At 71.5% G+C, this 55,522-nt stretch carries 56 protein-coding genes (2 of these 56 only partly in view); 37 read left to right on the plus strand and 19 right to left on the minus strand.

Annotation, left to right across the window (positions count from 1 at the left end):
- The 3 genes in view from ACIA5D_RS38455 to ACIA5D_RS38465 are tightly spaced (each overlapping or abutting the next) and all read left to right on the plus strand, a layout consistent with a single transcriptional unit that may run on beyond the window.
- Window positions 1-465 carry the 3' portion of a c-type cytochrome gene (locus tag ACIA5D_RS38455; protein WP_396035414.1) on the plus strand. It extends 408 nt beyond the left edge of the window, so only the last 465 of its 873 coding nucleotides appear in the window; the start codon falls outside the window, past its left edge; the stop codon is at window positions 463-465.
- Window positions 462-1,556 carry a ubiquinol-cytochrome c reductase iron-sulfur subunit gene (locus ACIA5D_RS38460; RefSeq protein WP_396035415.1) on the plus strand — a complete coding sequence of 365 codons (1,095 nt, stop codon included), beginning with the start codon at window positions 462-464 and terminating at the stop codon, window positions 1,554-1,556. Before ACIA5D_RS38455 ends, ACIA5D_RS38460 begins: the two co-directional genes overlap by 4 nt.
- A complete protein-coding gene (locus tag ACIA5D_RS38465) occupies window positions 1,553-3,172 on the plus strand; it encodes a cytochrome bc complex cytochrome b subunit (protein WP_396035416.1) in 1,620 nt (539 codons plus the stop codon). Before ACIA5D_RS38460 ends, ACIA5D_RS38465 begins: the two co-directional genes overlap by 4 nt.
- A gap of 658 nt (window positions 3,173-3,830) precedes the next feature.
- On the opposite strand, the gene ACIA5D_RS38470 is transcribed toward ACIA5D_RS38465, so the two are convergent.
- The 5 genes from ACIA5D_RS38470 to ACIA5D_RS38490 form a co-directional block, all read right to left on the minus strand.
- Window positions 3,831-4,118, minus strand: coding sequence for an Lrp/AsnC family transcriptional regulator (locus tag ACIA5D_RS38470; protein ID WP_396035417.1), 288 nt, complete (start codon window positions 4,116-4,118; stop codon window positions 3,831-3,833).
- Between the two features lie 74 nt (window positions 4,119-4,192).
- A complete protein-coding gene (locus ACIA5D_RS38475; RefSeq protein ID WP_396035418.1) occupies window positions 4,193-5,032 on the minus strand; it encodes an NDP-sugar synthase in 840 nt (279 codons plus the stop codon).
- Window positions 5,029-5,505 (minus strand): NUDIX hydrolase, encoded by a 477-nt coding sequence (locus tag ACIA5D_RS38480; RefSeq protein ID WP_396035497.1) that lies wholly within the window; start codon window positions 5,503-5,505, stop codon window positions 5,029-5,031. Before ACIA5D_RS38480 ends, ACIA5D_RS38475 begins: the two co-directional genes overlap by 4 nt.
- A gap of 58 nt (window positions 5,506-5,563) precedes the next feature.
- The gene (locus ACIA5D_RS38485) at window positions 5,564-7,357 is read right to left on the minus strand and encodes a RelA/SpoT family protein (protein WP_396035419.1); all 1,794 of its coding nucleotides are present in this window, start codon (window positions 7,355-7,357) and stop codon (window positions 5,564-5,566) included.
- Between the two features lie 108 nt (window positions 7,358-7,465).
- On the minus strand, window positions 7,466-9,250 hold the full coding sequence (locus tag ACIA5D_RS38490; RefSeq protein WP_396035420.1) for a DEDD exonuclease domain-containing protein: 1,785 nt from the start codon (window positions 9,248-9,250) through the stop codon (window positions 7,466-7,468).
- 104 nt (window positions 9,251-9,354) lie between these two features.
- Here ACIA5D_RS38490 and ACIA5D_RS38495 point away from each other — a divergent pair, with 104 nt between their 5' ends.
- The 6 genes from ACIA5D_RS38495 to ACIA5D_RS38520 all read left to right on the plus strand — a co-directional run bounded on the left by ACIA5D_RS38495 (window position 9,355) and on the right by ACIA5D_RS38520 (window position 16,425).
- Entirely contained in the window at window positions 9,355-10,740 is a 1,386-nt protein-coding gene (locus ACIA5D_RS38495; RefSeq protein ID WP_396035421.1) for an NYN domain-containing protein, read from the plus strand.
- 76 nt (window positions 10,741-10,816) lie between these two features.
- Window positions 10,817-11,035 (plus strand): hypothetical protein, encoded by a 219-nt coding sequence (locus ACIA5D_RS38500; protein WP_396035422.1) that lies wholly within the window; start codon window positions 10,817-10,819, stop codon window positions 11,033-11,035.
- Between the two features lie 22 nt (window positions 11,036-11,057).
- Entirely contained in the window at window positions 11,058-12,314 is a 1,257-nt protein-coding gene (locus ACIA5D_RS38505) for a M48 family metallopeptidase (RefSeq protein ID WP_396035498.1), read from the plus strand.
- Window positions 12,314-13,444 (plus strand): glycosyltransferase family 4 protein, encoded by a 1,131-nt coding sequence (locus tag ACIA5D_RS38510; protein ID WP_396035423.1) that lies wholly within the window; start codon window positions 12,314-12,316, stop codon window positions 13,442-13,444. The genes ACIA5D_RS38505 and ACIA5D_RS38510 overlap by 1 nt, the downstream gene beginning before the upstream one ends.
- A gap of 219 nt (window positions 13,445-13,663) precedes the next feature.
- A complete protein-coding gene (locus ACIA5D_RS38515) occupies window positions 13,664-15,664 on the plus strand; it encodes an ABC transporter ATP-binding protein (RefSeq protein WP_396035424.1) in 2,001 nt (666 codons plus the stop codon).
- A 50-nt stretch (window positions 15,665-15,714) separates the two neighbouring features.
- Window positions 15,715-16,425, plus strand: a complete 711-nt coding sequence (locus ACIA5D_RS38520) for a TlpA family protein disulfide reductase (protein ID WP_396035425.1) — start codon at window positions 15,715-15,717, stop codon at window positions 16,423-16,425.
- Between the two features lie 145 nt (window positions 16,426-16,570).
- Here the strand turns inward: ACIA5D_RS38520 and ACIA5D_RS38525 are convergent, their stop codons facing one another.
- Entirely contained in the window at window positions 16,571-17,800 is a 1,230-nt protein-coding gene (locus tag ACIA5D_RS38525; protein ID WP_396035426.1) for an MFS transporter, read from the minus strand.
- Window positions 17,801-17,866: 66 nt separating this feature from the next.
- On the opposite strand from ACIA5D_RS38525, the gene ACIA5D_RS38530 reads away from it, so the two are divergent.
- Window positions 17,867-18,376, plus strand: coding sequence for a MarR family winged helix-turn-helix transcriptional regulator (locus ACIA5D_RS38530; protein WP_396035427.1), 510 nt, complete (start codon window positions 17,867-17,869; stop codon window positions 18,374-18,376).
- Window positions 18,377-18,421: 45 nt separating this feature from the next.
- The gene (locus tag ACIA5D_RS38535) at window positions 18,422-18,835 is read left to right on the plus strand and encodes a DUF4395 domain-containing protein (RefSeq protein WP_396035428.1); all 414 of its coding nucleotides are present in this window, start codon (window positions 18,422-18,424) and stop codon (window positions 18,833-18,835) included.
- Here ACIA5D_RS38535 and ACIA5D_RS38540 read toward each other — a convergent pair.
- Together ACIA5D_RS38540 and ACIA5D_RS38545 are read right to left on the minus strand one after the other, a co-directional pair.
- Window positions 18,832-19,500: a response regulator gene (locus ACIA5D_RS38540; RefSeq protein WP_020512124.1), complete on the minus strand. Its 669-nt coding sequence runs from the start codon at window positions 19,498-19,500 to the stop codon at window positions 18,832-18,834. The two genes, ACIA5D_RS38535 and ACIA5D_RS38540, sit on opposite strands and share 4 nt — an antisense overlap.
- A 7-nt stretch (window positions 19,501-19,507) precedes the next feature.
- Window positions 19,508-21,202, minus strand: a complete 1,695-nt coding sequence (locus tag ACIA5D_RS38545; RefSeq protein ID WP_396035429.1) for a GAF domain-containing sensor histidine kinase — start codon at window positions 21,200-21,202, stop codon at window positions 19,508-19,510.
- An 81-nt stretch (window positions 21,203-21,283) separates the two neighbouring features.
- Between ACIA5D_RS38545 and ACIA5D_RS38550 the strand changes: the two genes are divergently transcribed.
- From ACIA5D_RS38550 to ACIA5D_RS38575, 6 genes are all read left to right on the plus strand, one after another.
- Complete coding sequence (locus tag ACIA5D_RS38550; RefSeq protein ID WP_396035430.1) at window positions 21,284-21,736, plus strand: SRPBCC family protein; 453 nt, start codon at window positions 21,284-21,286, stop codon at window positions 21,734-21,736.
- A gap of 14 nt (window positions 21,737-21,750) precedes the next feature.
- Window positions 21,751-22,779, plus strand: coding sequence for a hypothetical protein (locus ACIA5D_RS38555; protein ID WP_396035431.1), 1,029 nt, complete (start codon window positions 21,751-21,753; stop codon window positions 22,777-22,779).
- 21 nt (window positions 22,780-22,800) lie between these two features.
- Window positions 22,801-23,751, plus strand: coding sequence for an ROK family glucokinase (locus ACIA5D_RS38560; RefSeq protein ID WP_396035432.1), 951 nt, complete (start codon window positions 22,801-22,803; stop codon window positions 23,749-23,751).
- A 47-nt stretch (window positions 23,752-23,798) separates the two neighbouring features.
- The gene (locus tag ACIA5D_RS38565) at window positions 23,799-24,443 is read left to right on the plus strand and encodes an endonuclease/exonuclease/phosphatase family protein (RefSeq protein WP_396035499.1); all 645 of its coding nucleotides are present in this window, start codon (window positions 23,799-23,801) and stop codon (window positions 24,441-24,443) included.
- Window positions 24,444-24,521: 78 nt separating this feature from the next.
- Window positions 24,522-25,865 (plus strand): flavin-containing monooxygenase, encoded by a 1,344-nt coding sequence (locus ACIA5D_RS38570; RefSeq protein ID WP_396035433.1) that lies wholly within the window; start codon window positions 24,522-24,524, stop codon window positions 25,863-25,865.
- Complete coding sequence (locus ACIA5D_RS38575) at window positions 25,862-26,629, plus strand: alpha/beta hydrolase (protein WP_396035434.1); 768 nt, start codon at window positions 25,862-25,864, stop codon at window positions 26,627-26,629. The genes ACIA5D_RS38570 and ACIA5D_RS38575 overlap by 4 nt, the downstream gene beginning before the upstream one ends.
- On the opposite strand, the gene ACIA5D_RS38580 is transcribed toward ACIA5D_RS38575, so the two are convergent.
- Together ACIA5D_RS38580 and ACIA5D_RS38585 are read right to left on the minus strand one after the other, a co-directional pair.
- On the minus strand, window positions 26,626-28,062 hold the full coding sequence (locus ACIA5D_RS38580) for a trehalose-6-phosphate synthase (protein WP_396035435.1): 1,437 nt from the start codon (window positions 28,060-28,062) through the stop codon (window positions 26,626-26,628). The genes ACIA5D_RS38575 and ACIA5D_RS38580 overlap by 4 nt on opposite strands.
- Window positions 28,063-28,127: 65 nt before the next feature.
- Window positions 28,128-28,934, minus strand: a complete 807-nt coding sequence (locus ACIA5D_RS38585) for a DUF308 domain-containing protein (protein ID WP_396035436.1) — start codon at window positions 28,932-28,934, stop codon at window positions 28,128-28,130.
- A gap of 182 nt (window positions 28,935-29,116) precedes the next feature.
- Here ACIA5D_RS38585 and ACIA5D_RS38590 point away from each other — a divergent pair, with 182 nt between their 5' ends.
- A complete protein-coding gene (locus tag ACIA5D_RS38590; protein ID WP_396035437.1) occupies window positions 29,117-29,860 on the plus strand; it encodes a lysophospholipid acyltransferase family protein in 744 nt (247 codons plus the stop codon).
- Window positions 29,861-29,935: 75 nt separating this feature from the next.
- On the opposite strand, the gene ACIA5D_RS38595 is transcribed toward ACIA5D_RS38590, so the two are convergent.
- Window positions 29,936-30,616, minus strand: a complete 681-nt coding sequence (locus ACIA5D_RS38595) for a Crp/Fnr family transcriptional regulator (protein WP_378964859.1) — start codon at window positions 30,614-30,616, stop codon at window positions 29,936-29,938.
- 421 nt (window positions 30,617-31,037) lie between these two features.
- On the opposite strand from ACIA5D_RS38595, the gene ACIA5D_RS38600 reads away from it, so the two are divergent.
- The 5 genes from ACIA5D_RS38600 (at window position 31,038) to ACIA5D_RS38620 (ending at window position 35,233) form a co-directional block, all read left to right on the plus strand.
- A complete protein-coding gene (locus ACIA5D_RS38600) occupies window positions 31,038-31,892 on the plus strand; it encodes a phosphotransferase enzyme family protein (RefSeq protein ID WP_396035438.1) in 855 nt (284 codons plus the stop codon).
- A gap of 61 nt (window positions 31,893-31,953) precedes the next feature.
- Window positions 31,954-32,445, plus strand: a complete 492-nt coding sequence (locus tag ACIA5D_RS38605; RefSeq protein ID WP_396035439.1) for a polyadenylate-specific 3'-exoribonuclease AS — start codon at window positions 31,954-31,956, stop codon at window positions 32,443-32,445.
- A gap of 156 nt (window positions 32,446-32,601) precedes the next feature.
- Window positions 32,602-33,630: a 6-phosphofructokinase gene (locus ACIA5D_RS38610; protein ID WP_213010266.1), complete on the plus strand. Its 1,029-nt coding sequence runs from the start codon at window positions 32,602-32,604 to the stop codon at window positions 33,628-33,630.
- A 70-nt stretch (window positions 33,631-33,700) separates the two neighbouring features.
- Entirely contained in the window at window positions 33,701-34,525 is an 825-nt protein-coding gene (gene proC, locus ACIA5D_RS38615; protein WP_396035440.1) for a pyrroline-5-carboxylate reductase, read from the plus strand.
- A gap of 9 nt (window positions 34,526-34,534) precedes the next feature.
- Complete coding sequence (locus tag ACIA5D_RS38620; protein WP_396035441.1) at window positions 34,535-35,233, plus strand: GNAT family N-acetyltransferase; 699 nt, start codon at window positions 34,535-34,537, stop codon at window positions 35,231-35,233.
- On the opposite strand, the gene ACIA5D_RS38625 is transcribed toward ACIA5D_RS38620, so the two are convergent.
- Window positions 35,220-35,897: a DUF429 domain-containing protein gene (locus ACIA5D_RS38625; RefSeq protein ID WP_396035442.1), complete on the minus strand. Its 678-nt coding sequence runs from the start codon at window positions 35,895-35,897 to the stop codon at window positions 35,220-35,222. The two genes, ACIA5D_RS38620 and ACIA5D_RS38625, sit on opposite strands and share 14 nt — an antisense overlap.
- A gap of 274 nt (window positions 35,898-36,171) precedes the next feature.
- Here ACIA5D_RS38625 and ACIA5D_RS38630 point away from each other — a divergent pair, with 274 nt between their 5' ends.
- The 3 genes from ACIA5D_RS38630 (at window position 36,172) to ACIA5D_RS38640 (ending at window position 40,148) form a co-directional block, all read left to right on the plus strand.
- Window positions 36,172-37,635: a glycosyl hydrolase family 18 protein gene (locus ACIA5D_RS38630; RefSeq protein WP_396035443.1), complete on the plus strand. Its 1,464-nt coding sequence runs from the start codon at window positions 36,172-36,174 to the stop codon at window positions 37,633-37,635.
- 85 nt (window positions 37,636-37,720) lie between these two features.
- Window positions 37,721-39,127, plus strand: a complete 1,407-nt coding sequence (locus ACIA5D_RS38635; protein ID WP_396035444.1) for a class II 3-deoxy-7-phosphoheptulonate synthase — start codon at window positions 37,721-37,723, stop codon at window positions 39,125-39,127.
- Window positions 39,120-40,148, plus strand: coding sequence for a threonine aldolase family protein (locus ACIA5D_RS38640; protein WP_396035445.1), 1,029 nt, complete (start codon window positions 39,120-39,122; stop codon window positions 40,146-40,148). Before ACIA5D_RS38635 ends, ACIA5D_RS38640 begins: the two co-directional genes overlap by 8 nt.
- Here the strand turns inward: ACIA5D_RS38640 and ACIA5D_RS38645 are convergent.
- Complete coding sequence (locus ACIA5D_RS38645) at window positions 40,132-41,712, minus strand: methyl-accepting chemotaxis protein (RefSeq protein WP_396035446.1); 1,581 nt, start codon at window positions 41,710-41,712, stop codon at window positions 40,132-40,134. The two genes, ACIA5D_RS38640 and ACIA5D_RS38645, sit on opposite strands and share 17 nt — an antisense overlap.
- A gap of 141 nt (window positions 41,713-41,853) precedes the next feature.
- On the opposite strand from ACIA5D_RS38645, the gene ACIA5D_RS38650 reads away from it, so the two are divergent.
- Together ACIA5D_RS38650 and ACIA5D_RS38655 are read left to right on the plus strand one after the other, a co-directional pair.
- On the plus strand, window positions 41,854-42,303 hold the full coding sequence (locus tag ACIA5D_RS38650; protein WP_396035447.1) for a hypothetical protein: 450 nt from the start codon (window positions 41,854-41,856) through the stop codon (window positions 42,301-42,303).
- A gap of 19 nt (window positions 42,304-42,322) precedes the next feature.
- On the plus strand, window positions 42,323-43,333 hold the full coding sequence (locus ACIA5D_RS38655; RefSeq protein ID WP_396035448.1) for a sialidase family protein: 1,011 nt from the start codon (window positions 42,323-42,325) through the stop codon (window positions 43,331-43,333).
- On the opposite strand, the gene ACIA5D_RS38660 is transcribed toward ACIA5D_RS38655, so the two are convergent.
- The gene (locus tag ACIA5D_RS38660; RefSeq protein WP_396035449.1) at window positions 43,315-44,025 is read right to left on the minus strand and encodes a hypothetical protein; all 711 of its coding nucleotides are present in this window, start codon (window positions 44,023-44,025) and stop codon (window positions 43,315-43,317) included. The two genes, ACIA5D_RS38655 and ACIA5D_RS38660, sit on opposite strands and share 19 nt — an antisense overlap.
- Window positions 44,026-44,097: 72 nt before the next feature.
- On the opposite strand from ACIA5D_RS38660, the gene ACIA5D_RS38665 reads away from it, so the two are divergent.
- Complete coding sequence (locus ACIA5D_RS38665; protein ID WP_396035450.1) at window positions 44,098-44,979, plus strand: LysR family transcriptional regulator; 882 nt, start codon at window positions 44,098-44,100, stop codon at window positions 44,977-44,979.
- A 210-nt stretch (window positions 44,980-45,189) separates the two neighbouring features.
- Here ACIA5D_RS38665 and ACIA5D_RS38670 read toward each other — a convergent pair whose 3' ends face one another.
- Both ACIA5D_RS38670 and pknB read right to left on the minus strand, forming a co-directional pair.
- Window positions 45,190-46,047 (minus strand): deoxyribonuclease IV, encoded by an 858-nt coding sequence (locus ACIA5D_RS38670; RefSeq protein WP_396035451.1) that lies wholly within the window; start codon window positions 46,045-46,047, stop codon window positions 45,190-45,192.
- A complete protein-coding gene (pknB, locus tag ACIA5D_RS38675; protein WP_396035452.1) occupies window positions 46,038-47,978 on the minus strand; it encodes a Stk1 family PASTA domain-containing Ser/Thr kinase in 1,941 nt (646 codons plus the stop codon). The genes ACIA5D_RS38670 and pknB overlap by 10 nt, the downstream gene beginning before the upstream one ends.
- A gap of 188 nt (window positions 47,979-48,166) precedes the next feature.
- Here pknB and ACIA5D_RS38680 point away from each other — a divergent pair, with 188 nt between their 5' ends.
- The 4 genes from ACIA5D_RS38680 (at window position 48,167) to ACIA5D_RS38695 (ending at window position 49,837) form a co-directional block, all read left to right on the plus strand.
- Window positions 48,167-48,580, plus strand: coding sequence for a hypothetical protein (locus tag ACIA5D_RS38680; RefSeq protein ID WP_396035453.1), 414 nt, complete (start codon window positions 48,167-48,169; stop codon window positions 48,578-48,580).
- Between the two features lie 284 nt (window positions 48,581-48,864).
- A complete protein-coding gene (locus ACIA5D_RS38685; RefSeq protein WP_396035454.1) occupies window positions 48,865-49,215 on the plus strand; it encodes an Rv2175c family DNA-binding protein in 351 nt (116 codons plus the stop codon).
- On the plus strand, window positions 49,215-49,541 hold the full coding sequence (locus tag ACIA5D_RS38690) for a lycopene cyclase domain-containing protein (protein WP_396035455.1): 327 nt from the start codon (window positions 49,215-49,217) through the stop codon (window positions 49,539-49,541). The genes ACIA5D_RS38685 and ACIA5D_RS38690 overlap by 1 nt, the downstream gene beginning before the upstream one ends.
- On the plus strand, window positions 49,538-49,837 hold the full coding sequence (locus tag ACIA5D_RS38695; protein ID WP_396035456.1) for a lycopene cyclase domain-containing protein: 300 nt from the start codon (window positions 49,538-49,540) through the stop codon (window positions 49,835-49,837). The genes ACIA5D_RS38690 and ACIA5D_RS38695 overlap by 4 nt, the downstream gene beginning before the upstream one ends.
- A 3-nt stretch (window positions 49,838-49,840) precedes the next feature.
- Here ACIA5D_RS38695 and ACIA5D_RS38700 read toward each other — a convergent pair whose 3' ends face one another.
- Window positions 49,841-50,209 carry a hypothetical protein gene (locus ACIA5D_RS38700; protein WP_396035457.1) on the minus strand — a complete coding sequence of 123 codons (369 nt, stop codon included), beginning with the start codon at window positions 50,207-50,209 and terminating at the stop codon, window positions 49,841-49,843.
- A gap of 87 nt (window positions 50,210-50,296) precedes the next feature.
- Between ACIA5D_RS38700 and ACIA5D_RS38705 the strand changes: the two genes are divergently transcribed.
- Entirely contained in the window at window positions 50,297-51,493 is a 1,197-nt protein-coding gene (locus tag ACIA5D_RS38705) for a cation:proton antiporter (RefSeq protein ID WP_396035458.1), read from the plus strand.
- A gap of 39 nt (window positions 51,494-51,532) precedes the next feature.
- Here the strand turns inward: ACIA5D_RS38705 and ACIA5D_RS38710 are convergent, their stop codons facing one another.
- Window positions 51,533-52,591: a polyprenyl synthetase family protein gene (locus ACIA5D_RS38710; protein WP_396035459.1), complete on the minus strand. Its 1,059-nt coding sequence runs from the start codon at window positions 52,589-52,591 to the stop codon at window positions 51,533-51,535.
- A gap of 52 nt (window positions 52,592-52,643) precedes the next feature.
- On the opposite strand from ACIA5D_RS38710, the gene metF reads away from it, so the two are divergent.
- The 3 genes from metF to ACIA5D_RS38725 all read left to right on the plus strand — a co-directional run bounded on the left by metF (window position 52,644) and on the right by ACIA5D_RS38725 (window position 54,956).
- Window positions 52,644-53,570 (plus strand): methylenetetrahydrofolate reductase [NAD(P)H], encoded by a 927-nt coding sequence (gene metF, locus ACIA5D_RS38715; protein WP_396035460.1) that lies wholly within the window; start codon window positions 52,644-52,646, stop codon window positions 53,568-53,570.
- Between the two features lie 6 nt (window positions 53,571-53,576).
- Complete coding sequence (locus ACIA5D_RS38720) at window positions 53,577-54,224, plus strand: CDP-alcohol phosphatidyltransferase family protein (RefSeq protein ID WP_396035461.1); 648 nt, start codon at window positions 53,577-53,579, stop codon at window positions 54,222-54,224.
- Between the two features lie 147 nt (window positions 54,225-54,371).
- A complete protein-coding gene (locus ACIA5D_RS38725; protein WP_396035462.1) occupies window positions 54,372-54,956 on the plus strand; it encodes a dihydrofolate reductase family protein in 585 nt (194 codons plus the stop codon).
- Window positions 54,957-55,085: 129 nt separating this feature from the next.
- Here ACIA5D_RS38725 and ACIA5D_RS38730 read toward each other — a convergent pair whose 3' ends face one another.
- Window positions 55,086-55,522 carry the final stretch of an RNA polymerase subunit sigma-70 gene (locus ACIA5D_RS38730; RefSeq protein ID WP_396035463.1) on the minus strand. It continues 571 nt past the right edge of the window, so 437 of the gene's 1,008 nt are visible here — the last part of the coding sequence; its start codon lies off the right edge, out of view; it ends in the stop codon at window positions 55,086-55,088.

Here is a 55,522-nt window from a genome sequence, read left to right on the forward strand (position 1 = left end):
CAGACCAAGCAACTGGGTCAGTACATCCAGGAGCTCGGTGGGGGCCCCGAGCTGCCGGCCGACGGCAAGTTCACCGAGGATCTCAACGAGAACCCCGAGGCGCTCGCCCGCGGCGGTGCTCTGTTCCGCGTCAACTGCACCTCCTGCCACGGCTACGGCGGCGGCGGCGGCGCGCTGTCCTCGGGCAAGTACGCGCCGAGCCTGCACGACGTCAGCCCCGAGCACCTGTACGCGGCCATGCTGACCGGTCCGCAGAACATGCCGGTGTTCGGCGACAATGAGCTCACGCCGCAGGAGAAGCGCGAGATCATCACGTACGTCACGGTCCAGCTCCAGGAAGACCGGGACCCGGGCGGCCTGTTCAACCTCGGCCGCTACGGCCCGGTCACCGAGGGTCTTGCGATCTTCGGGGTGGGCATCACGATCCTGGTCTTCACGGCGCTGTGGATTGCGGGGAAGTCATGACGACTGTGCACGACGAGCAGGAAGCGGTCGACGTCACCGACCCGCGCCTGACCCGGTTCGAGATCGTCAAGGAAGGCGCCCGGCGCGACGAGATCGAGATAGTCACGTACGAGTCGCAGTTCCACGGGACCGACTCCAAGGCCGAGAAGCGCGTCGTCCGCAACATCGCCCTGCTGTTCTTCATCGCCGGTGTCGCCGGCCTGGCCTTCCTGGTCTTCTACATCTGGTGGCCGTGGGAGTTCGAGCTCGGCGACACGAGGAGCGACTTCTACACGCCGCTACTCGGCATCACATTGGCGGTCTCGCTGTTCGGCGTGGGCTTCGGCATCCTCGCCTGGGCCAAGAAGCTGCTGCCGCACGAGGTGTCGATCCAGAAGCGGCACGACGGTGGCTCGCCGACCCAGGAGCAGATCATCACCGGCCAGACGATGCTGTTCGTGGCCGACGAGCTCGGCCAGGGCGTCCAGCGCCGGCCGCTGCTCAAGGGCGCGATCGCCATCGGCCTCGCGCCGATCGGCCTGGCCGTCGCGGCGCCGCTCATCGGCGGGTTGATCGAGAACCCGCACAAGGACGACCCGCCGATGATGTTCTCGACGGGCTTCAACAAGGCGTTCAACAACGGCGAGCTGGTTCGGCTGACTCGCGACGACGGCACGCCGATCCGTCCCGAGGACGTCAGCACGGGCGGTCAGATGACGGTCTTCCCCGGCATCCCCGGCGGCGCCACCAACGAGTGGGCCGACTCGCCGACCCTGCTGATCCACCTGCGGCCCGACGACGCCGAGCTCGCTCGCGCGAACGCCGACGCCGACTCCCGCAACAAGGGCTCGATGTGGGGTGACTACGTCGCGTACTCGAAGATCTGCACGCACGCGGGTTGCCCGGCCAGCCTGTACGAGCAGCAGACCAACCGTCTGCTCTGCCCGTGCCACCAGTCGCAGTTCATGATCACCCGTAACGCGCAGCCGATTTTCGGCCCTGCGACTCGGCGACTGCCCATGTTGCCGCTTACCGTGGACGACGAAGGTTTCTTCATCGCGGTACGTGACTTCAATGACACCGTCGGACCCGATTTCTGGGAGCGGCCATGAAACGCCGGAAAGTCGACCTCGCGCAGGTTCCTGGCAACCTCGCGAAGGGCGTTGACGAGCGCTACCAGGCGGCCACCCCGCTGCGGGGGCTGCTCAACAAGGTTTTCCCTGACCACTGGTCGTTCCTGCTCGGTGAGATCGCGCTCTTCTCGTTCATCATCCTGTTGCTCACCGGCACATTCCTGACCCTCTTCTTCGATCCGTCGATGAAGGAGGTCGCCTACCAGGGCGCCTATCCCGCCCTGCGCGGCGTCGAGATGTCGGCGGCGTACGAGTCGACGCTGCGCCTCTCCTTCGAGGTGCGCGGCGGCCTGTTCCTGCGGCAGATGCACCACTGGGCGGCGCTGCTGTTCGTGGCAGCGATCGTCGTGCATATGGCGCGTATCTTCTTCACCGGCGCATTCCGGAAGCCGCGCGAGGCCAACTGGGCGATCGGCATCCTGCTGTTCCTGCTCGGCTTCCTGGCCGGCTTCAGCGGCTACTCGCTTCCGGACGACGGCCTCTCCGGCACGGGACTGCGCATCGCCTCGGCGATCATGCTGTCCATCCCGGTGGCCGGCACCTGGCTCTCCGCCTCGATCTTCGGCGGCGAGTTCCCGGGCGAGCTGATCATCGGCCGGTTCTACATCCTCCACGTGCTGCTGATCCCGGCCGGCCTGCTCGCGCTGATCAGCATCCACCTGGCGCTGGTGTTCAAGCAGAAGCACACCCAGTGGCCCGGCCCGATGCGCACCAACACCAACGTGGTCGGCGAGCGCATGTTCCCGCGGTACGCGCTCAAGCAGGGCGGCTTCTTCATGGCCGTCTTCGGCGTCGTGGCGCTGATGGCGGGCGTCTTCCAGATCAACCCGATCTGGCTGTTCGGCCCGTACCGCGCGTCCGAGGTGTCCTCGGCGTCGCAGCCCGACTGGTACGTCATGTTCATGGACGGCCTGGTCCGCCTCATGCCGAACTGGCAGATCTACATCCCGATCGGGGACGGCTACAGCATTCCGCCGCTGTTCTGGCCCGCGGTGGTCGGCCTCGGCGCGCTCACGACGGTCCCGATGTTCTATCCCCAGATCGAGGCCCGGCGCACCAAGGACAAGTCGATCCACAACCTGCTCCAGCGCCCGCGCGACAATCCCGAGCGCACCGGCATCGGCGCGATGGCCTTCACGTTCTTCCTGGTGGCGACGCTCTCCGGCGGCAACGACGTGATCGCCGACAAGTTCCACATCAGCCTGAACGCGATGACCTGGGCCGGCCGCATCGGCTTGCTCATCGGTCCGCCGCTGGCGTACTTCCTGGCAGTCCGCATCTGCCTGGGCCTCCAGCAGCACGACCGCGAGGTGCTGGCACACGGCGTGGAGACCGGCATCATCCGCCGCCTCCCGAACGGCCAGTTCATCGAGGTCCACCAGCCGCTCGGCCCGGTCGACGACCACGGCCACCCGATCCCGCTCGAGTACGGCGGCTGGGTGGTCCCGAAGAAGATGAACCGGGTGGGCGCCCTGGCCCCCGCCATCAAGGGCTTCTTCTTCCCGGTCGAGAAGCCGGCCGAGGCCCCGGTCTCCCCGGGCATGCCGCCGGTGACCAGCACGGACGAGCGCGAGGAAATCACCTCGGGCCGCTGAGCCGGAGCAACGAGCAACCACAGCAACGAGCAAGGGGTCCGCTTCGGCGGGCCCCTTCGCTTTGCACCCTCGCGCCTTGCTGTGCGTCCGCGCGCCCCAATTTGCCCCGCCAGCCTTGATGAATTGCCGTGCGCGACGCACTGCATTTCCCCAACTTGCCGCGGCCTGCCGGGCCGCGCTGTGCCTGCCGGGCCGCGCTGGGCCTGCCGGGCCGCGCTGGGCCTGCCGGGCCGCGCTGGGCCTGCCGGGCCGCGCTGGGCCTGCCGGGCCGCGCTGCGTCTGCCGGGCCGCGCTGGGCCTGCCGGGCCGCGCTGCGTCTGCCGGGCCGCGCTGCGTCTGCCGGGCCGCGCTGCGTCTGCCGGGCCGCGCTGCGTCTGCCGGGCCGCGCTGGGCCTGCCGGGCCGCGCTGGGCCTGCCGGGCCGCGCTGGGCCTGCCGGGCCGCGCTGCGGCCTTGTGTTGCTGTCGGCTGTGTTCCGGGGCAGGCGCTGCGGTCTTGATGAATTGGTGGGTGGTGAGCGCGGCGACTCATCAGCGCGCTGGTGGCTGCCGCGGGCGGGCCTGGGCCGGGACAGCCCGGCGGCCGCGGGCGGAGGGTGAGTGGCTACGGCGCCGGGCGCTGCGGTGGGTGCTTGGGAAAACTCGTACGATATATGGCTTTTAGTCGGCGTCGGGGAGGCCGATGGCGAAAGCGTCCTCGAGATCGTGCTTCGAGTAGGCGCGGAAGGCGATGTGCGACTCGGTGTTGAGGACGCCGGGGGTCTTGGAGATCTTGCCGGCGATGACCTCGGCGATGTTGTCGAAGTGGGGGACGCGGACGATGGCGATCAGGTCGACGTTGCCGGCCACCGAGTAGACCTCGCTCACGCCGTCGAGCGCCGCGAGGGCCTCGGCTACCTCGGGGATCGAGTCGGTGGCGCAGTCGATGTGCACGATCGCGGTGTTCACCTGGGGCTCCTCGGCGGTGAGAGCGGACGGGGCGGTGCGAGCGGACGGGTCGCGACCATGCTATCGGCGCTGCGTCAGCGCCGGCGCGGGATGTGGACGGTGAGGCCGCGAGGGGCGCGGATGGCGTCCGCCAGGAGCTCGCCGGGCTCGATGAGAGCGTTCGGCCAGACGACGGCTCGGGTGGCGCCGCCGAGGACGCGGGCGTGCGAGCCGATCACGGCCTCGGAGACGGGCCCGATGATCTCGGCGGTGGGGTCGATCAGGGTACGGCCGTTCGCGGCGTGCAGATTGGCTCTCAAGTAGTCGGCGGGGGTGCCGGTGTCAATGTAGACGCCCTCGAAGTCGATCAGCTCGAGCTCGCCGGCGGCCTCGGCGGGGCGCCACGCGTTGCGTACGAGATCGCCGTGCCCTTCGGGGAGGTTGCGGACGTAGCGCCAGGGGAGCAGCGAGAAACCGGCGAATCTGTGGTTCGAGAAGCCGCCGGTCTGGCCGGGCGGGAGCGGCTGGGTCAGCATGCGGACCGTCTCGCCGGACCAGCCGTCCAGAATGGCGGCGATGTCCTTGCCGGGGTCGCGGGCCGGGTCGGCCAGGTAGCCGTCGGCGTTGCCGATGAGGACGCCGCGGCCGTCGATCCAGGACCGGAGGCGGGCCACGCCGCCGGAGGTGCCGAGCGGGCCGTCGGGCTCGACGGAGACGTGCGCACGGTCGCCGACGTGGCCGACTATCTGGTCGGCCAGGTAGGCGGCGTTCACCGCGACCTCGGTCAGACCCAGGCCGTGTATGCGGGCGAGGGCGCGGTCGAGCAGCGGGATGTTGCCGACCGGGCAGAGGGCCTTGGGGATCAGCTCGGTGAGGGGGCGCAGGCGCTGACCCTCGCCGGCCGCCAGGACGAGCCCGCAGACCGCCGGACTCATCTTGCCTCGGGACCCAACCCGTAGCGGCCCAGGACCAGGGCGGTGTTGGCGCTCAGCCGGGGGAGGTCGTCGAGCGGGAACCAGCGGGCCTCGAGGACCTCGGCGCCGTCGACCACCAGCGCCGTCGTGGAGGCGGGCACCGAGGCGAAGAACACCGTGTCGACCACGCCGACCACGTGGACGATCGCGTTGGGCGAGCCGGCGGTCATGTCGTCGGGGTGAACGCGCACGCCGGTCTCCTCGAAGAGCTCGCGGGCCGCGCCGGCGACGGGCTGCTCCCGCTTCTTGAGCAGGCCGGCCGGCAGGCCCCAGCCGCCGCGGTGGGGCTGACGCAGGAGAAGGAGCCGCCCGGCGCCGGGGGCCTCCGAGTCGCGCACGATCGTGACCGCGCCCACCAGGTACTTCGGCGCGACTATGCGGGCGAGCATCCGCCGGACGGGCAGCGGCATTCGATAGAAGGTGATGTACGCCATGCCGCGCACTCGCCGAGGGAGACTCACATCAGCAAGGCTAGCCGTGCGGACTGTGGGCTCAGTCGGGGTGGTCGACAAGCGCGATGAGCTGCTCGACGACCGCGTCGGGCTCGAGGTTGCGCTCGCACACGGCGACCAGCATCGTCTCGAGGTCGGGATATCCCAGTTCCTCGGCCAGCCGGCGCAGCGGCACCTCGCTGGCCAGCCCCCGGTCGTGCTTGCGCAGGGTGAGCCCGATCGTCGCCCGCCCGAGCCGCACCTTGTCGGCGATGCTCATGCCGGGCTCGTACTTGTCGTCGAAGTAGCGGTTGATCTGCAGCTGCGCCTGGCTGGACTTGACGAAGCCGAGCCATTCCTTGCGGGGGCCGCGCGGCGCGTTGGGCTCGGCCTCGACGTGGCCGTCGGTCTCGGAGAAGATCTCGACGACGTCGCCGTCGCGTAGCGGCGAGCTCAGCGGGGCGAGGCGGCCGTTGATCGTGGCGGCGAGGCACTGGTCGCCGGTCTCGGTGCCGAGCTCGTAGGCCAGGTCGACCGGGGTCGAGCCGCTCGGCAGCTCGAACGCCTGCCCGTGGGCGAAGATCGTGATCTGGCCCTCGGACAGGTCGCAGCGCAGCGAGGCGAGGAACTGGGCGGCGTCGGTGGCGTCCTGCTGCCAGTCGAGCACCCGCTTGAGCCAGGAGAGCTGGTCGGCGCCGGACGGGTCGCTGGTATCGGCTTCCTTGGGGTAGCGGTAGCTGGTGGCGACGCCGTACTCGCTGAACCGGTGCATCGTCTCGGTGCGGATCAGCACCTCGACCAGGCGGCCGTCGGGGCCGGTCACGGTGGTGTGCAGCGAGCGGTAGAGGTTGTTCTTCGGGGAGGCGATGAAGTCTTTGAAACGGCCGGCCACCGGGCGCCACTGGCCGTGGATCGCGCCGAGCGCGGCGTAACAGTCGGTGGGCGGGCCGTCGACGATCACCGCGATGCGAGGCAGATCGAACGGGACCGGATGGCCGCCGGCGACCGTGTCCTTCCAGATCGAGTAGTAGTGCCGGGGGCGGACCCTGACCTCGGCGGACACTCGCTGGCGGCGGAGGGCCGTGCGGGCCTTCGCCGATACGTCGCCGAGATATTCGTTCCAGCCGGGGCGGTTGCGCACATGCTCGTCGATGCGGGCGTAGGACTCGGGCTCGAGGTGGTAGAGCACCACGTCGTCGAGGTCGCGCTTGAGGGCCTGGATGCCGAGCCGGTCGCAGAGGGGCACGAGCACGTCGAGGGTCGCGGTGGCGATGCGGGCGCGGCTCGCGGGGGAACGGGCATCGAGCGTACGCATGTTGTGCAGCCGGTCGGCGAGCTTGATCACCAGGACCCGGACGTCTTTGCCGGCCGCGACGATCATCTTGCGGATGGTCTCGCCCTCGGCGGCCTTGCCGTAGAACGCCTTGTCGAACTTGGTCACGCCGTCGACGAGGTGGGTCACCTCGGGGCCGAAGTCGCTGTGCAGCGCCTCGAGCGTGTAGCTCGTGTCTTCCACCGTGTCGTGCAGCAGGGCCGCGACCAGGGTCGTCGTGTCCATGCCCAGCTCGGCGCAGATCTGGGCGACCGCGAGCGGGTGCGTGATGTACGGGTCGCCGGACTTGCGCATCTGCCCGCGGTGCATGTTCTCGGCGATCGCGTAGCCGCGGCGCAGGACGCCGGAGTCGGCCGAGGGGTGGATGCCGCGGTGGGTCTTGGTCAGCTTGACGACGGGGTCGTCGTCGTTGCCGGGAAAGCTCAGGAACGAGCGAAGCTTCGCGGTTATGGAACTGTCGGCGGGCGCTTGCGTGGGGAGGGCACGTCCAAGGGCGGCGCCGTGGCCGGCGTCGACGTCCACTGGACACCCCCTCACCGCTCGGTCGCCCGGTACCCGTCGGTCCCGCGGCGAGCCGCCTGGCAAATCGGCGTGAACTCACCCGAACCAACTCCGGGTAATCCACTTGCCTTACAGCCTAAGCGAGCGAGCGTCATCCGAACGGTCAGTTACGGATGAGCGAACGGCCGAGTCTTTGCCCGATGCTGCGGCTTCTGCCCGGTTGAGCAGGGCGGTGAAGCGCGCCGCGCCACGAACCGGTGACACCCAGTCGCCGGAGGTTTCCACCAACCGGGTGTCGGGCCGCTCGAGCCAGGCGAGGATCCGCTCGGTCTCCTCGGCGGTCGCGGCGGGGACCGGGCCCGGTCCGGGTAGGACCGTCTCGGCGGTCATCCGGACCGCGTCGAGCGTGGGGCGGGGGTGCTCGCGGGGCGGGGAAGTGGCCGCGGCGGCGAGCCGGCCGCGCCGGACCACGATGATCTCCCACCCGCCGATGGTGTCGCGGCGGGCGGCGACCACCTCGGTGAGCCGGGTGAGGGCGGCGAGCCGTTGCATGCGGACCGTGGCCCGGAGCAGGGCGATCATGCGGGAGCGCAGGACCGCGGCCTCCTCGTAGCGCTGGTGCTCGGAGAGGGCCTCGATGCGGCCCATGAGCGCGGCGACCACGATCTCGGGGTCGCCGTGGATGGCCGTGCGGAACGGGAGGGCCGCGGTCGACGCGTACGCCTCCGGGGTGATCTTGTGTTCGCAGGGCGCCGGGCATTTGCCGAGCTCGGCCAGCGCGCACGCGGGCATGGGGGTGCGGATCGAGAGGGTGTGGCCGCACTGGCGCAGCGGGAGCGCGTCGTAGACACCAGCGGCGGCCAGTTCGGCCGTGCGGCGCGAGGAGAACGGGCCCAGGTAGGCCGCGTTGTCGTCGGCCAGCTTGCGCACCACGGACAAGCGCGGATAGGCCTCGTCGGTGAGCTTGAGCCAGACCACCCGCTCGGGGTACTTGGACCTGCGGTTGTACGGCGGCGAGTGGGCCGCGATCAGCCGCAGCTCGCGGACCTCGGCCTCGAGCGAGTGCGCGCACTCGACCGCCTCGACCCGGGTGGCGGCGCCGAGCATCTCGGAGATGCGCGCCCGCTTCTCACTGGCGGTGAAGTAGCTGCGGACGCGGGTGGCGATGTCTTTCGAGGTGCCGACGTAGAGCGGGCGGTCGTCGGCGGCCCGGAAGACGTAGACCCCGGGCACGTGCGGCAGTCCCTCGGCGAGGTGGCGCTGGCGGCGCTGGGTGGGGGTGACCGCCTTGGCGAACTCGATGGCGTCGCCCAGCGTGTGCACCTTGAAGCTGCCCAGCCTCTCGATCAGGCCGTGCAGCACATCGACGGTGGCCCGGGCGTCGTCGAGCGCGCGGTGGGTGGGCTGGACCGCGGCGTGGAAGAAGTGGGCGAGCGTGGCGAGCTTGCGGTTGGGCACCTCGTCGCGGGTGAGCGCGCGGCGGGCCACCGCGGCGGTGTCGAGGACCCGGGGGTTGGGCCACAGGTAGCCGTGCCGGGCGCACGCGGCCTTGAGGAAGCCCACGTCGTACGGCGCGTTGTGGGCGACCAGGACCGCGTCGCGGAGGAACTCGAGGAGGCTGGGCAGCACCGCCTCGATCGGCGGGGCCGGCGCCAGCATGGCGTCGGTGATGCCGGTCAGGACCGTGATGAACGCCGGGATGCGCTCGCCCGGGTTGACCAGGGTCGCGAAGACGCCCTGCTCCTCGCCGCCGCGGACCTTGACGGCGCCGATCTCGGTGACGCCGGCGCCGTCGGCCGCGCCGCCGGTCGTCTCGAGGTCGAGCACCACGAACGTGGTCTCGGCCAGGGAGAGCGCCGCCGGGTCGGTGAGCAGCGTGTCCAGAGTGCCCTGGACATATGCGGGTTGTGCCACGGCGGGGAGATTAGAGCGGGGGTACGACAAGAACTGGGCGCCGTGGATAAAAGATCACTTGCTTCGACAAGCTTTTCTGCTGCCCACGGTGTGAGAATGGGTAGATGTCCGAGCCTTCGTTTCCCGGTGACCGCCCCGCGGAGGAGGGCGCTGTTGCGGCGGAGCTCGCTCAAGACGTCGATTTTGTCCCGGAGCCGGTCCTTCCCGAGCCGGTCCGGCAGCGGATCACCACGCTCGCGGCCGCGGCCCTGCCCGGGCTGCCCGGTGACGAGATCCCGGTCGCGCTACGGCGGGTCGCCCGTTTCGCCCCGAATCGCAGGGCTCGGCTCGGCGGCCGTGAGATCGCCGCGCAGCTCACCTCCGACCCGCTCTTCCGCCAGCGCATCAGCGGCCGGGTCGTCACCGAGGCGGGCGACCTGGGCGCCGCCGTGTCCTCCGGGATGGCCCCCGCCGCCGCCGACCCGGTCGAGGTCGCGGCGCTGGCCTACCTGGCGCGTCCCGAAGGCTGGCGTGACCTGATCGAGGGGGCGGGCGACGCGGTCCGGGCCGAGGCCGACAGCGCCGCGGTCGCGTCCCAGCTGCGGGAGGCCGAGCAGCGCGCCGTGCGTGCCGAGCATGACCGCACGGTTGCCAAGGTCGAGGCCGACAAGCTGCGCGACGAGATCGCCCGGGTCCGTGAAGAGCTCGGCCAGCTGCGCGAGGAGGCCCGGACGGCGTCCAAGGCGCTGCGCGAGGCGCAGGCCGGGCAAAAACGCGCGAACGATCTGCTGGCGACGGAGAAGGGACGCGCCTCGCGCATCGCGGCCGATCATGATGCAGAGGTACGGCGGCTGAAGACACGCCTCGCGGAGGCGGAGGCGCAGGCCGCCACCGGCAAGCAGAGCGCCAAGGACGCGCGGGCCGCCGACGACGCCCGGCTCTGGCTGCTCATCGAGACGATCGGGCAGGCCGCCTCGGGGCTGCGGCGCGAGCTTGCCCTCGGCCCGTCCGACAAGATGCCGGCCGACTTCGTCGCCGACGCCGTGGCCGACCGGCCCGGCTCGCCCGAGCGGTCCCGCGCCCGCGCCCAGGACACCGACGACCCCGGCCGCCTCGACCAGCTGCTCGCCCTGCCCCGGGCCCACCTGATCGTGGACGGGTACAACGTGACCAAGCGCGGCTTCGCCGAGATGTCCCTCGAGCAGCAGCGCAAGCGCCTGATCACCGGGCTGGGCGGGATAGCGGCCCAGACCGGCGACGAGATCACCGTGGTTTTCGACGGCGCCGAGCGGGTGCACGGGCTGCCGCCGGCGCCCCGGGGCGTACGCGTGCTCTTCTCCCGCAAGGGCGACACCGCCGACGAGCTGATCCGGCAGCTGGTGCGGGCCGAGCCCGCCGGGCGGCCCATTGTGGTGATCTCCTCGGACCGTGAGGTGGCCGACGGCGTGCGCCGGCACGGCGCCTACCCGATGGGCGCCGACTCCCTTTTGCGCAGGCTGGCGCGCTCCTGAGCTTTTTTGTCGTACCCCTCGCCTAGCGTGACGGTCACCGATGGTGGTCACCGTGCCACCCGGGTGAGGAGGAGTGATGATCGTCGACTGCGGTCGCTGCGCCGGTCAGTCCGACGCGTGCCGGGGTTGCCTGGTCAGCGCGCTGCTGGACACCCCCGATGGCATTGCCGACCTGACGCCCGGCGAGCTCCGGGCCATCGAGACGTTCGAGCTGGCCGGCTTCGACGTCGAGATCCTGGAGACCCCGGAGCCCCCCGTGGTCGTCCCGATGTTCCCCAACCGCCACGTAGCGTGATCTCTCTAGGATGTGGCGGATGATGACGTCGCGGGCCTGGGCGGTGGGCACCCTCGTTGTGTTGATCGTGGTGCTCGCCGTCTTCGCCGCCGTGTCCATCCCGTGGCATCGCCCGCCCGCGCCGCGGGCCGACCAGCTCGCCGCGCTCGGCTCGCTGCCGGCCGACAAGGTCGAGCGGGGCCGCCAGTTCCACTCCGACCTGCGCCCGGGGTCGTACGGCGCGATGGCGATCGGGCTGCTCGTCGCGCTGGTGCTCGGGCTCACGCCGCTCGGCGCGTGGCTGGTCACCCAGGCCGGCCGCCCGTTCGGCGGCAACTGGGTCGCGCAGGCGGTGCTCGGTGGCCTCGTGGTGGTGCTGGTGGGCGAGGTGGTGACCCTGCCGTTCGCGGCCTGGCGGCACATCATCGTGGTGCGCTACGGCATCTCCACCCAGTCCTGGGGCGCCTGGACGGTCGACCTGCTCAAGGGGTTCGCGGTCGGCGCGGTCATCGGCGCGGTGGCGTTGCTCGGCTTCTACACGATCACTCACCTCGCGCCGCGCTGGTGGTGGGCGTTCGGGGCGGTCGGCGCGGCCGCCCTGGTGGTGCTGCTCTCGTTCGTGCTGCCGGTGGTGGTCGAGCCGGTGTTCAACAAGTTCACCCCGATGGCCGACGGCCCGCTGCGGGTTTCGCTGCTCGAGTTGGCCGAGCGCGACGGCGTACCGGTGCGTGACGTGCTGGTGGCCGACGCCTCCCGGCGAACGCGCGCGGTGAACGCGTACGTTTCCGGTCTCGGCCCGACCCGGCGCATCGTCGTCTACGACACCATGCTCACCGAGGCCACACCCGACGAGGTCGTCTCGGTGGTGGCGCACGAGCTCGGCCACGCCAAAGACAACGACGTGCTGATCGGCACGGTCCTGGGCGCGTTCGGGGCGGCCGTCGCGGTGATCGCGCTGTTCCTGCTCGGCTCGTGGGGCGGCCTGCTGCGCCTCGCCGGCATCGACTCGATCGGCTCGCCGCGCGGCATCGGCCTCATGCTGGCGGTGGTCACCGTGGTCGGGCTGCTGGCCGGCCCCGCGCAGGCGTACGTCTCGCGCACCATCGAGGCCCGCGCCGACGCGCACGCGCTGGCCCTGACCGGCGATCCCGCCACGTTCGAGGCGATGCAGCGCCGCCTCGGCACGGTGAACCTCTCCGACCCCGACCCACCGACCTGGGAGTACGTGATCTCCGCCTCGCACCCGTCCACGGTGGAACGGATGGCCGCCGCCCGCGCCTACGCCCGGGGCGAACGCTGATGGGGCGCACCCTGCTCGTCACCAATGACTTTCCGCCGCGGCCGGGTGGCATCCAGCAGTTCGTGCACAATCTCGCGGTCCGGCAGCCGGCCGGCTCGGTGGTCGTCTACGCGTCGACCTGGAAGGGCGCCGGGAAGTTCGACGCCGAGCAGCCGTTCGAGGTGGTGCGCGAGCAGACCGGAGTGCTGCTGCCCACCCCGGCGGTCGCCAAGCGGGCCGCCACGCTGGCCCGGGCACACGGCTGCGACCGGGTGTGGTTCGGGGCGGCGGCGCCGCTCGGGCTGCTCGCCGACGGCCTCCGGCGGAACGCGGGCGTGACCCGCGCGGTCGCACTCACGCACGGCCACGAGATCGGCTGGGCCGCGCTGCCCGGCGCCCGTGGACTGCTGCGGCGCATAGCCCGCGGCAACGACGTGGTGACCTACCTGGGGGAATACCAGCGAACGCGGCTCGACCGCGCGCTGCACGGCCTGACGCATCTCGAGCGGCTCGCGCCGGGCGTCGACGTCGACGCCTTCCACCCCGGTGTCGATGGCTCGGCGGTGCGGGCGCGCTACGGCCTCACCGACCGCCCGGTGATCGTCTGCGTGTCCCGGCTGGTGCCGCGCAAGGGGCAGGACATGCTGATCCGCGTCCTCCCCGCGGTCCGCCGGCGGGTGCCCGGCGCCGCACTGCTCCTGGTGAGCGGCGGACCGTATCGGGCAAAGCTCGAGCGCCTGGCCCGCGAGCAGGGCGTCGAGTCCGATGTGGTCTTCACGGGTTCGGTCCCGTGGGCCGAGCTGCCGCGGCATTACGCGGCCGGCGACGTGTACGCGATGCCGTGCCGCACCCGAGCGGCGGGCCTCGACGTCGAGGGCCTGGGCATCGTCTACCTGGAGGCGTCGGCTACCGGCCTGCCGGTCGTCGGCGGCGATTCCGGCGGCGCGCCCGACGCCGTCCGTGCGGGCGAGACCGGCTACGTGGTGGGCGGCCACGATCTTGAGGCGCTGACGTCGCGCCTGGTCGAGCTGCTCGCCGACCCGGCGCGGGCCAAGGCGATGGGCGCGGCCGGCCGGGCGTGGGTCGAACAGGAATGGCGCTGGGAAACCCAGGCGGCCCGCATGGCCCACCTGCTCGATCCCGCGACCTGACCGAGGCGCGACTCCTGCGCATCTCGGCGGCCAGGAAGCGCAGGGACAGCGTGAGTGAACCGGGAGGTAGCCGGAACTTGATGGACGGGAGTGCGGGGGCGGCGTAGGAAGGGCGGTGAGCTTCCGGTCACGCTCCGCCCGGCGGGCCGTCCGTACGCCGGCGTGCCCGAGACGCCGGGGTGGAGCTCGCACTGAGGGATCCCGAGACGGAGCCTCCCGATGCCGGACGCCTCTCCCGACACCGAAGCAGCCCAGTCCGAAGCAGCCCAGCCCGCCGAAGCAGCCCAGCCCGCCGAAGCAGCCCAGCCCGCCGAAGCCGATCGCGCCGGCTACGCCGAGCGGGACATCCAGCGCGAGATCGAGAAGGGCGAGCTGGATCTGCCGCATTGGCTGACCAGCTACGAGGAGGCGGCCGGCACGCCGTTCCTGCGGACGCTGCGGCGACTGCCGGCGCTGCTCAAGGAGGCGTGGCTGCTCGCCTGGCGGGCCGACCCGCTTGCGACCGCCGCGGTCGGGCTCTTTCAGATCGGCACAGGCGTGGCCAGCGCGGTGGGGCTGATCAGCGTGGTTGGTGTGTTCGACGGGCTGCTGCAGGCCGGACCTACCCCGGAGCGCGTGCGTGCGGCCGTACCCTCGCTGCTTCTGCTTGTCGGTGCGGCCTGCGTGCGTGGCGCGCTCACCGCGGCGGCCGCGGCGGCCAACGGGCGTCTTGGGCCCAAGGTCTATCAGGCCGCCGAGATGCGGTTGCTGGAGCTGACCACGCGGGTCGATCTGTCGACGTTTGACGATCCGAGCTGGCGGGACGCCCTCGAACGGGCCCGCCACCGGGGGATCAATGCGGCCGAGCAGCTCGTCGACCGGGCGATCGAGCTGGCCACCAACCTGGTCGGGATCGCGGCGGCGGCGAGCGTGCTGGCAGTGCTGCATCCGATCCTGCTGCCGCTGCTGGTGCTGTCGGTGCTTCCGGTGGCGTGGGCGGCGGTACGGTCGGCTCGGCTCGAACGGCGGCGGGTGCTGCGGCTCATCGCGGTGTGGCGGCGGCAGGGGATGCTGTTCGAGTTGCTCGCGGCCCGGGAGCCGGCGCCGGAGTTGCGGGCCTTCACGCTGCGCGACTTCCTGCTCGACGAGGTGCGCCGGCTGGTCGGGATCTCGACCGCCGAGGAGATCCGGGTCAACACGCGGCGGGTGCGCACGTCGCTCGTCGGCACGGCGCTCAGCGCGATCGCGACCGGACTGACCTATGCGGTGCTGTTCTGGCTGCTCTGGACCGGGCGGGTGGAGCTCGCGGCGGGCGGGGCGGCCGCCTATGCGATCAACATGGGGATCGGGAAGCTGCGCGAGCTCACCCTCACCGCGAACTTCGTCTTCGAGCAGGGGCTCTACTTCGACGACTTCCGGGGCTTCTGCGAGCTGTCGCTCCAGCGCGCCGAGCCGACGCCGGGCGGGGTGGCGCCGAACGGGTTTCGCGAGATCAAGCTGGACGGGGTCACGTTCCGCTATCCGGATGCCGACCATCCCGCCGTACGCGAAATCAGCATGACCCTTCGCGAGGGTGAGGTGATCGCCCTGGTCGGGGAGAACGGCTCCGGGAAATCGACGCTCGCGGCGGTGATCGCCGGGCTGTACCGGCCGCAGGACGGGGTCGTGACCTGGGACGGTGTCGACGTGAGCGAGATCGACCCGGAGTCGCTGCGGGAGCGGGTCTCCGTCGTCATGCAGGAGCCGACGCGGTGGCCGCTGTCGGCCGGCGCCAACATCACGATCGGGCGGCATGATCGGGAGGTGGTGACTTCGTCGGTGCACGAGGCGGCGCGGGCCGGGGACGCGCACGACTTCGTGATGGAGCTGTCCCGGGAGTACGAGACCATGCTGTCGCGGCACTTCCGCGACGGCGCCGACTTGTCGGGTGGGCAGTGGCAGCGGCTGGCGGTCAGCCGGGCCTTCTATCGGGACGCGCCGCTGCTGATCTGCGATGAGCCGACCGCGAATCTCGACGCCCGGGCCGAGCATGACGTGTACGAGCGGCTGCGGGCGCTGGCCGCCGGGCGGACGGTCGTTCTGATCACCCATCGGATGGCCTCGGTGCGGGACGCGGACCGGATCTACGTTCTCGATCATGGAGCGGTCGTCGAGCAGGGGGACCACGCGGAGCTGATGGCATCGGGCGGGATTTATTCCCAATTGTACGCACTTCAGGCGAGCGCATATCAATCGGCGTGAGTCCCGTCGCACCGGGCCGCGCGGCAACTTTCGCGTGGCAGAGTCGTCTCATGGACCCGCTGGGTGTGGCTGTCATCGTTGCCGTGCTGATCGTGGCCACGACGTTCGGTCTGTGGCGGCGGCGCACGGACGGCATCATCCGCGACGAGGTCGCGGACAAGAAGCGGCGTCGCGAGATCTTGGAGGCGGCCGGGCTCGAGGTCGTCGAGCTCCCGGATCATTCGTCGCCCACGGCGGTGGCCACTACTGCCGCCAAAGCGGCGTCGACGGCGGCGGCCGCCGCGGTGCAGGGGACGCACAAGCAGCCGGCCGATCGGCATCTGTCGGTGTCGCGTGACCCTTCCGCCTCGCCTTCTGCCGCGCCCGCTCCGGTCGTGGTCCCGGATCGGGAGGAGGAGCCGGGCGTCGTCTCGGCGGCGGATCCGAGCGCTGCCGGTGAGCGCCTCTCGCCCGGCCTGCTGGAACGGCTCGGGGTCGGGCCGGCGCCGGTCACGCTGCTGCAGTTCTCGTCGGCGTTCTGTGCGCCCTGCCGGGCGGTGCGGCGGGTCAGCTCGGAGGTCGCCGATCTGCTCCCCGGCGTTCAGCACGTCGAGGTCGATGCCGAGAGCCACCTGGATGAGGTGCGTGAGCTGGGCATCTGGCGCACCCCGACCCTGCTGATCGTGGACGCCGAGGGGCGCGTGGCGAAGCGGGCCACCGGTGTCCCGAGCAAGCCGCAGCTGGTCGCGGCGATCGCCGAGCTGCTCCCGGCCGCCGACTGAGCCCCGCAGCGCTCGGCGTGGTGCGAAGGATCGGGAGTTGCTGCGTGCCCCGCGCGTGAAGTCATCAAGATCGCGCAGGAGCGCGCGGGGGCGGGGCGCGGCGCAGGAGCGCGCCGGGGACGCGGGCGCCAGTGGGTGGGCGCGGTCAGGCCGTGGTGGACTCCAGGAGCTCGGGCGGGGTGTGTGCGGGCGAAGTGTCCGACGCCCGGGTCAGGGTGCGGGCGCCAGGAATCAGGAGCTGGGAGGCCGCCGACGCCAGCAGGATGCCGGCGCAGACGATGAGGACCGGGTTCAGGCCGAAGCGGGCCGAGAGCGGCCCCGCCAGGGCGTTGCCGATGGGCATGGCCATGAACGAGGTCAGCGTGTCCCACGACGCCACGCGGCCCAGGGCGTTCTGGGGGATGCGGTCCTGGATCGCGGTCTCCCAGGCCACGTCGAAAAAGATCAGGCCCGACCAGCCGATGATCGCGCCGGCCAGGACGGCGGTGAGAGTGGCCGGCCAGACGTACGCGAGAGCCCAGAGCGGCATCAACATCAGCGTGAGCCAGCCCGCCCGCAGCAAGCGACGCGGTTTGAAGCGCAACGCGACCGCCGCGCCGATCATGCCGCCGAGGCCCTCGGCGGCGGCGATGAAGCCGGCCGCGGAGGCGCCGCCGAGGCGCTGGATGGCGATCACCTGGACCAGGACGAGGATCACGCCGTTCGCGACGTGGTAGACGGTGGCGCCGAACAGGCCGCCGAGGAGCCAGTCGCGGCTGCTGATCTCGCGCCAGCCGGCGCCCAGCTCGCGGAGCATCGACGAGCGCGGGCCGCGAGTGGCGCGCGTGCGCAGCAACAGGCACGCCGCCATCGAGGCGAGGAAGCTGACCGCGTTCACCGCGAAGCCGGCCGGCGCGCCGAAGGCCGCCACGGTGAGGCCGCCGAGCGCGGGACCCGCCACCGAGCTGCCGGTCTGCAGCATGCTCAGCGTCGCGTTCGCCGACTGCCGGCGATCGACGGGGACCAGCAGCGGGCGCAACGCGGTCATCGCCGGGTTGAAGAAGCTGCCCGCCCCGGACGAGATCGCGGTGAGCGCGCACAGCAGGACCAGGTGGTAGCCGCCGCGCGAGAACATCAGCGCGATCGCGGCCGCGCAGATCAGGCGAACGAGGTCGGAGACGACCATGACGCGCTGCGGCTGGAGCCGGTCGGCCCAGACGCCGCCGAACAGCGAGCAGGCGAGCAGCGCGGTGAACGAGCAGGCCATGACGATGCCGAGGTCGCCGGCGCCCCCGCCGGTCTGGACGATCGCGACGGCCAGGGCGACGGTCTGGAAGCCGTTGCCGATCCAGGACAGCGTCTGGCCGGCGGCGAGCAGGCGGAAGTCGGAGAGCATGTCGGCGAGATTAGTTCGGCGTCAAACTATTCGCAATCTAAATATCGGGCGTGGAACAATGGTCACATGACAGAGGAGCGGGACGGGGTGGACCACCACGTGGCGCGGTGGGCGGCGTTCTGGAAGGACGATCCGCGGTTCGCGCCCGAGATCGAGGGCGCCCTGGTGCGGATGTACGACATCACCAAGTGGGCCCGCCGGCAGGACGCGGCCGCGTTCGCCGGCAACGAGGACTTCACGATGGAGGACTACAAGACCCTCCACGCGCTGATGGTGCAGCCCTACCCGACCGAGGCCACTCCGGCGCAACTCGCCGACGCCACCCACGTGACCCGGGCCGCGATGACCAGCCGGCTCGACCGCCTCGTCGCGGCCGGCCTGGTGACCCGCGAGGTCGACCCCACCGACCGGCGCCGGGTGCTGGTGCGGCCCACGGCCAAGGGGCGTGAGCAGTGGGACAAGCACATCTTCGAGGGCATGTCGCGCGACCGGCAGCTGATGGGCGCGCTCTCGCACGAGGAGCTGGTCGAGCTCAACGTGCTGCTCCGGAAGGTCGTGCGTTCCCTAGAACACTAATCGGACCAGTAGAGATTGAGCGCGCGCTCGTCTTTAATGACAAACATGGAACTCGATCCCCGCGGTCAGCGCTTCGCCGCGGCTCTGACCAGCGTCGTTCTCGTCGCGGTCCTGGCCACCGGCTGGGGCTGGCTGGCGCTCGCGCAGACCGCCATCTTCGCGATCACGGCGCTAAACCCCAAGCAAGGGCCTTACGCGTACGTGTACCGCGCGCTGATCTTGCCCCGACTGGGCCCGCCGACCGAGCGCGAGCCCGCCGCCCCCGTGCGTTTCGCCCAGACCGTCGGCTTCGCGTTCCTGGCCGTGGCCACGGTCGGGTATCTCACCGGGCTGACCGCGCTGGGCGTGGTCTCAGCCGCGTTCGGATTGCTCGCGGCGTTCCTGAACGCGGCCTTCGGCCTCTGCCTGGGCTGCGAGGCATACCTGGCCCTCCGGCGCCTGACGGCGCAGAAGGCCTAGAACTTCGGGGCGTCGGGCGCCTCGAGCAGACCCAGCCGCAGCGCCGTCATCAGCGCCTGCGCCCGGTTGGCCGCGCCCAGCTTCTCGTACAGCTTCGAGATGTGGGTCTTGGCCGTCGACTCCGAGACGAACAGCTGCTTGGCGATGCCCGCGACGCTCATCCCGTCGGCAAGCAAGCGCAGCACCTGGCCCTCGCGTGGCGAGAGCTGCGGGCCCGAGGGGGCGAGCCGCCGCTTCATCGCCTCGGCGAGGTCGGCCGCGGTGAACGCGCTCGGGGCCGAGGCGGCGTGCCGGGCGGCCGCGACGACCTCGTCGGCGGGCGCGGTCTTGGGCACGAAGGCGCTCGCCCCGGCCTCCAGCGCGCCGAACAGCTGGTCGTCGCCCGCGTACATGGTGAGCACGACGATGCCCATGTTGGCGTTGTTCTTGCGCAGCGCCTTGGTCGCCTCGAGACCGCTGCCGTCGGGCAGGCGGAGATCCATGATCACGACGTCGGGCTGGAGAGCGCCGGCCTGGCGAACGGCCTCGGCCGCCGTGGCCGCCTCACCGACGACCTCGAACTGGCGGTCGCGCTCGAATGCGTGTCGCAGCCCCTTACGAATCAGGTCGTGATCGTCGACGAGAAGGACCTTGGTGCGCGTGGTGGGCGCAGGACTGGTCGACATGCCTGAGTTACTCCCCTTCTGGAGCTGGAGCGGAAACGCTATCCCGCACGCTATCGCGCTTACCCGGCGATCCGAGCACTACGGCCACGGTTGTCCCGCTGGGGTGTCGCGGCGTGATCTTCAGTCGGCCCCGGATCCGTTCCGCACGCTCGGCCATGATGGTCAAGCCGTAACGACCGTCCGGGCGGTCGTCGGCGAAGCCCTTACCGTCGTCGGAGACCTCGATCTCCGCGTACGGCGGGTCCACGGTGCAGGTAACCCATAGATTAGAGGCACCGGCGTGTTTCCGCGCGTTGGTGATCGCCTCCTGGGCGATGCGCAGGAGCTCGGCCTCGGTCGCGGCGGGCAGCCGTGCGGTGGATTCGTCGAAGGTGAAGTGGACGCGCAGGCCCGCCGAGGTGCCCAGGGTGCGGGCGTACTCGGCGATCGCGGCCGCGAGGCCGCCGTTGCGATCCACCTCGGAACGCAGCTCGAACAGGCTGAGCCGCAGCTCGGTGATGACCCGGGTGACCTCGTTGCGCAGGGTTTGCAACTCTTCGGCGGTCTCCTCGGCGCCCTCGGGCAGGGTCGCCTGGGCGTTGTCGATGCCGTACCCGACCATCACGAGCTCTTGCGCGACGCCGTCGTGGATCTCGCGGGCCAGGCGCTGACGCTCCTCATTGGTGGCGAGCGAGCGGACGTCGTCGAAGAGCAGGGCGGCCTCGAGCCGGATGGCGGCCGGCTCGGTCACGCCTGTCACATCGAAGACCACAGATGAAGGGTACGCGTTCGCGACGTCCGCTTCGAGGATGACGAGGCCGATCGTGCGTACTCCGGCGACGAGCGGGACGACGAGCGACGAGACCTCGCCGCGGCGGCTGGACCGGCCCTGCGAGCGGCTGGCCACCTGTGGCTGCTGGGTGGCCCAGGCGTCGGCGATCGCCGAGTCGGAGTCGAGCGTCGTCTCCCAGTCGACCCGGTCGGCGCCGGTCTGGGCGAGCACCACGAGCCGGCCGCCGCCGCTGGTCGACAGCACCGCGGCGCGATCGCCGGGCGCGACCAGGCGAAGCTCCTCGAGCAGGTGCTCGGAGATGCCGCCCGGATCCAGCGTGGCCCCCGGTAGCGAGCGGGCCACGCTGCGCAGCTGGGTGAGCAGGCGGGTGGCTTCCGCGTACGGCTGGGGGGTGGGCTCGGCCGGCTGCATGAGCTGGCGCATCGTGTCGGCCGCGAACGTGACGATCGCGCCGAGCACCAGCCACTGGCCGCAGGCCGCCAGGAAGCCGGGCTGGGAGATCGGGCTGACGTCGCCCAGCCACACGCCGCCGGCCACCATCGAGACGGCCGCGACGCCGAGCAGCGCGGCGCCCTCGGTGGGCCGCCGGCGCAGCGCGGCCGAGAGCAGCGGGACCGCCAGATAGGGCAGCACCGCCTCGGCGCCGAAGCCGGCATCCACAGTGCCGGACGCGTCGGCCGCCGCGGCGATCGACCCGGCCGCGAGCCCGACGATCGCGACCTCGGCGAACCGGCCGAGCGGCGCGAGGACCGGGTGCTCGGGGGCGAGGAACGCCGGGAGGGCGGCGACCACCAGCAGGGCGATCCAGCGCAGCTGCGCCAGGTCTTGGGTGGCGATCAGGGTGAGGGCCGCGACCAGCACCAGCATGATGACGCGCGCGGTCACCGCGAGCGGTTGGACGCGCGGGGAGACACTGGCAAGCACCGGCACCTGACGGATGGTAGTCGCCGCTGCAAGATGGGGCTCGGCCCGGTCGGCGGGAATGTCGGAGGGACGGGGTAGCCTCCGTTCATGGCGGATACCTCGACGCAGTCGATCCAGGTCCATGCGCCCGTCGACCGCGTGGCCGCGGTGATCTGCGACTTCCCGCGCTACCCCGAATGGGTCGACGCGGTCAAGCAGATCGAGGTCCTCGAGGAGTACGAGGACGGCTACGCCGCCCGGGTGCGGTTCGTGATCGACGCCGCGGTGATGGCCGACGACTACACCCTCGAGTACGCCTACGCCGACGACCTGACCCGCATCGAGTGGCACCTGGTCGAGCCGTCGAAGACGCAGAAGTCGCAGCAGGGCTCCTACGACCTGGCCGACGACGGCGACGGCGCCACCACGGTGACCTACTCGCTCGAGGTCGAGCTCTCCATCGGCATGCTCGGTATGTTCCGGCGCAAGGCCGAAAAGATCATCATGGACACGGCGCTGAAGCAGCTCAAGCGCCGGGTCGAGAGTCTTCCGGCGAGCTGAGCGGGTGAGTAGCCATGCCTGAGTCGGCAGGGAACGCGGCGCACGGTTCGGCGTCCGGCTCGGCGCGCGAGGAGGCCGAGCGGCTGATCGCCGCGATGATCGCGATGGCGGCGGGTGCTGCCGCGGCGAGCGATTCCTCCGGTACGCGCGACGCGCTCGGCGCCGGCCTGTCGGGCCTCGCCGAGACGCTGACCGGGGTCGTCAACCGCATCGCGAGCGCCGGCCAAGACAGCGAGCACAAGGGCAACCAGGGCGAGCACAAGGGCAACCAGGGCGAGCACACGGGCAACCAGGGCGAGCACACGGGCAACCAGGGCTGGCACAAGTCATCGGGCTGGGCCACCGGCAGCGCCGAGTGCTGCGTCTGCCCGGTCTGCCGGGCCATCGCCGCGGTGCGCGACCCGAGCCCCGCCACGGCGGTGCGGCTCGCGACCGGGGCCGGCGACGTCGCCTCCGGCGTGGCGAGCGTGATGCGCGGCCTCTCGTCGGTGTTCGGCGGCATCTCGAAGCGCCCGGCCGAGCCCGCTCCGCCCCCGCCGCCGAGTGCGGCCGAGGCGTGGTCGGCGGCCACGCGAGTCGCCGAGCCCGCCGGTCCGCCGGCGCCGAAGAGCTCGGACGAGGCGGCCGCGGCCGGGCTCGATCCGTGGGCGGCGGCATCGGCGGCGAGTGCGGCCACCGCCGGCGAGGAGCGGGCCGCGGCGCAGGCGGCCCGGCGCAAGGCGGCCGAGGAGGCGCGAGCGGCCGCGGCGGAAGCGGCTGGGCGGGTGGCCGAGGCCGCCGCGCAGGCGAAGGCCGCGAAGGCCGCGAAGGCCGCGAAGGCCGCAGAGATGGGGGACACGGCGCCCGGGGGCGGGAGCTCCGGCCGTACGCCTCCTAGGTTTGATGTGTGGGCCGCGGCCACCGCCGAAGCGGGTGTTGACGACGTGGCGCGACCCACGGCGGTGGATCATGATGGCCTGAGTCATGATGCCCGGGGCGCCGAGGCGCCCGCGAAGCGCGACGACGAGGCGGGCGACGCGGCCCCCGGCGACGACGCGGTGTGAGCAGTAAGCAGAGGAGACAGCGTGGCGCTGACCATCGGAGTCGACGTCGGCGGCACCAAGGTGGCCGGCGGGGTGGTCGACGAGCACGGCACCGTGCTGGCGTCGAACCGACGTGACACCCCCGCCGACGATCCGGCCGGCACCCGGGACACGATCGCCGAGGTGGCAGCCGAGCTGGCCAAGGAGTTCCCGCAGGCCACCGCGATCGGCATCGGCGCGGCCGCGTGGATCGACGCGCCCGGCGCGACCGTGCTGTTCGCACCCAACCTGGCGTGGCGCGACGAGCCGCTGCGCGACTACGTGAGCAAGGCGGTCGGCCTGCCCACCGTGCTCGAGAACGACGCGAACGTCGCGGCCTGGGCCGAGTTCCGGTTCGGCGTCGCCCGGCACGCCGACGACTCGATGGTGATGATCACCGTGGGCACCGGCATCGGCGGGGGCATCGTGCTCGGCGGCAAGCTGTGGCGCGGGGCGAACGGCATCGCCGGCGAGCTCGGCCACATCCAGTCGGTGCCCGACGGCCACCCGTGCGGCTGCGGCCGGCTGGGCTGCCTCGAGCAGTACGCGAGCGGCAACGCCCTGGTCCGGTTCGCCCGGGCCGGCGCGCGGCAGGAACCGGAGCGCGCCGCCCAGCTGCTCGAGCTGTCCGGCGGCGACCCGCTGGCGATCACCGGCCGGCAGATCACCCAGGCGGCCCGCGACGGTGACGGCGTGGCTCGGGACGCGTTCGCGCAGATCGGCTACTGGCTCGGCGTGGCGATGGCCGACCTCGCCCAGGCCCTCGACCCGCAGATCCTCGTGGTGGGCGGCGGCGTGGTCGACGCCGGCGACCTGCTGATGACGCCGACCCAGACCACCTACCGCGACCAGCTGAAACAGCGCGGCCGGTTCCCGGTCGCCGACGTGGTGGCCGCCGAGATGGGCAACACCGCCGGAGTGGTCGGCGCGGCCGACCTGGCCACGCGGATCTGAAGCTTCAGGAAAGAGGGACAACGGTGTCCGGGGTGCCGCTACGGGTGATGAGCTACAACGTCCACGGCCTCAAGGACGACCGGGCGGCCCTGATATCCATGATCCGCGAGGCCGACCCCGACGTGCTGGTGGTGCAGGAGGGGCCGCGCCGGTTCCGCTGGCGTCACAAGTGTGCGGCGCTGGCCGACGACACCGGCATGGTGGTGGCCGCCGGCGGGCTGCCCGCCCTGGGCAACCTCGTGCTGGTGAGCATGCGGGTCAAGGTGCACGAGACGTGGTGCATGCGCTTCCCGCTGACCCCGGGGCGGCATCTGCGCGGCGCGGCGTTCGTGCGCGGCTCGGTGCGTGGCGGCCGGTTCACCGTCTCGGGCTCGCACCTGGCCACCGATCCGGCCGAGCGCCCGTCCCAGGCGGCGCTCTGGAAGGAGGCCCTCGACGGCATCGAGGGCCCGGTGATCGCCGCCGCCGACCTGAACGAGGGCCCGGGCGGCGGCGCGTGGCGGACGGTGGAGGACGGCCTGGTCTCCTCGGGCGCGGGGCACTTCACCTTCCCGGCGACGCTGCCCGCCCGGCTCATCGACGGCCTGTTCGTGACCCCCGACATCACCATCGAGAAGTACGAGGTCGTGGCGTCCGACCTGGCCCGCCGGGCAAGTGATCATCTTCCGGTTCTGGCAGAGCTGAGGCTCTAGCCTTCAGTCCGGTCACGGGTGGCGGGTGGGGCGGTCGGATGGCTTCCGCATAGCGCCGCGTTCTGGCAGTATCCCCGCGTGCACGACACTCCGGACATCGCCGACCGTCGGGACGCGGTGTGCGTCATCGGCGCCGGCGCCAGCGGTCTCGCCACCATCAAGAACCTGCGCGAGCACGGCTTCGCCGTCGACTGCTACGAGCGCGAGACGTCGGTCGGCGGTGCATGGAACTGGCGGCACGACCGCAGCCCGGTGTACGCGAGCACCCACCTGATCTCGTCCCGCCCGCTGACCGAGTTCCCCGACTTCCCGATGCCGGACAGCTGGCCCGACTACCCGCACCACAGCCAGGTGCTGTCCTATCTGGAGCGGTACGCCAAGCACTTCGGCCTCGGCGAGCACATCTGGTTCGGCACCGAGGTGGTCTCGGCCGTGCCGGTCGGCGACGGCCGCTGGGACGTGACCACCCAGTCGACCGGCGGCGGCTCGTCCCGCGTGCAGCGCTACGCCGCGGTGGTCGCCGCCAACGGCCACAACTGGTCGCCGCTGAAGCCCGAGATCCCCGGCGAGCCCCGCGGTCAGGTCATCCACTCGGCGCAGTACAAGGACCCGGCCCAGCTGCGCGGCCGCAAGGTGCTGGTGATCGGCGGCGGCAACACCGGCTGCGACATCGCCGTCGAGGCCGCCCAGCAGGCCACCACGGTCTGGCACTCGACCCGCCGCGGCTACTGGTACGCCCCCAAGTACGTCCTCGGCCGCCCCGCCGACCAGGTCAACGATCGCCTGCTCAAGTGGCGGTTGCCGCTGCGCCTGCGGCAGTGGCTCTACCGCCGCACGCCGGCCATGACGACCGGCGACCTGACCCGCTTCGGGCTTCCGCAGCCCGACCACCGGCCGTACGAAAGCCACCCGGTCGTCAACTCGCAACTGCCGTACTTTCTGGGGCACGGCCGGATCAAGCCCGTTCCGGACGTGGCCCGCTTCGCCGACGGGAAGGTGGAGCTCGCCGACGGCCGGCGCATCGACCCGGATCTGGTGATCACGGCGACCGGCTACGTCCCGCGCTTCGAGTTCCTCGCCCCCGAGCTCCTCGACACCGAGCCGGACGGCCGTCCCGACCTGCACCTGCACGCGTTCGCCCGCAAGCACCCTACGCTCGCCGTGGTCGGCCTGCTCCAGCCGGACGCCGCTCTGCTGCCGCTGGCCCACTGGCAGAGCGTCGCGGTGGCGCGCTGGCTGCGCCTGCGCCACGACGATCCGGTACGCGCGGCGGCCGTGCAGCAGAAGGAGTCGGCCCGCCCGGTCGGCAGCTGGGCGAAGCGCCGGGTGGTGCCGAGCCGCCGGCATTGGTTCGAGGTCGATCACCTCGACTATCTGTTGGCCATCGATGGTTTGCTGCGCGAGATGGAGCCGGCCAAGTGAGCGACGAGATTCTCCGCTGGGCGGACTGGACGTCGCCGGTCCTGCCGGTCGAGCGCGAGGTCGTGTCCCGCCTGGTCGAGGGGGAGGCCGGGCAGTCGCCGCTGCTGTTCGTGCCCGGTCCCGGCCGCGGCGCCTGGGCGTTCGCCGAACGCTGGCTGGGCCATGCGGCCAACCGGGGTTTCCCGGCGCATGCGCTGACCCCGCGCGAGGGCGGCGACCTGCGCGCTCACGTGCACGACGTGCGGCAGGTGGCGGCGTCGCTGCCGCGGCAGGCGGTGCTGATCGGGCACGGCTTCGGAGCGTCGGTGGTGGCGCGGGCGCTGGCTCGCTATCCGGCTCGGGCCGCGGTTCTGGTCGCTCCCGTTCTGTCCAAGTGGGGCGCCATCGGCGGCGGATTCAAGACCAATCCCATGGGGACGATTCCCGCGGTCTTCGGCGGACGAATGCGCCTCAACCGGCGGCAGTTGTTCAGCGCCGCGCTGGCCACCGAGGAAGCCGACGACTATCTCGCGAGAATGTCGTCTTCTTATCTGTTCAACGTGAAAAATCCCGGCAGGGCGGTGGGGGATCCGCCGGTGCTCGTGGTGGGGTCGCCGGACGATCGGGTGGTGTCCCGCAAGGCGCTCGACCGCACGGCGGCGGCGTACGGCGGCGCGCCCCTGCTCTTCCCGGGCATGGGCCACGACATGATGCTCGACGCCGGCTGGGCCGAGCCGATCGACGCGATCCTCGACTGGCTGACCAAGGAGCTGACGGCGAGCTAACTGCGGGCCAGCGTCTTGCGCTGCCGTGGCAGGTGGCGGGCCAGCCGCCCGGTCTGGTCGAGCGACGTCAGGTACGCCCGGGCCCACGCGTGGATGTCGTGCGAGGTGATGTGGGCCCGCATCGCCGACATGCGCCGCGCCAGGTCGGCCGGCTCGGCGTCCAGCGCCTGGAGCAACGTCTCCTTGAGGCCGTCCACGTCGTGCGGGTTGACCAGGAACGCGTCCTGGAGCTCGGCTGCCGCCCCAGCGAACTCGCTGAGCACCAGCGCGCCGGTGTCGTCGGCGCGGGCGGCCACGAACTCCTTGGCCACCAGGTTCATCCCGTCGCGCAGCGGCGTGACCACCATGACGTCGGCGGTCTGGTAGAGCGCCGCCAGGTCGGCCCGGTCGAACGGCTGGTTGAGGTAGTGGATCGCCGGCTCGCCCACCCGCCCGTACTCGCCGTTGATGCGGCCCACCTCGCGCTCGATGCGGTCGCGCAGCCCCCGGTAGCTCTCGACCCGTTCCCGGCTCGGCACCGCCACCTGCACCATCACCATGTCGCGCACCTTGACCCGCCCGTCGCGCAGCAGCTCGCTGTACGCGGTCAGCCGGTGCTCGATGCCCTTGGTGTAGTCGAGCCGGTCGACGCTCAGCAGCACCTTCTTGTGCGCGCCGAGGTCGTGCCGCAGCTGCCGGGCCTGGTTGCGCACGTACGGCCGGGCCGAGAGCGATTCCATCTCGGCCACGTCGATCGAGACCGGGAACGCGCCGGTGCGCACCACCCGGCCGCCGACCAGGATCTTGTCGTCGGCGCCCTCGGCGCCGAGGAGCTTGACGGCCAGCTGGGCGAGGTTGTGTGCGGCCTGCTCGCGCTGGAACCCGACCAGGTCGGCGCCGAGCATCCCGCGCACCAGCTCGACCCGCCGGGGGAGCTGCATGAACAGCTCGGGCGGCGGGAACGGAACGTGCATGAAGAAGCCGATCAGCAGGTCGGGCCGCAGCTCGCGCAGCAGCTGGGGTACGAGCTGGAGGTGGTAGTCCTGCACCCAGACCGCGGCGCCGGGCTCGGCCACCTCGGCGGCGGCCTCGGCGAAGCGGCGGTTGACCGAGCGGTACGTCTCCCACCAGCCCCGGTCGAAGACCGGCGTCTCGACGGCGTCGTGGTAGAGCGGCCAGAGCGTCGAGTTGGCGAAACCCTCGTAGTAGCCCCGCAACTCGTCCTCGCTGAGCGACACCGGGCGCAGCCGCAGCGTGCCGATGTCGGGCAGGACGGGCGCCACACCGACCCCGCCGCCCCAGCCGACCCAGGTGGCCGGGGTCTGTTCGAGGATGGCGTGCAGGGCGCTGGCGAGCCCGCCGGGGCTGCGACGCCACTCGCAGGCGCCATCGGGGGCGGCGTTGTCGTCGAGCGGGAGACGGTTGGCGACCACGACCAACGAGCTCTGGCGCATCACCGAAGGTTACCGGACGACACCCAAGAGCTACACAGACAGTGGTCAATCCAACTGGGGCGGGCTCAGACCACGGCGCCGTCGTCGAAGTCGTCCTCGTCGTCGTCGCCCGAGCGCAGCCGCCAGACCAGCATGACCGCGCCGGAGACGATCGCCGCGAAGCCGATCAGCGTCACGTAGTCGCGGGCGACCGGCAGCAGTCCGGGAAAGATGAACAGCACGAAGCCCAGCACCACACCGATGATGCCCATCACCGCGTACTTCGAGATGCGTGGCAGCGGCGGGGGCGGCGGCGGGACGTAACGCTCGTCTTCCTCGTCGTCTTCCAGATCGGCGCCGAAGGTGTCGAGCCCATCGATCAGGGTCGGCTCGGCGGGCCGGTCGATGCGGCGGCGGTTGTGCTCCACCGGCCCGGCCTCGGCCGGTGGGGGAACGGCGGGCGGCGGCTCGGGGGCCGCCGGCAGCCCCTCGGCGGCCGGCCAGGGCTCGGCCGTCGGATCGACCGTGGTGTGGAAGCCCGCCACGATCTTCGCCCACTCGGCCTCGATGTCGGGCTCGGCGGTCGGGTCGGCCGACGGCGGGGCGACCGGGAACGGTGACTGGCCGCCGGTCTCCCTGAGCAGGTGCGCCCGCGCGTCGTCGAGGTAGGTGCGGTCGACGTAGAGCCGGTCGGTGGGGCGCGCCGGCAGCGTGGTGGCCCGCAGGATCGGGTTGAGGTCGGCCGTGGGCTGAAGATAGGCCGCGATCCCCGCGGCCTGGAGCACGTCGAGCAGGCGCTCGCCGACGCGCGGATCGACGTCGCCGGCCACTGCGTAGTCGGCCGCGTCGAGCCCGTTGTCCCGCCGCCCGCGGCGGGCGCCACCCGCTGTCACCCTGCACACTCCCTCGCCGACCGTGCCTTGAATGGTGACACGCCGAGCACCGGTTGCGGGAGTGCGTTGTGGCGCGCCGTCCCGCTTCCCATCCGACGGCCCCGCCCGCCACCGCTGACCGGACTGAAAGCCTTAGGCTTCCACTGCGACCGGCCAAGCCGTCTGTCCGGGAAAGGACACTCGTGTTCTATTGGCTCTTGAAGTACGTGCTCCTCGGGCCGTTGCTCCGGCTGATCTTCCGGCCGGACGTGCGTGGCCTGCGCAACGTGCCCGCGGACGGTCCGGTGATCCTCGCCTGCAACCACCTTTCCTTCTCCGACTCGATCTTCACACCCCTGATGGTGAATCGCAGGGTGACGTTCGTCGCGAAGGCCGAATACTTCACCGGCAAGGGGATCAAAGGGAAGCTGATGCGGCAGTTCTTCCTCGGCACCGGGACGATCCCGGTCGACCGTTCGGGTGGCCAGGCCGCCCAGGCGGCGCTGGACACCCTGCTGAGGGTGCTGCGCGAGGGCGGCCTCGCGGGCATCTATCCCGAGGGGACCCGGTCGCCCGACGGCCGGTTGTACCGCGGCAAGACCGGCGTGGCCCGGCTCGCGCTGGAGAGCGGCGCGCGCGTGGTTCCGGTCGCGCTCCTCAACACCGACGAGATCCAGCCGACCGGCACGCTCATTCCCAAGATTCGACGGGTACGGATGACGTTCGGCGCCCCGCTCGACTTCTCCCGGTACGACGCGGCACGAGGCGATCGGTTCGTCGAGCGGGCCATCACCGACGAGATCATGTACGAGCTGATGGTGCTCTCCGGCCGCCCGTACGTCGACGTCTACGCCGGCAAGCTCAAGACCACCATTGAAATGCCGGGTCAGGGGCAGAGTCGCGCTGCGCCCGTCGGTGTCGAGGGCACCGGAAAAGGCGAGGCGTAGCCGATGTCTTTTCCGGAGTCCTCGACACCGACCCCTCGGGGCGCAGCGCCCGCCGAGCGGAGCGAGGCCATCAACTCAAGCCACAGCCATCCCCGCGCGACGCCGTAGCGCCTGCAGATCAGTGACGACTATCCGGCGTCCCTCGGTGCGCAGCCATCCCCGGCTGGCGAAGGAGCCGATCGCCTGATTCACGCTCTGCCGCGAGCCGCCGGCCATCTCGGCGAGCTGGCTCTGGTTGAGCTCGATCGTGATCATCGGCGCCTGGCTCTCGCCGGCCAGCCGCACCAGCGTCTTGGCCACCCGGCCGGGCAGGTCGAGGAAGACGTGGTCGGTGTTCTGCTCGGTCAGGCGGCGGATCAGCGCGCCGACCGAGCGCATCACCGCGTCGAGAATGCGCGGGTTGGAATGCACGAGGTCGATGAACGCGGCCCGCGACAGCGTGAGCGCCTGACAATCTTCGATCGCCTCGGCCGACGCGCTGCGGGTCGCGGCGTCCAGGAGGGACACCTCGCCGAGAACGTCGGGCGGGCGCACGACCGTCAGCACCGCGCGCTCCCCCGTGGGCGCGGTGCGGAAGATCGCGACGGCGCCGCGCTTCAGGATGATCAGGGATTCGCCGGGGTCGTGCTCGACGAAGATGATCTGACCCTTGCGATACGTGCGTGGAACCGCGGTGGCGATGACCCGCTGCCGGACGTCCGGCTCCAGGCCAGCGAACATCTCCACGCCGGTCAGCGCGTCACCGGAATCCGGCATGCGATGGTCCACGGCGTCTATCCCTCCCCCAGGTGGGGACCGCGTCGACGAACCCGGCCGGCGCCGGCCCCTCGACGCGAACGATCACTAATAGCACGAAGCAGTGCTCCCGCGCCATTCATGGACGGGCGCGCCGCGATGGCACCGTACGATCATGTCGCGCGCGTCGCTATCTGTAAACCTCTCGATAGCAAGGCGTGATCACAGGGTCTGTCCTGCCGGTCACGCGGGGCCGCGGCGTGGCCCAGGCGGCGCCTGACGGCGGCCGCGAAGCGGTCGCATACCGGGGTTGTATGTGGCCGCTTCGCGGCCGACGCCAGCCACCACCTGGACCTCGCCTCGCTCCGCGTGACCGGCAGGACAGACCCTGGTCGCCCATCCTGTCCGTCGGATTTTCGGTCTATGCCGAGATAATCCCGCGGTGCCGGATGACGACCTCGTTCGATCGACTCTGCGGGACCAGTGGCATCTGACCCCCTGCGAGATCACCGCCCTCCCGGAGGAGGTGCTTTCCCGCGGCTGGGAGATAACCGCGGGCGCCGACCGGTACGTGTGCCGCCTCGCCGAGCCCGGCGCCCGGCAGCCGGTGGAGGCCGGTCTCGTCGCGGCCGAGCACCTGCGGCTGCGCAACATCGAGGCCGGCGAGCCGGTGCGCACCCTCGGCGGCAGCCTCACCGCGGAGACCCCGGCCGGCGCCCTGGCCCTGCTGCGCCGCGTGCCCGGCCGGCGGCTCGAGGGGCGCGACCCGGTCGATCAGCAGTGGTGGGGCGACCGGCTGGGCGTCGTACACAAGGCTCTTCAGCATTTTCACCACCCCGGCCTGCGCCCCTGGCAGCCGCTCGACCCCCACGCGCCCCATCTGACCGCCGAGCCGTGGCTCCGCGGCGCCGTGGCCGAAGCGCTCGGCGCGGTCACCCGGCTCACCGTCACCGACCGGCTCACGTACGGCGTGCTGCACGGCGACCCGGCGCCCTCGTGCTTCGTCGTCGATCCCGGCACCGGGCGCGCCGGGCTGCTCGACTGCGGCGCCAGCGGGGTCGGGCCGCTGGCCTACGACGTGGCGGCGGCGATCGGGTACGCGGGCGGCCCGGCGCACGCCACCGAGTTCCTCGACGGCTACGTGGCGGCCGGCCCGGTGGACCGCGACGAGCTCGAGGTGGCCCTGCCGGTCCTGCTGCGGCTGCGCTGGGCGGTGCGGGCCGACCGCGCCGCCCGCCGCGGCGACAGCGGCACCCTCGGACGGGCGAGGGAGGCCCTGGAGGCGGCCGCCGGCTGACCATGCGCCAGGATGGAGGGATGGTCTTCAGTCCGCTCAAGGGCGGCGGTGGGGAGGTTGGATGGGGGCCTACCGATACTTTTACGACTGCGAGTTCATCGAGGACGGCCGCACGGTCGACCTGGTCTCCATCGGGGTCGTCGACGAGTTCGGCCGCGAGTTCTACGCGGTCAGCACCGAGTTCGACGATGCCAAGGCGATCCCCTGGGTGCGCCGCAACGTCCTCGACAAGCTCCCGTCCCCGTCCGACAAGGCGTGGCGCTCCCGCGAGCGCATCCGCGACGACCTGTACGCGTTCCTCATGGAGCCGCTGCGCGGGCGCGACGAGCAGATGGAGCTGTGGGCGTGGTTCGCCGCCTACGACCACGTCGCGCTCGCCCAGCTATGGGGGGCGATGCCGGCCCTGCCGCGCGAGATACCCCGCTTCACCAAGGACCTGCGCCAGCTGTGGGACGACCGCGGCCGCCCCACGCTGCCCACGATGTCGGGCCGCCACGACGCCCTGGTCGACGCCAGGCACAACTTGGCCCGCTGGAACGCGATGAAGGTTTAGGCTGAAACTCGGGGCGCTTTCGTCCAAGTTTCTTGGGGCCGCTAGAGTGCGCTTGCGGCCCGCCCCGGGCCGGCAACGCTGCCGAGAGAGAACGCTCCCTGGGGCTTGACGGGCTATTCGACTTCTCGCAACCCGATCAGGGAGGACGAGCAAATCATGCGCATCGGCGTGCTCACCGGCGGCGGCGACTGCCCCGGTCTCAACGCGGTGATCCGGGCGGTGGTCCGCAAGGGCGTCGCCGCGTACGGTCACGAGTTCGTCGGATTCCGCGACGGCTGGAAGGGCCCCCTCGAGGGCCTGACGAAGCCGCTCGGCATCGCGGAGGTCCGCGGCATCCTGCCGCGCGGCGGCACCATCCTCGGCTCCTCGCGCACGAACCCCTTCAAGATCGAGGGCGGCGTCGACCGGATCAAGGCCAACCTCGCCGAGCAGGGCGTCGACGCTCTGGTCGCGATCGGCGGCGAAGACACGCTGGGCGTCGCCACCAAGCTCAACGACCTCGGCGTCAACGTGGTCGGCGTGCCCAAGACGATCGACAACGACCTCAACGCCACCGACTACACCTTCGGCTTCGACACCGCGGTGAACATCGCGATGGAGGCGATCGACCGGCTGCACACCACCGCCGAGTCGCACCACCGCACCCTGGTCGTCGAGGTCATGGGCCGGCACGCCGGCTGGATCGCGTTGCACGCCGGCCTTGCCGGTGGCGCCAACGTGATCCTGCTGCCCGAGCGCAACTTCGATGTGGAGCAGGTCGCCACCTACGTGACCAAGCGCTTCCAGGTCGAGTACGCGCCGATCGTCGTGGTCGCCGAGGGCGCGCAGCCGCTCGAGGGGCAGATGGTCCTGCACAACCAGGAGCTCGACTCGTTCGGCCACGTCCGCCTCGGCGGCATCGGCCAGTGGCTCGCCGAGCAGCTCGAGGAGAAGACCGGCAAGGAGGCCCGTACGGTCGTCCTCGGTCACATCCAGCGCGGCGGCACCCCGACCGCGTTCGACCGGGTGCTCGCGACCCGCTTCGGCCTGCAGGCGATTGACGCCGTCCACGAGGGCGACTTCGGTAAGATGATGGCGCTGCGGGGCACCGACATCGTCCGCGTGCCGCTGATCGAGGGCACCGGCGAGCTCAAGACCGTCCCGCTCTCCCGCTACGAAGAGGCTGAAGTTTTCTTCGGCAGCTGAGCCTGCGTTTTCGGTTTCGGAACGAGGGGGCGACCGCGGGTCGCCCCCTTTTTCACGTGAGAGGGCGAAGATGACCAAGCACAGTGTCGCCGTGATCGGCGCGGGCAAGCTCGGCGAGCTGGTCCTCTCCGGACTGTTGCGCTCCGGCTGGCCGGCCCAGCAGCTGCTGGCGACGACCCGCCGCCCCGAGCGGGCGGCCGAGCTCGCCGAGCGCTACGGCATCCGCCCTGTGCTCAACCTGACCGCCATCACCCAGGCCGACGTGCTGCTGATCGCGGTGAAGCCGCAGGACGCCGCGAAGCTGCTCGACGAATGGGGCATGAAGGTCCCGCCCGACAAGCTGGTCGTCTCGCTCTGCGCCGGCCTGCCGACGAGCTTCTTCGCCGACCGGCTGCCCGGCGGCATCCCGGTGGTGCGGGTCATGACGAACACGCCGGCGCTGGTCGACCAGGCGATGACGGTGATCTCCGCGGGCCCGTACGCGACCGAGGAGCACCTGGCCCTCGCCGAAGAGATCTTCAAGCCGGTCGGCAAGACCATGCGCGTCCCCGAGTCCCAGCAGGACGCGGTGACCGCGCTGTCCGGCTCCGGCCCGGCCTACTTCTACCTCCTCGTCGAGGCGATGATCGACGCCGGCATCCTGCTCGGCCTGCCCCGCCAGGTCGCGCACGAGCTGATCGTGCAGACCGCGATCGGCTCGGCCGTGATGCTGCGCGACTCCGGCGAGCACCCGGTCAAGCTCCGCGAGGCGGTGACCTCCCCGGCCGGCACGACCATCAGCGCGATCCGCGAGCTCGAGAACCACGGCGTACGCGCGGCTCTGCTGGCCGCCCTCGCGGCCGCCCGCGACCGCGCCACCGAGATCGCCACCCAGATGGCCGCGCCCAAGGCATAGCCTCTCGGGATGGCCGAGGTCCGCGCCCTTCGCACGTTGCCGGAGTTCGAGGAAGCGGTGCGGGTGCTGTGTGCCGCGTTCCGCGCTGCCACGCCGGTAGATCTCGTCAACACGTCGGTGCTGGTCTCGCTGGAGATGTCCGGCAACTACGTCGCGGGCGCCTTCGCCGGCGACGACATGGCGGGCGTCTCCGTGGGCTGGCTCGGCGCCGGCGAGCGGCTGCACTCGCACATCGTCGGTGTCCGGCCCGAGCACCAGGGCGCCGGTCTGGGCTACCTGCTCAAGATGCACGAGCGCGAGTGGGCCCGCGACCGCGGCCTGGGTGTCATCGAGTGGACCTTCGACCCGCTGGTGCGGCGCAACGCCCACGTCAACCTCGGCAAGCTCGGCGCGCGGGTCGTGCGCTACCTCGAGAAGCACTACGGCTCGCTGCGGGACGGTCTCAACGACGGCGACGACACCGACCGCCTGCTGGTCGAGTGGGACGTCACGGCGCCGCTGCCGCCGCCGGTCGTCGTCACCGGTTCCGACCGGCTGGTGCCGACCCCGCGGGACATCGAGAGCCTGCGGGACGAGCGACCGGCGGAGGCGGCCGAGTGGCGGCGGACCGTCCGCCGTGACCTGGTCTCGGCGCTGGCGGCGGGGTTCGAGGTCGCCGGCTTCACGATGGACGGCTGTTACGTCTTGCGGCGCGTCAGTACCAGATAGCGATCTTCGAGCCGTTGCATTCCTCGGGCGGGGACGGATGGCTCAGCGCCGTGCCGGTGGCCATGCGGTGGGCCGACCACGCCACGGCGGCGGCGTCGAGGATGTCGTCGGGCGGGGCCTGGCCGGCCGGTCCGATCTGGTCGGGCAGCACGATGCCGTTGCGGGCCAGCAGTTCGCGGCGGCGGGTCTGCCCGGACCAGGTCTTCTTGGCGTGCTGGAGCGGCTCGCCGGCCATCGTGCGGAACGAGACCTCGGGGTGCGCCTCGAAGAGCAGGCCGGGATGCCGTTCCCAGATCGCGTTGGCCTCGAGAAGCTTGGGCCGCAGGGCCCAGGACTGGCGACTGAGGCCGGCGCCGGTGAGATCGCGGCACAATCGGTTCGCCGCCGCGAAGTCGGCCTCCATCCAGACCGCGCGCGGCGGCACCCGGAAGATGCTGCCCCGGCGCGGTCCGAGTTGGTCGGCGGCGAGCGTGTCGGCCGCGCGCCAGCGGTCGGGCAGCATGCCCAGGGGGATGTCGACGCCGATCACCGCCGCGCCGGAGCTGTTCGTGACGATCTCGTAGAGCGAGGCGGCGAGCACCGCCCGGCCGAACGCGCCGTCGCGCAGCTCGACTCCGACCCAGCCCAGGGCGTATGCGTCGACACCGATCACATGGATGCTCATCGGCCGCTCAGCGGGGGAGGCGCGACTCGACGGCTGCGAATGGCTTGCACTCTCCGTCATCGTCGAAAAGCCTCAGTGACCCGGCGTCGTAGATGGTCATGACCGAGAGACTACGCGCAGTGTCCGTTCGTGTGCACCCCGTACCCATCGCCGTCGAGAAGTTAAGACCATGCTTAATCCAGGTCAGGCATCTTGACGATGGTGAATACGTGTGACTACGGTCTCTTCTACGAACTTTTTGGAAACTTTCCTAACTGTTCAGCGAGGAGACCCAGTGCAGAAATCCCTCCGCCGCGCTCTCTGGGCCGGGGCCTTCGTGGTGGCGTCCACCGCGATGGTGCCCATGACCCAGGCGTCAGCCGCAGCGGCCTGTGCCCCCGCGTGGTCCTCTACCGCCGTGTACGTCAAGGACAACGTCGCCTCCCAGAACGGCCACAACTACACCGCCAAGTGGTGGACTCAGAACGAGTCGCCCGCCACGCACAGCGGACAGTGGGACGTCTGGATCGACGGCGGAGCCTGTGGCGGCACCACCCCCACCACGCCCCCCACCACGACGCCGACCACACCCCCCACCACGACGCCGACGACTCCGCCCACCACGTCGCCGACGTCCGGTCCCAGCGGCAAGAACGTCGTCGGCTACTTCGCCGAGTGGGGCGTCTACGGCCGCCAGTACTTCGTGAAGAACCTGGTCACGTCCGGCTCGGCGGCAAAGCTGACCCACGTCCTGTACGCCTTCGGCAACACCACCGGCGGTCAGTGCTCGATCGGTGACTCGTACGCCGACTACGACATGGCCTACACCACCGCGAACAGCGTGGACGGCGTCGCCGACACCTGGGACGCGGGCGCGCTGCGTGGCTCGTTCAACCAGCTGCGCAAGCTCAAGAAGGCGTACCCGAACATCAAGGTGATCTGGTCGTTCGGCGGCTGGACCTGGTCGGGCGGCTTCACTCAGGCCGCCGCGAACCCGACCGCGTTCGCGAACTCCTGCTACAACCTGGTCAAGGACTCCCGCTGGTCGGACGTCTTCGACGGCATCGACATCGACTGGGAGTACCCGAACGCCTGCGGCCTTTCGTGTGACGCCAGCGGGCCGGCCTCGTACAACAACGTGATCACCGCGCTGCGCAACAAGTTCGGCTCGTCCTTCCTGGTCACCTCGGCGATCTCGGCGGACGGCTCGAACGGCGGCAAGCTCGACGTGGCCGACTACGCCTCGGGCATCCAGAAGCTCAACCTGGTCTTCCCGATGACGTACGACTACTACGGCGCGTTCAGCCCGCAGGGCCCGACCGCACCGCACTCGCCGCTGACCTCGTACGCCGGCATCCCGACCAACGGGTTCTGGTCGGACGCCGCGATCCAGAAGCTGAAGAGCAAGGGCGTGCCGGCCAGCAAGATGTTGCTCGGCATCGGCTTCTACGGCCGCGGCTGGACCGGGGTCACCCAGGCGGCGCCCGGCGGCACGGCCACCGGCGCGGCGCCCGGTACGTACGAGGCGGGCACCGAGGACTACAAGGTCCTCAAGAACAGCTGCCCGTCCACCGGCACGATCGGCGGCACCGCGTACGCCAAGTGCGGCAGTAACTGGTGGGGCTACGACACGCCCGCCACGATCGCCGGAAAGATGACATACGTGAAGAACCAGGGTCTCGGCGGCGCCTTCTTCTGGGAGTTCTCCGGTGACACCAGCAACGGCGAGTTGATCACCGCCATCAAGAACAACCTGTAGACGTAACTGGTAGTAACTCATCTCCTCAGGTGAGAAGCGGGGCACCGGGCGCAAGCCGGGTGCCCCGCTTTCGTAGGCTTTCCCCATGCGCCGTGAGTGGCATCAGCTGAGCTACCCGGGGGTCGGCAACCCGGCCTTCCAGACGTCCCGTCCGTCCACCGACTCCGCCGAGGACGAAGCGCGCGGCCTCGACCGATGGCGGTCCCTGCCGCGGGTGCAGATGCCGCCGTGGGCGGACATGGGCGAGGTCGCCTCGGTGTGCAAGGTTCTCGACAACGTTCCGTCGATCGTCGCGCCGTACGAGGTCGACCAGTTGCGGGTCAAGCTGGCCGAGGTGTGCGAGGGCCGCGCGTTCCTGCTGCAGGGCGGCGACTGCGCCGAGACGTTCGACAACAACACCGAGAGCCACCTGCTCGCCAACGCCCGCACGCTGCTGCAGATGGCGGTCGTGCTGACCTATGGCGCGTCGATGCCGGTGGTGAAGGTGGCCCGGGTCGCGGGCCAGTACACGAAGCCGCGCTCGGCGCCGAACGACTCGCTGGGCCTGCCGGCCTACCGCGGCGATTTGATCAACTCGCTGGAGGCGACGGCGGAGGCCCGCGTCGCCGACCCGCAGCGCATGATCCGGGCGTATGCGAACTCGGCGGCCGCGATGAACATGCTGCGCGCCTATCTCGCCGGGGGTCTCGCCGACCTGCACGGCCTGCACGACTGGAACAAGGACTTCGTCCGCGCCTCGCCGGCCGGTGAGCGCTACGAGGCGATCGCCCGCGAGATCGACCGCGCGCTCGACTTCATCCGCGCCTGCGGCATGACCGACAACGAGGCGCTGCGCACGGTCAGCCTGTACTGCTCGCACGAGGCTCTGGCGCTCGAGTACGACCGCGCCCTCACGCGGGTCTCGGACGGCCGCGCCTACGGCCTCAGCGGCCACTTCCTCTGGGTGGGCGAACGCACCCGGCAGCTCGACCACGCGCACGTCGACTTCATCTCGCGCATCGCCAACCCGATCGGGGTGAAGCTCGGCCCCGGCACTTCGCCCGAGACCGCGATCGAGCTGTGCGAGAAGCTCAATCCGGGCAACGTCCCCGGCCGGCTCACGCTGATCAGCCGGATGGGCAACGGCAAGGTCCGCGACGCGCTGCCGCCGATCGTCGAGAAGGTGACCGCGTCCGGCGCCAAGGTCGTGTGGCAGTGCGACCCGATGCACGGCAACACCCACGAGTCGTCCAACGGCTACAAGACCCGGCATTTCGACCGCATCGTCGACGAGGTGCTGGGCTACTTCGAGGTGCACCGCGGCCTGGGCACCCACCCGGGCGGCATCCACATCGAACTGACCGGCGAGGACGTCACCGAGTGCCTGGGCGGCGCGCAGGGCATCGAAGATCTCGACCTGCCCGACCGGTACGAGACGGCCTGCGACCCGCGGCTCAACACCCAGCAGAGCCTCGAGCTCGCCTTCCTGGTGGCGGAGATGCTCCGTGGTTGATCTTCGTTCCGACACCGTGACCCGGCCGTCCGCCGCGATGCGCGAGGCGATGGCGTCCGCCCCCGTCGGCGACGACGTCTTCGGCGACGACCCGACGGTCAACGCCCTGGAAGCCCGGGTCGCCGCGATGTTCGGCCACGAGGCGGCGTTGTTCGCCCCCTCCGGCTCGATGGCCAACCAGATCGCGTTGCAGCTGGTCACGCCCCGGGCCGGGGAGCTGCTCGCCGGCGCGGACGCCCATGTCGTGACCTACGAGCTGGGCGCGGCGGCGGCGATCGGCGGCATCTCGACCCGCACCTGGCCGTCGTGGGGAGCCTCCCTCGGCATCGGGCAGATTGCCGCCATGATCCGGCCGCAGGGCTATCCGTCGCTGCCCACGCGGGCGATCGCGGTGGAGCAGACCCACAACCTCGGCGGGGGTGGGGTGGTTCCGCTGTCGCTCCTGAGGGAACTGCGGGACGTTGCCGATGAATCGGGTGTTCTCCTGCATTGCGACGGCGCCCGCATCTGGCACGCGCACGTCGCCGACGGCGTTCCGCTGATCGAGTACGGCGCGCTCTTCGACACGCTCTCGGTCTGCCTGTCGAAGGGCCTCGGCGCGCCGGTCGGCTCGCTGGTCGTCGGCAGTGCCGCGCGCATCGCCGAGGCCCGGGTCATCCGCAAGCGGATGGGTGGCGGCATGCGCCAGGTCGGCATCCTCGCCGCGGCCGGCGACTACGCGCTCACCCACAACATCGGCCGCCTGGCCGCCGATCACGCCCGCGCGGCGAAACTCGCCGCGGCGTTGTCAGAATTCAACGTGGTAGATCCCGACGAAGTGCGCACCAACTTGGTGATGCTCGACCTCAGCAACACCTCGCTGGACGCGCCCACCCTGGTCGCCGAGGCGGCGAAACGGGACGTGTACATCTCCGCCATGCTGCCGCGCCTGGCCCGGATCATTTTCCACCTGGACATCGACGATGACGGCCTCGAACAGACGACCAAGGTGCTGAGCGAGATCCTCAGAGCCGGTAGGTAGCGACCGTCGCCTGCAGCTCGGCTGCCGTGCGGGCCAGCTCGCTCGCGGTCTGCTGCGTCTCGGTCGCGCCGGCGGTGACGTGGCGGGCCGCGTCGGCGACCCCCGCGATCGTCTCGGCGATGGTGGCCGACCCCTCGGCCGCCCGGTCCACGCTGCGCGTGATCTCGCCGGTCGTGGCGGTCTGCTCCTCGACGGCCGCCGCGATCGTCGTCGTGTAGTCGTTGATGGTCGCGATGACCCGGCCGATCTCCTGGATCGCGCTCACCGCCGTGCCGCTCTCCGCCTGGATCGCGCCGACCTGCTCGGTGATCTGCTGGGTGGCCCGGGCCGTCTCCATGGCCAGGTCCTTCACCTCGGAGGCGACCACGGCGAAACCCTTGCCGGCCTCGCCCGCCCGGGCCGCCTCGATCGTGGCGTTCAGCGCGAGCAGGTTGGTCTGCTCGGCGATCGACGTGATCAGGTGGACGACCGTGCCGATCTGCGTCGACGCCTCGCCGAGCCGGGCCACGCTCGCGTCGGTCGATGCGGCGGCGCGGGCCGCTTCGGCGGCGACCACGGCCGCCTCGTTCGCGTTGTCGGAGATCTCGCGGATCGAGACGCCCATCTCGCCGGCGCCGGCCGCAACCGCCCGTACGCCCTCGGAGACCAGCTCGGCCGAGTCGGAGACGGCGCCGACCTGGACCGAGGTCTCCTCGGCCGAGGCGGACAGTTGCGACGACACGGCCGACAGCTCGTCGGACGCCTCGGCCAGCAGGTCGGAGCTGGTGTGGATGCGGCCGACCATGCCGGCCATCGAGTCGGTGGTCGCGTTGAGCGCGGTGGCCATCTGGCCCACCTCGTCGGCGCTGCTCACCTCGACCCGGGCGGTCAGGTCGCCGTCGGCGATCCGCTGCAGCGCGGCGACGCAGCGCGACAGCGGCCGGACGATGAGCCGGGCGATGGCGGCCGCGAGCGCGAGGCCGAGCAGCAGCGCGACCGCGAGCAGCCCGCTCACCAGCCACTTGGTGTGCTGGTAGCGGTCCTCGGCGGAGGCCTCCTGCTCGGCGCCCGCCCGTACGGTGATGCCGGTGAGCGAGGTGAGGTCGGCGCGCACGGCGTCCATGGCCTTGGTGAGGCCGGTGTCGTCGACCTTGGCGCCCTTCTCGATCGCCGGCAGCACCTCGCTCGGGAGCATGCCGTCGTACCGCGCCCAGTGCGTGTCGAACTCGTCGATCGCCGCGGTGGCCTCGGCGCTGATCGGGAACGCCCGGTAGGCCGAGGCGTAGCCGTCGATCTTGGACCGGCTCTCGGCGAGCGCGGCCTCGTCGGTGGCGCGCTCGGCGTCGCTGCCGGCGAGTTGGTAGTCGTCGATGCTCAGCCAGACCCGGTTGACCGAGGCGCGCAGGTCGGCGATCGCCTCGAGCTCCTGCTCGTGCACGTACCCGATCTTGACCTGCTGGTTGGTGGCGCCGAGGCTGCTCAGCGCGTACAGGCCGTCGCCGGCCCCGAACGCCGCCACGATGCCCACCGCGATCATGATTTTTGTACCAACCGACCGGTCGGTCAGTGCTCGCCGCCACGACATTCCTGGTCCACCCACTTCTGTCCGAGGATTCACCAGACAGACTCGGCGAGACGGCGGCCGGGGTGAGCGCCCGGCGGGTGCAGGTCGGTGTCAGCGGCGTTTCGGTCGGCGCCGAAGCGTTCCCAGGGTCTACTGGCCGCCATGACTGAAGAGCGGCATCCGGCCGATGTGGTGACCCATCTGGTGGAGCAGGTGCTGGCACGCGCGGCGACCTGGACGACGTGGGACGGTGAGCCCCGGCCGATCGACGACCGGGTCTACACCCCGCACAAGGCGATCCGCCGGGTCGCCGACCATCTCGTCGACCACCTGGCCGAGATCGAGGCCCGGGTGGCCGGCGCCGCGACCATCCCCGACCACTGGCACGCCTCGGCGGTGACCACGCCCGCCGACCTGGCGCCCTTCACCGCCGAGGACCTCGACGAGGCGCGCAGCCGGCTCACCCGGCTGGCCCAGATCTTCGACGTGCGCCTGCGCGCGCTCACCCCGGCCCAGCTCGACCACCGTGACGGCGACGCGTGGACGCCGCGGGAGATCGTCTTCCATCTGGAAGGTTCGCTCTACTACGCCGACGCCATCGGTTTCCTTTGAGCGGGTAACGTCGCTGGGCGTGCCGGACGCATTCGTGGTGGCCCGGGCCGGGGACGGCCTCGTGGCGCATTTTCCCGATGTCGTGAGCCTCGGCGGGGGTCGGCTGCTCGCCGCCTTCCGGGAGGGCACCGGGCACCTCAGCCCCTGGGGCCGGATCAGCGTGGTCGGCAGCGAGGACGGCGGCGTCACGTGGGGCCCGCCACGGGTCGCGATCGACGGTCCGTTCGACGATCGTGATCCCAAGCTGGCGCGGCTCGCCGACGGCACGGTCCTGCTCAGCTACTTCGTCATCGACTGGAGCAGCAAGCCGCGGCACACCACGCACGGCACGTTCGTGCGCCGCAGCGCGGACGGCGGGCTTACGTGGAGCGAGCCGGCCCCGGCGGGGATGGGCATGAGCGGCGGCGGCGTCCTCGCGTGGCACGCCTCGCACGGCGCGGTGGCCGAGCTGCCCGGTGGCGAGCTGCTGTACCCGGTCTACGGCCACCGCGCCGACGAGAAGTGGTGGCGGGCGTACGTGCTGCGCAGCATCGACGGCGGGCGCACCTGGCTGGAATCGGACGAGGTCGAGATCGCGGCCGCCGACGGGATCAACTTCCAGGAGCCGACGCTGACCGTGCTCAGCGGTGGCGAGGTGGTCTCGCTGATCCGTACGGATGTCGAGCGCGCGTATCTGTCGCGTTCCTCCGACGGCGGCCGCACGTGGGCCGAGCCGCTGCGTACCGACATGCCCGCGTCGTCCCACCACGCGCTCGCGCTGAGCGACGGGGCCGTGCTGGTGACGTACGGCGATCTCTCGAATCGATTCTCGGAGCGTCGCGTGACCGTGGGCCGGCGGGTGAGCGACCCGTCACGGGAGTGGGCTGGCTACCCCGACGTCCTTCTCTACGACTCGGGACACGCCGACCAGGCCAACCCGTCGAGCGCCGAGGTCGAGCCCGGCCGCTACCTGACCCTGGGATTCGACATTCCGGCGGCCACGGTCGTCGGCTTCTTCACCGGGCCCTCCGACTATCGGGAAGCCGGCTGACCGACGCGCGCGCTGAGCACGGCCCGGGCGAAGCCACGGATCACCGGGTGGACGCCGTCCGTGTGCAGCTCCGGCTGGAAGAGGGTGGCCAGGAAGAACGGGTGGCCGGGCAGCTCGGCCACCCGCACGTCGCCGCCGTCGTCGTGGCCGGAGAACACCATGCCGTGCGCGGCCAGCAGGTCGATGTAGGCCGGCGAGACGCCGTAGGAGCAGTGGTAGCGCTCGACCGTGCGGGACGTGCCCAGCAGCCGCTCAATGCGGGAGCCCGGCGCCAGGTCGATCGCGCCCTCGTGCCCCACCAGCGAGCATGACAGCTCGGTGATGAGCGCGTCGTCGCCGCCGCCGGACGCGTTCTCCGCGTGCCGGGCCGCGGCGAACCCGCAGACGTCCCGGGCGAACTCGAGCATCGCGTGCTGGAAGCCGCCGCACGTGCCGAGGAACGGGATCCCTTCGGTGCGGGCGGTGCGAGCGGCGACAATCGCGCCCTCCTCGCTGCGGTACGGGCTGCCGGGCGCCAGCCAGATCCCGCCGAAGCCCTCCAGCGCGGCCGGATCGGCGGCGTCGGGCGTCGGGACCCAGTAGGCGTCCAGGTCGATCTGCTCCTCCTCGCGGAGGGCGTCGAGGATGGCGGGGATGCGCGAGTGTGCGCGCACGGCGGGGGAGCGGTCTCCGACCAGGGCAATCGACATCATGCCCCCATGCTGCGACTCCTCACCACATCACGTCCAACGATGATTGGTACGGACGGCATTAGCATCCCTGATGTGGATCCGCACCTGCTGCGCACGTTCCTCGCCGTCGCCGACACCGGCTCGTTCTCCGCGGCCGCCCAGCGGCTCCGGTACACCCAGTCGGCCGTCTCGCAGCACGTCGCCGCCCTCGAGGCCGATCTGGGCACCCCGCTCTTCACCCGGCGCCCCGTGGCCCTGACGCCCGCCGGCGAGAGGTTGCGCCGTCATGCGGCGCTTCTTCTGGTACGGCTCGAGGCGGCCCGCGCCGACGTGACCCGGGCCGTGGCCCCACCCGGGCGCCTGATCCTCGGCCTCACCCCGCTCGCCTGGGCCGCGCCCATCGCCACCGCGCTCGCCACGATCCGGGCCGAGTCGGCGCGCCTGCGCACCCGGCTGCGCGTCGCCGACCGCGACCGGATCGTCGAGGCCGTCGCCACCGGGGAGATCGACCTGGGCCTGGTCGACGGCTTCACGGCGCCCAGCGACCCGCTGCGCCTGCCCGAGCCCGGCGCCGGCGGCCCGCGATCGCTGGGCGTGGCCGAGAGCCCGGCCATGGTGGCCGTCCCGGCCACGCACCCGCTGGCCCGGCGGCGCGCCGTCGACCTGGCCGACCTGGCCGACGCGTACTGGATCGACGCCCCCGAGGTGGCCCCCTTCGGCCGCCTGCCGGTCGACGGCCTGCGCGCGGGCCTGCGCTACGACGGCGCCGACGCGACGGTGCTGGCCGGCCTGGTGGCGGCCGGCCACGGCCTGGCCGTGCTCCCACAGCCGCTGGTCGAGGCGCACCCCGGGCTCGCGGGCGTGCCGGTGGGCGCGCCACGGCTGGTACACCGGGTGGAGCTGTTGCGGTTGCCCGCTGCCGCGACCGACGAGCCGGCGGAGCGGCTCGCTGCCCTCCTGAGCGCGGCGTCTTGAGTGGGGCGGCGGATCGTCGGGGAGACGGCTGAGGTCTGGCAGCCCACTGTGATCGCGGCCCGCGGTGACCGCGGCCCGTAAGGCCGCCGTTGCCATGCAGGACAGCCCGGCAGCCGCGCGAGGAGGGTGACCACGACGGCGCTGGGCGTCTCATCGGGGACTGGCCGAAACTCGTATCAGAGAAAGATCTTGACTTTGATCTTGAAAGGATCAGCGCAAACTCTTGAGGAGGGCGATGTCGGTGGCGTGGCCCTCGTGCTCGACGCTGGGGGTTTCGACGATCACCGGGATGCCGGACGTGGCCGGGTGGGTCATCAGCTCGGCGAACGCGGCCGTGCCGATGAGGCCCTTGCCGATCGTCTCGTGCCGGTCGCGGGTCGAGCCGCACTCGTCCTTCGAGTCGTTCGCGTGGATCAGCATCAGCCGGTCGGGACCGACCGTCGCGGTCAGGGCGTCGAGCGTCGCGGTCATGCCGCCCGGCGTGGCCAGGTCGTGGCCGGCCGCCCAGGCGTGGCAGGTGTCGAAGCAGACGCCCAGCCACGGGTGCTGCTCGACGGCGGCCAGGTAGGGGCCGAGATCTTGCACCTTGGACGCGAGGCTGCGGCCGCCGCCCGCGCTCGGCTCGACCAGCAGCTTGGGCAGCCCGCGGGCCGCGGCGTCGTCGAGCAGCGGCATCAGGGCCTCGTGCAACTGGTGTATGGCCTTCGCCTCGTGCTCGGCGTCGACCGCGCTCCCGGCGTGGTAGACGACGGCCGCCGCCCCGATCGCCTGGCCGCGCTCCAGCGAGTGGGCGAGGGTCGCGACCGAGCGTTCGACCGTGAGATCGGTCGGGGATCCCACATTCACCAGGAGCGAGGCATGAATGTACGCCGGGAGCCCGCGCTCGCCGATGCCGTCGCGGAACAGGGTGTCCTGCTGGGGGTCGCCGGGCGGCAGCGCCCAGCCGCGCGAGTTGGAGACGTACACCTGCAGCGTCTCCGACCCGGCGGCGTCGACGTACGGGAGGGCGGCCTTGGCCAGCCCGCCCGACGTCTTGGTGTGCGACCCGATGCGGCGCTCTAGAAGCACTGCAGGACCACCTGGGACTGCGGCGGCACCGGGGTGTTGCCCGGCGGGTTCTGCCCGCGGACGAAGCCCTGCGGGTTGAAACCGGTGATCTGCACCTGGAGCCCCAGCTGCTGCAGCGTGCCCTGTGCCTGCTGGCACTGCTGGTTGCTCACGTCGGGGACGGTGACCAGCGGCGGTCCCTTGCTGACGTCGAGGGTGACCTCGGCGTCGTTGGCCGCGCCGGTGCCGGCCTTGGGCGACTGGGCGATGACGGTGTCGGCCGGCTGGTCGCTGTCTTTGTACCGCTCGACAGCCGTGAGTCCGAGCTGCTGCAGCTGGTTGCGGGCGTCGTTGATGTTCTTGCCGACCAGGTCGGGCACGGAGATCGGCGCGCGGCCCTTGCTGGTCACGACGGTGACCGGGTCGCCGCGCTTGAGTTCGGTGCCCTTGGCCGGGTTGGTGGACAGGACCGCGCCCTCGGGCACGGTGTCGCTGTACTGCCCGGCGCCCTCTTTGTATTTGAGGTTGGCCTGGGCCAGCTCGGTCTTGGCCGCGGCCAGCTCGAGACCGGTCAGGTCGGGCACCTCGAAGCGCTCCTTGCCCAGCGACAAGGTGAGCGTGATGGTGCCGCCCTTGACGATCTTCTCCTGCGCGGCCGGGCTCTGGCTGACCACCGTGTCCTTGGGGACGTTCTCGCTGTACGCGCCGTCGCCGTAGAACAGCTCGAAGTTGTGCTGCCGCGCGTACAGCTCGGCCTGGTCTTTGGTCATGTTGACCATGGGCGGGGCGTCGGTGTAGCGGCCCAGGGTCACCCACCACGTGCTGCCGATGACAACCAGCACCATCACGGCGACCGCCGCGGAGAGCAGGATGCGCCGGCGGTCGGGACCGCCGGACGAGCGCAGCCCGGGGTCGCCCCGGCGGTAGGTCTGGGTGTTGCGGCTCTGCTCGGGCAGCCGGGCCCAGCTCGGCCGGTCGCCGACGGTGGCCGGGACGGCGGGGACCATGGCGGTCGCGTCGGCGGCGGCGTGCCGGGACGGGACCTGGCGCAGCAGCGCCGTCTCGGCGCTCGCGGCGCCGAGTTGGTCGCGCACCGTCTGCACCGCGGTGAGCATCGCGCCGGCGTCGGTCGGGCGGGCGCCCGGGTCGCGCCGGGTCGCGCTGGCCACCAGGTCGTCGAGCGACTTGGGCAGGCCCTTGACGGTCTGCGACGGGGGCGGGACGTCGTTGTCGACGTGCTGCCAGGCCACCGCGACCGGGTCGTCGCCGTCGAACGGCACCTTGCCGGTGAGCATCTCGTAGAGCACGATGCCGGCCGAGTAGACGTCGGTGCGCGCGTCGGCGTGGCCGTCGGTGACCAGCTCGGGAGCGACGTACGCGACGGTGGCCATCAGCTGGCCGGAGTCTTCGACGCTGCTCGCCTCGACCGCACGGGCCAGGCCGAAGTCGGCGACCTTGACGACGGCGTCGACCAGGTTGGCCTTGCCGCCGCTGGGGGCCTCGGCGACCAGCACGTTCTCGGGCTTGACGTCGCGGTGGACCAGGCCGGCCCGGTGGGCGGCGGCGATCGCGGAGAGCATCTGCTCGAGGATCGCGCAGGCCTCGACCGGGTTGAGCCGCCGGCGCTGGGTGAGCAGGTCGCGCAGGGTGTTGCCCTGCACGTACTCCATCACCAGGTAGGGGAGGCCCAGGTGGCGGCCCTGGTCGTACACGGCCACGACGTTGGGGTGGGTGAGCCGGGCGATCGTCTTGGCCTCGTCGGTGAACCTGTCCACGAAGTGGACGTTCGTCGCCTGCGACGGATGAATGATCTTCAGAGCGACGGTGCGCTCGAGTCGCTGGTCGGTGGCCGTGTAGACGGTCGCCATGCCACCACGGGCGACGCGACCGGTGATCCGGTAGCGGCCGTCAATCGTCGTGCCGATCAACGTGTCGGCGACTGTGGTGTCCATCGGCGTGAAGTGTATGTGTCTTTCGCGTGCGGGCAGACCAGGATGTCATAGCTGAGTCCAAACGGGTACGCCGAGCGGCGGGACCCCGGCCGTAAGCTCACCGTCTGCTCCGACAAAAGCTGATTTAACGGTGGCGACGGCGATGCCGGGCTTGCGGGGTATCGCTAGGTTCGGCCGACTCGCTCGGTGTGGCGGAGGTCTCGCTCGGCGACGGGCTGCCCGTGTCGCTGGGGTACGGGGAGTCGCTGGGCTCCCCGGACGGCGACGCCGGGCCGGGCGTGCTCGGGGCGGTCGGCGTCGGCACGGGCGGGCCGTCGCAGTTACATTCCGGATTTGTCGGACTCGTTGTCCGAATCGGACTCGCGTTCCTGCCGTCCGTCGCCGGTGGGCCGGCGGGCGGCGGCGCCGTGGGGGCGGGCGTCGTGCCGGCCACCGTGGTCGCCCCGGGCGCGGGCCGTCGTACGGCGGCGGCCCCCGGCCCTTGGCCGATCCCCGCGTTCGGCGTGAACGTCGACGTCGCGGCCGGCGGCGGCGGAAAGGTGTCCGCGGCGGCGGGCGTCTCGTTCAGCAGCGAGCCCAGCCCGTTCACCACGGCCAGGTAGACGCCGGCCGCGCCCATCACGGTCAGCACCCCCAGCACGCTCACTGCCACCGCCCGGCGTGGACTGCGGGCCGCGCGATGCGCCGCCGGTCCCTCGTCTCCGAGAGGCAGCGGCCCGCCGAACGTGTTCATCCCCGTCGAAGTCACGTCCGGGCCGGCGGACGGCGGCTCGACCGGCCGCCTGCCCATGTCGTAGCGCACCGACCGCAGTGCGCCGGACACCTCGGCACGGACTCTCCGCAACAGGCTCATCGCGTTCGTTCTCCGATCTGGCACGCTGTAGGAGTGAGCGATTCCGTAACCGCCGGGCCGGCCGCCTGGGTCAACCTGCCGGATGTCTCCGAGAGACTCGGCGTGTCGATCAGCAAGGTGCATCAGATGATCCGCGACGGGCAGCTGCTCGCGGTCAGACGCGACGGTGTCCGGCAGGTCCCCGCCGAGCTGGTGGCCAACAGCACCGTGCTCAAACACCTCCCGGGCATCCTGACCTTGCTGCGCGACGCCGGGTATAACGACGAAGAGGCCCTCCGGTGGCTCTACGAGCCCGACCCGGATCTCGACGGCAACGCCGCGCTCGGGCTGGGCGGGGACCGGGCACGCGAGGTGAAGCGGCGGGCGCAGGCGCTCGGTTTCTGATGCGCCATCTGGCGTACGTGTCGGTGCTCGCCGGCTGCCTCGGCGCGGCTCTCTGGCTCGAGCCGGTGCTGAAGGTCGGCGTGCTCCGCCGGTGGCGGCGCCTGCTGCTGACCGTCCTGCCGGTGGTGGCCGTCTTCGCGCTGTGGGACCTCGCGGCCATCGCCGCCGGGCACTGGCATTTCGACGCGTCGCAGATGACCGGCGTGGTGTTCCCGGGTGGGCTGCCGCTCGACGAGGTGCTGTTCTTCCTCGTGGTGCCGGTCTGCGCGGTCCTCGGGTTCGAGGCGGTGCGCAAGGTCCTGCGCAGGCCGGCCGGCGACGAGTGACCTACACGGCGGCGGCCGGCCTCGGCGTCGTCCTCGCGGCGACACTCGACCTCTTCGTGTTCCGCGTCGGTCTGCTGAAGCGGGTGATTTTCTGGGCTACGTACCCCATTGTCGTGCTTTTTCAGCTTTTATCGAACGGCATTTTGACGGGCCGGAACATCGTCATGTACGACCCTGGCGCGATCATCGGATGGCGGCTGGTCCATGCCCCGGTGGAGGACCTGCTGTTCGGCTTCGCGATGGTGCTGCTCACCCTCGACCTGTGGGTGTGGTGGGGGCGCCGGGGCGTCGCCTAGGCCCTATTGGCGCGCCATGGCGATTCGCAGGCGCTCCTCGGGGTCGATGGCGTGTCCGTGGTCGTCGTCGCCGAGGTCGATCCGCACCTGATGGATCTTCCCGGTGAAGCGGCTGTCCGCGACGGTGCAGGCGGCCGTGACCGCGGTGCCCTGCGCGATGATCACACCGGTGGCGTCGCCGGCGGCGATCTCGAAGCCCACGTCGTCGAGCGGCACGACCAGGACGTTCGGCGCGCCGGCCGGCGGCCGCAACGGTTCGATCGGCGGGAACCGGGTCTCCGGGTCCTTGGTGTCGTAAGTGGTCAGCCCGGGCGCCGCGCGGTCCGGGATCGGGAGCATCGTTCTCGCGTGCCGGTCGGGTGCGTCACTCATCCGCCGAATCTCCGGTCCTGGCCGGACGCTCACCTCATCCTTCCTGGGTGAGGACGGCATGGGGCCCGACCGGCGACGATGCGCTGCATGGAGGAGGCGGCGCTTGCCCTGGTCATGCTGGCCGTCTTCGGCTGGGGGCTCGGCTCGGCCCGGCTCGGGCGCGCCGACCTGACCGCGCCCGTGGTGTTCGTCGCGATCGGGCTGCTGCTCGCCCGCGGCCTGCACCTCGACGAGCCGGACGCGGCCGGGGGAACCGTCCGGATCCTCGCCGAGGTGACCCTCGTGTGGTTTCTGTTCGCCGACGCCTCCCGGGTCGGGCCGCGGGAGATCCGTGCCGACCTCGGGGTGCAGGCCCGGCTGCTCGGGGTGGGGCTGCCGCTCACCATCGCCGCCGGGACGTTGCTGGCCATGTGGTTGTTCGGCGGGATGGGCGTGTGGCTTGCGCTGCTGGTCGGCGCCGCGCTCGCCCCCACCGACGCGGCCCTCGCCTCGGTCGTGATGTCCGATCCCACCGTGCCCGAACGGGTCCGGCGGGTGCTGAACGTCGAGAGCGGGCTCAACGACGGCATCGTGACGCCGGTGGTGACGTACGCGATCGCCGCCGCCGCGACCGCGGCGAGCGCACACGGCCACGCCCTGGTCGGCATCCTGATCGGCGTGGCCGCCGGGATCGTCGCCGGGCTCGCGGGCGGGCATGCGATGCGGGCGGCGCGGCACCGGGGATGGGTCGCGGCGGCGTTCGAGGGACCGGCCGTGCTGGCACTCGCCCTGGCGACCTACACCGGCACCATCTGGCTCGGGGGCAACGGATTCGTCGCCGCGTTCGTGGCCGGGCTCGCGTTCGGTCACGCCGCCGGGCGGGGCGGGACACGGGAGATCTTCTACGTCGAGCAGACGGCCGGACTGGTGTCGCTGCTGACCTGGCTCCTGTTCGGCGCCGTCGTCGTGCCGGTGGTCCTCGAGAACGCCGGCTGGGCGATGCTCGGGTACGCCGTCCTCAGCCTCACGGTGATCCGGATGGCGCCGGTCGCGCTCGCGCTGCTGGGCGCCGGGCTGCCGGCGCGGACCGTGGCGTTCATCGGCTGGTTCGGCCCGCGCGGGCTCGCCTCGATCATCTTCGCGCTGATCGCCCTAGACGATCTGCGCGGCGAGGCCGTGGACGCCGTCGCGATCATCGGCATCACGGTGGTGCTCAGCGTGTTCGCCCACGGCCTCAGCGCGAAGCCGCTCGCCAAGCGCTACGCGGCGAGCCAGCCGCCGGCGGCCGCGAAGGAGGCGCGCTGACCCTTCGCCGAGCAATGCGCCGGCCGCGGACGAGGCGCGTCAGACCGTGCGGCGGGTCGCCGCGTCGGCCAGCGCGTGCAGCACCGTGCGGGCGTCCTCGTCGATCGGGGCCGCCTCCAGCGCGGCCAGCGACGCCGACATCAGCTCGTCGATCCGCCGCTCGGTCGCCGCCAGCGCGCCGCTGTCGCGGATCAGCGACCGCAACCGCTCGACGTCCGGCTCCGGATCGCCGAGCCCCGCGTCGAGCTCGGCCCGCTCGGCCTCGCCGAGCACGCCGAACGCGGCCGCGATCAGGTACGTCCGCTTGCCCTCGCGCAGGTCGTCGCCGGCCGGCTTACCGGTCTGCGACGGGTCGCCGAACACCCCGAGGATGTCGTCGCGCAGCTGGAACGCCTCGCCCAGCGGCAACCCGAACGCCGAGTACGCGGCCGCCACCTCGGCCGGTCCGCCCGCGATCGCGGCGCCCAGCAGCAGCGGCCGCTCGACCGTGTACTTCGCGGCCTTGAACCTGGCCACCTTGCCGGCCCGCTCCAATGACGTGTCGGCGGTCGCCTGGGTCAGAACGTCCAGATACTGCCCGACCGTCACCTCGGTGCGCATCTCGTCGAAGACCGGGCGCGCGCGGCCCAGCTCGGCCGGGCCCAGCCCCGCGACGTGCAGCAGCTCGTCGGACCAGACCAGGGCCAGGTCGCCGAGCAGCACGGCGGCGCTCTCGCCGAACGAGGCCGGCGCGCCGCGCCAGGACGCCGCCCGGTGCCGGTGCTCGAACCGCCGGTGCACCGACGGCTCGCCGCGCCGGGTGTCCGACCGGTCCATCAGGTCGTCGTGGATCAGCGCGCTGGCCTGCACCAGCTCGAGCGCCGACACCGCGGCCACCACGGCGTCGGAGTCGCCGCCGAACGCGCCGCGATATCCCCAGTAGGCGAACGCCGGCCGCAGTCGCTTGCCGCCACCGAGCACGAAGTCTTCCAGCGCGTCGGAGACCTCCGCGAGCGCCGCGTCGATGCCGGTGAGACGGGTGCGCTGCTCGGCCAGGAACGCGGCGAGGGCCTTGTCGACCCGGGGGCGCAGTCCGGCCAGTTCAACGGGGGAAGTCACCTCGCAGACGCTATCTGACGGGATGTCGGTGGCTGCCGGTAGAGTCGTCGGCGTGGCTCTCGGACTTCCCTCGCGCTTACCCGGCACACCGGCGATCGGTGAGCTGATCCGGGCGGCCGCGCCGACGTTCTCATTCGAGTTCTTTCCGCCCAAGACGGCCGAGGGCGAGCGGCTGCTCTGGCGGGCGATCCGCGAGCTCGAGCCGCTGCGGCCCAGCTTCGTCTCGATCACGTACGGCGCGGGCGGCACCACGCGCGACACGACGGTCGCGGTGACCGAGCGGGTCGCCACCGAGACCACGCTGCTGCCGATGGCGCACCTGACCGCGGTCAACCACTCGGTCGCCGAGTTGCGCAACGTGATCGGCCGGCTCGCCGGCGCCGGCATCCGCAACGTGCTGGCCGTGCGGGGCGACCCGCCCGGCGACCCGATGGGCGAGTGGGTGCGGCACCCCGAGGGCGTTCTCTACGCCGAAGACCTGGTGCGACTGGTCAAGGAGTCCGGCGATTTCTCGGTGGGGGTCGCCGCGTTCCCCTACAAGCACCCTCGTTCGCTCGACATCGAGAGCGACACCCACAATTTCGTACGCAAATGCCGCGCCGGCGCCGATTTCGCCATCACCCAGATGTTCTTCGACGCCGATGAGTACCTTCGTCTGCGCGACCGGGTGGCCGCGGTGGGCTGCGAGACGCCGATCGTGTCCGGCGTGATGCCGGTGACCCGCATGGCGACCATCGAGCGGTCGTCGCAGCTGTCCGGCGCGCCGTTCCCGCCGAAGCTGCTGGCGCGCTTCGAGCGGGTCGCCGGCGACGAGGCGGCCGTGCGTGAGCTGGGCGTCGAGCTGTGCGCCGAGATGTGCGCCAAGCTGCTCGACGAGGGCGTGCCGGGCATCCACTTCATCACGCTCAACCGCTCGACGGCCACGCGCGAGGTGTGGCAGCTCCTGGCGCCGTCCGAGGTCGCCGCGGCGGCCGCCTGACCCTAGGTGACCTGGGAGCAGTACTGCGCGGCCTGGGCTCGGCTGCACGGCGGGTTCGATCCGGGCCGGGCCTCTCCGCTGGTGCGGGGGTGGGTGCTCATCGCGTACCGGATCGGGTCTTGGCTCGGTGGCAAGCGCGTCGGACCGACGGCCGTGACCACCGCGGGGTTGATCCTCTGCTGGTGCGTGCCGCTCGCGGTGACCGCGGGGCGACCGGGCTTCGTGCTCGCGGCGGTGCTGGTGCTGCTGGCGGCGCTGGCCGATGGGCTCGACGGCGCGGTGGCGGTGGTGACCGAGCGGGCGAGCCGGCTCGGCTACGTCTACGACTCGGTGGCCGATCGGCTGGGCGAGGCGGCGTGGCTGCTGGCGTTCTGGCTGGCGGGGGCGCCGGCCTGGCTGGTGGTGGCGGCGGGCGCGGTGAGCTGGCTCCACGAGTACGCGCGGGCGCGTGCCACCGCGGCCGGGATGGCCGAGATCGGCGCCGTCACCGTTGCCGAGCGGCCCACCCGCGTTCTGATCGCCGTTTTCGGGCTGCTGCTGGGCGGCGTGGTCGCCGGTCTGATGATCACGGTGGCCGCCGGGCTGTGGCTTGGGCTCGCCGTGGTGGGGCTGGCGCAGCTCGCGGTGGCGATTCGTCGCTCGCTGGCCTCCTGACCCACGGGGTTTCGGCGCCTTCAACCGAGATCGTTGATCGGTTGTCCGAGGTGGAGCGCGCTTCTACGGACGCAGATCGCGCACCGATTAGGTTTTCGCGCCGCGCCCGTCTGTACGTGTGAGATCGACTCACGAGAGGCTGACGCCATGCGGAAACTGACCTTTGCCATGAATGTGACCCTGGACGGCTACATCGCCGCGCCCGGCGACGACCTCGGCTGGAGTGGGGGTGAGGGACCGGACTCGTCGCCGAGCGACGAGCTGTTCCAGTGGTGGTCCGACCGGGTGGCGGCGACGGGCCTGGCGCTGTACGGGCGCAAGCTGTGGGAGGTGATGAGTTCCCCCTGGCCGACCGCCGACCAGCAGCCCGGCGCCACACCGGCGGCGATCGAGTTCGCCCGTCGCTGGCGGGACATGCCGAAGGTGGTGTTCTCCTCGACGATCGACAAGGTCGACTGGAACACCCGCCTGGTCACCGGCGACACGGTCGCCGAGATCACCCGGCTCAAGGCCGAGGACGCCGGCCCGATGGACATCGGCGGCGCGACGCTTGCCGGGGCGGCCATGCGGGCCGGGCTGATCGACGAGTACGTGCTGGTCACCGTGCCGGTCTTGGTGGGCGGCGGCACGCCGTTCTTCACCACGCTGGACAGCTGGGTGAACCTGACCCTGGTGGAGACGCGGACGTTTCCCGGCGGCGTGATGCTGACCCGATACGAGACGAGGCGATGAGCACGGGCCACATTCTCGGCTCGTGAGGCCAGGTCGAAACCCTTCCTGGCGTGTCGGGTGCTCATTCCGCGGTGACTTCGGTGACGGCGGTCCGCGCGCTGGACTCGTCGACGATAGGGACATGTGTGATCACAGTGTCGGGGGCAGGTCCAGCCATGGTTTGTCGGCGGCGTCGAATCCGGTGAGCTCGGCGATCTTCCCGTCGACGATGTGCAGGACCGCGATGGCAAATAGCCGGTACTCCGGGTGGTCGGGGGTGCGGAGGTACAGCGCGGCGGCAGGCATGCGGTTGACCGTCGTGGTGATACCGCGCCAGTCGTCGTGGCCGCGCTGGAAGAGCCCACCGGAGACCCAGCCGTCCGCCGCGTCCTTGGCCGTCGTGGTCACGGTGCCCGGATCGGGCAGCATCGCGAAGCGCAGGTCGTCGCGCAGCAGGGACATCAGCCCGTCGAGGTCGTTGCGTTCATGGGCCTCGATGTACGACTTCACCGCGCCGCGCTCGTCATTCGACAGCTCGTGGGCGGCGGGGCTCCGCCAGTCGAGGCGGCGGTCGGGCAGCTGCTCGC

This window comes from Actinoplanes sp. NPDC051513, assembly GCF_044454685.1.
In the GTDB taxonomy this organism is placed as follows: domain Bacteria; phylum Actinomycetota; class Actinomycetes; order Mycobacteriales; family Micromonosporaceae; genus Actinoplanes.

Coding starts and splice junctions, on each gene's coding strand:
- ACIA5D_RS38660 (WP_396035449.1), bottom strand. CDS start 44,025: ATGATGTCGATTGCCCTGGTCGGAGACCGCTCCCCCGCCGTGCGCGCA.
- ACIA5D_RS38500 (WP_396035422.1), top strand. CDS start 10,817: ATGATCGTCGACTGCGGTCGCTGCGCCGGTCAGTCCGACGCGTGCCGG.
- ACIA5D_RS38690 (WP_396035455.1), top strand. CDS start 49,215: ATGCGCCATCTGGCGTACGTGTCGGTGCTCGCCGGCTGCCTCGGCGCG.
- ACIA5D_RS38505 (WP_396035498.1), top strand. CDS start 11,058: ATGACGTCGCGGGCCTGGGCGGTGGGCACCCTCGTTGTGTTGATCGTG.
- ACIA5D_RS38555 (WP_396035431.1), top strand. CDS start 21,751: ATGCCTGAGTCGGCAGGGAACGCGGCGCACGGTTCGGCGTCCGGCTCG.
- ACIA5D_RS38480 (WP_396035497.1), bottom strand. CDS start 5,505: ATGGCGTACATCACCTTCTATCGAATGCCGCTGCCCGTCCGGCGGATG.
- ACIA5D_RS38650 (WP_396035447.1), top strand. CDS start 41,854: ATGACTGAAGAGCGGCATCCGGCCGATGTGGTGACCCATCTGGTGGAG.
- ACIA5D_RS38510 (WP_396035423.1), top strand. CDS start 12,314: ATGGGGCGCACCCTGCTCGTCACCAATGACTTTCCGCCGCGGCCGGGT.
- ACIA5D_RS38620 (WP_396035441.1), top strand. CDS start 34,535: ATGGCCGAGGTCCGCGCCCTTCGCACGTTGCCGGAGTTCGAGGAAGCG.
- ACIA5D_RS38475 (WP_396035418.1), bottom strand. CDS start 5,032: ATGAGTCCGGCGGTCTGCGGGCTCGTCCTGGCGGCCGGCGAGGGTCAG.
- ACIA5D_RS38605 (WP_396035439.1), top strand. CDS start 31,954: ATGGGGGCCTACCGATACTTTTACGACTGCGAGTTCATCGAGGACGGC.
- ACIA5D_RS38515 (WP_396035424.1), top strand. CDS start 13,664: ATGCCGGACGCCTCTCCCGACACCGAAGCAGCCCAGTCCGAAGCAGCC.
- ACIA5D_RS38610 (WP_213010266.1), top strand. CDS start 32,602: ATGCGCATCGGCGTGCTCACCGGCGGCGGCGACTGCCCCGGTCTCAAC.
- ACIA5D_RS38635 (WP_396035444.1), top strand. CDS start 37,721: ATGCGCCGTGAGTGGCATCAGCTGAGCTACCCGGGGGTCGGCAACCCG.
- ACIA5D_RS38520 (WP_396035425.1), top strand. CDS start 15,715: ATGGACCCGCTGGGTGTGGCTGTCATCGTTGCCGTGCTGATCGTGGCC.
- ACIA5D_RS38465 (WP_396035416.1), top strand. CDS start 1,553: ATGAAACGCCGGAAAGTCGACCTCGCGCAGGTTCCTGGCAACCTCGCG.
- ACIA5D_RS38700 (WP_396035457.1), bottom strand. CDS start 50,209: ATGAGTGACGCACCCGACCGGCACGCGAGAACGATGCTCCCGATCCCG.
- ACIA5D_RS38565 (WP_396035499.1), top strand. CDS start 23,799: ATGAGCTACAACGTCCACGGCCTCAAGGACGACCGGGCGGCCCTGATA.
- ACIA5D_RS38705 (WP_396035458.1), top strand. CDS start 50,297: ATGGAGGAGGCGGCGCTTGCCCTGGTCATGCTGGCCGTCTTCGGCTGG.
- ACIA5D_RS38495 (WP_396035421.1), top strand. CDS start 9,355: ATGTCCGAGCCTTCGTTTCCCGGTGACCGCCCCGCGGAGGAGGGCGCT.
- ACIA5D_RS38595 (WP_378964859.1), bottom strand. CDS start 30,616: ATGCCGGATTCCGGTGACGCGCTGACCGGCGTGGAGATGTTCGCTGGC.
- ACIA5D_RS38625 (WP_396035442.1), bottom strand. CDS start 35,897: ATGAGCATCCATGTGATCGGTGTCGACGCATACGCCCTGGGCTGGGTC.
- ACIA5D_RS38525 (WP_396035426.1), bottom strand. CDS start 17,800: ATGCTCTCCGACTTCCGCCTGCTCGCCGCCGGCCAGACGCTGTCCTGG.
- ACIA5D_RS38725 (WP_396035462.1), top strand. CDS start 54,372: ATGCGGAAACTGACCTTTGCCATGAATGTGACCCTGGACGGCTACATC.
- pknB (WP_396035452.1), bottom strand. CDS start 47,978: ATGGACACCACAGTCGCCGACACGTTGATCGGCACGACGATTGACGGC.
- ACIA5D_RS38645 (WP_396035446.1), bottom strand. CDS start 41,712: ATGTCGTGGCGGCGAGCACTGACCGACCGGTCGGTTGGTACAAAAATC.
- proC (WP_396035440.1), top strand. CDS start 33,701: ATGACCAAGCACAGTGTCGCCGTGATCGGCGCGGGCAAGCTCGGCGAG.
- ACIA5D_RS38540 (WP_020512124.1), bottom strand. CDS start 19,500: ATGTCGACCAGTCCTGCGCCCACCACGCGCACCAAGGTCCTTCTCGTC.
- ACIA5D_RS38550 (WP_396035430.1), top strand. CDS start 21,284: ATGGCGGATACCTCGACGCAGTCGATCCAGGTCCATGCGCCCGTCGAC.
- ACIA5D_RS38460 (WP_396035415.1), top strand. CDS start 462: ATGACGACTGTGCACGACGAGCAGGAAGCGGTCGACGTCACCGACCCG.
- ACIA5D_RS38530 (WP_396035427.1), top strand. CDS start 17,867: ATGACAGAGGAGCGGGACGGGGTGGACCACCACGTGGCGCGGTGGGCG.
- ACIA5D_RS38580 (WP_396035435.1), bottom strand. CDS start 28,062: ATGCGCCAGAGCTCGTTGGTCGTGGTCGCCAACCGTCTCCCGCTCGAC.
- ACIA5D_RS38535 (WP_396035428.1), top strand. CDS start 18,422: ATGGAACTCGATCCCCGCGGTCAGCGCTTCGCCGCGGCTCTGACCAGC.